The sequence below is a fragment of the Sphingopyxis solisilvae genome (assembly GCF_015475875.1).
GTDB classification, from domain to species: domain Bacteria; phylum Pseudomonadota; class Alphaproteobacteria; order Sphingomonadales; family Sphingomonadaceae; genus Sphingopyxis; species Sphingopyxis solisilvae.
In genome coordinates this window covers 1-57671 of record NZ_JADKYM010000015.1, presented here as the reverse complement: position 1 = coordinate 57671, position 57671 = coordinate 1, and the positions used below count along the sequence as shown (strand labels likewise).

General features: G+C 63.8%; 50 protein-coding genes (1 of these 50 running past the window's edge). 28 read left to right on the top strand and 22 right to left on the bottom strand.

Annotated features, from left to right (window positions below):
- Positions 1–459, bottom strand: partial view of a TonB-dependent receptor gene (locus IR187_RS11660; protein WP_194954780.1) — the 5' end (the start) only. 1740 nt of this gene lie to the left of the window's left edge; the window shows 459 of its 2199 coding nt (coding positions 1–459); the start codon lies at positions 457–459; its stop codon lies beyond the left edge, outside the window.
- Positions 460–706: 247 nt separating this feature from the next.
- Between IR187_RS11660 and IR187_RS11655 the strand changes: the two genes are divergently transcribed.
- Positions 707–1438 carry a murein L,D-transpeptidase catalytic domain family protein gene (locus IR187_RS11655; RefSeq protein ID WP_194954779.1) on the top strand — a complete coding sequence of 244 codons (732 nt, stop codon included), beginning with the start codon at positions 707–709 and terminating at the stop codon, positions 1436–1438.
- 746 nt (positions 1439–2184) lie between these two features.
- Positions 2185–4260, top strand: coding sequence for a TonB-dependent receptor (locus IR187_RS11650; protein ID WP_194954778.1), 2076 nt, complete (start codon positions 2185–2187; stop codon positions 4258–4260).
- A gap of 249 nt (positions 4261–4509) precedes the next feature.
- On the opposite strand, the gene IR187_RS11645 is transcribed toward IR187_RS11650, so the two are convergent.
- Positions 4510–5397, bottom strand: coding sequence for a LysR family transcriptional regulator (locus tag IR187_RS11645; protein WP_194954777.1), 888 nt, complete (start codon positions 5395–5397; stop codon positions 4510–4512).
- Between the two features lie 100 nt (positions 5398–5497).
- Between IR187_RS11645 and IR187_RS11640 the strand changes: the two genes are divergently transcribed.
- Genes IR187_RS11640 through IR187_RS11620 form a run of 5 tightly spaced genes read left to right on the top strand, consistent with a single transcriptional unit; the run spans position 5498 to position 11671 of the window.
- Positions 5498–7123 (top strand): NADH-quinone oxidoreductase subunit L, encoded by a 1626-nt coding sequence (locus tag IR187_RS11640; protein WP_228765870.1) that lies wholly within the window; start codon positions 5498–5500, stop codon positions 7121–7123.
- Positions 7120–9678 carry a YbcC family protein gene (locus IR187_RS11635; RefSeq protein WP_194954776.1) on the top strand — a complete coding sequence of 853 codons (2559 nt, stop codon included), beginning with the start codon at positions 7120–7122 and terminating at the stop codon, positions 9676–9678. The genes IR187_RS11640 and IR187_RS11635 overlap by 4 nt, the downstream gene beginning before the upstream one ends.
- The gene (cysD, locus tag IR187_RS11630; RefSeq protein ID WP_194954775.1) at positions 9675–10580 is read left to right on the top strand and encodes a sulfate adenylyltransferase subunit CysD; all 906 of its coding nucleotides are present in this window, start codon (positions 9675–9677) and stop codon (positions 10578–10580) included. Before IR187_RS11635 ends, cysD begins: the two co-directional genes overlap by 4 nt.
- 2 nt (positions 10581–10582) lie before the next feature.
- Entirely contained in the window at positions 10583–11446 is an 864-nt protein-coding gene (locus tag IR187_RS11625; protein ID WP_194954774.1) for a DUF6671 family protein, read from the top strand.
- A gap of 27 nt (positions 11447–11473) precedes the next feature.
- A complete protein-coding gene (locus tag IR187_RS11620; RefSeq protein ID WP_194954773.1) occupies positions 11474–11671 on the top strand; it encodes a hypothetical protein in 198 nt (65 codons plus the stop codon).
- 148 nt (positions 11672–11819) lie between these two features.
- On the opposite strand, the gene IR187_RS11615 is transcribed toward IR187_RS11620, so the two are convergent.
- Positions 11820–12533, bottom strand: coding sequence for a DUF6118 family protein (locus IR187_RS11615; protein ID WP_194954772.1), 714 nt, complete (start codon positions 12531–12533; stop codon positions 11820–11822).
- A gap of 10 nt (positions 12534–12543) precedes the next feature.
- Entirely contained in the window at positions 12544–15504 is a 2961-nt protein-coding gene (gene traA, locus IR187_RS11610) for a Ti-type conjugative transfer relaxase TraA (protein ID WP_194954771.1), read from the bottom strand.
- A 172-nt stretch (positions 15505–15676) separates the two neighbouring features.
- Between traA and IR187_RS11605 the strand changes: the two genes are divergently transcribed.
- Genes IR187_RS11605 through IR187_RS11595 form a run of 3 tightly spaced genes read left to right on the top strand, consistent with a single transcriptional unit; the run spans position 15677 to position 16939 of the window.
- Complete coding sequence (locus IR187_RS11605) at positions 15677–15982, top strand: conjugal transfer protein TraD (RefSeq protein ID WP_194954770.1); 306 nt, start codon at positions 15677–15679, stop codon at positions 15980–15982.
- A 22-nt stretch (positions 15983–16004) separates the two neighbouring features.
- Positions 16005–16259, top strand: a complete 255-nt coding sequence (locus IR187_RS11600) for a conjugal transfer protein TraD (protein WP_194954769.1) — start codon at positions 16005–16007, stop codon at positions 16257–16259.
- Positions 16259–16939, top strand: coding sequence for a hypothetical protein (locus IR187_RS11595; RefSeq protein WP_194954768.1), 681 nt, complete (start codon positions 16259–16261; stop codon positions 16937–16939). Before IR187_RS11600 ends, IR187_RS11595 begins: the two co-directional genes overlap by 1 nt.
- Before the next feature lie 91 nt (positions 16940–17030).
- Here IR187_RS11595 and IR187_RS11590 read toward each other — a convergent pair whose 3' ends face one another.
- The 6 genes from IR187_RS11590 to IR187_RS11565 form a co-directional block, all read right to left on the bottom strand.
- Positions 17031–17243, bottom strand: coding sequence for a sigma factor-like helix-turn-helix DNA-binding protein (locus tag IR187_RS11590; protein ID WP_194954767.1), 213 nt, complete (start codon positions 17241–17243; stop codon positions 17031–17033).
- Between the two features lie 44 nt (positions 17244–17287).
- Positions 17288–17797 (bottom strand): sigma-70 family RNA polymerase sigma factor, encoded by a 510-nt coding sequence (locus IR187_RS11585; RefSeq protein ID WP_228765868.1) that lies wholly within the window; start codon positions 17795–17797, stop codon positions 17288–17290.
- Positions 17794–18333 (bottom strand): hypothetical protein, encoded by a 540-nt coding sequence (locus IR187_RS11580; protein ID WP_228765866.1) that lies wholly within the window; start codon positions 18331–18333, stop codon positions 17794–17796. The genes IR187_RS11585 and IR187_RS11580 overlap by 4 nt, the downstream gene beginning before the upstream one ends.
- Before the next feature lie 168 nt (positions 18334–18501).
- On the bottom strand, positions 18502–19422 hold the full coding sequence (locus IR187_RS11575) for a nucleotidyltransferase domain-containing protein (protein WP_194954766.1): 921 nt from the start codon (positions 19420–19422) through the stop codon (positions 18502–18504).
- A 124-nt stretch (positions 19423–19546) separates the two neighbouring features.
- A complete protein-coding gene (locus IR187_RS11570) occupies positions 19547–21301 on the bottom strand; it encodes a ParB/RepB/Spo0J family partition protein (protein ID WP_194954765.1) in 1755 nt (584 codons plus the stop codon).
- Positions 21302–22205: 904 nt separating this feature from the next.
- A complete protein-coding gene (locus IR187_RS11565; protein WP_194954764.1) occupies positions 22206–22979 on the bottom strand; it encodes an alpha/beta fold hydrolase in 774 nt (257 codons plus the stop codon).
- Positions 22980–23781: 802 nt separating this feature from the next.
- Here IR187_RS11565 and IR187_RS11560 point away from each other — a divergent pair.
- The 12 genes from IR187_RS11560 (at position 23782) to IR187_RS11505 (ending at position 35309) form a co-directional block, all read left to right on the top strand.
- Complete coding sequence (locus tag IR187_RS11560; RefSeq protein ID WP_194954763.1) at positions 23782–24021, top strand: helix-turn-helix transcriptional regulator; 240 nt, start codon at positions 23782–23784, stop codon at positions 24019–24021.
- A gap of 269 nt (positions 24022–24290) precedes the next feature.
- Positions 24291–25925: a recombinase family protein gene (locus IR187_RS11555; RefSeq protein WP_194954762.1), complete on the top strand. Its 1635-nt coding sequence runs from the start codon at positions 24291–24293 to the stop codon at positions 25923–25925.
- A gap of 100 nt (positions 25926–26025) precedes the next feature.
- The gene (locus IR187_RS11550; RefSeq protein ID WP_194954761.1) at positions 26026–26394 is read left to right on the top strand and encodes a BlaI/MecI/CopY family transcriptional regulator; all 369 of its coding nucleotides are present in this window, start codon (positions 26026–26028) and stop codon (positions 26392–26394) included.
- Positions 26391–28055: a M56 family metallopeptidase gene (locus IR187_RS11545; RefSeq protein WP_194954760.1), complete on the top strand. Its 1665-nt coding sequence runs from the start codon at positions 26391–26393 to the stop codon at positions 28053–28055. The genes IR187_RS11550 and IR187_RS11545 overlap by 4 nt, the downstream gene beginning before the upstream one ends.
- A gap of 354 nt (positions 28056–28409) precedes the next feature.
- On the top strand, positions 28410–29096 hold the full coding sequence (locus tag IR187_RS11540; RefSeq protein WP_194954759.1) for a hypothetical protein: 687 nt from the start codon (positions 28410–28412) through the stop codon (positions 29094–29096).
- Positions 29097–29437: 341 nt separating this feature from the next.
- Complete coding sequence (locus IR187_RS11535) at positions 29438–30355, top strand: MBL fold metallo-hydrolase (protein ID WP_194954758.1); 918 nt, start codon at positions 29438–29440, stop codon at positions 30353–30355.
- Positions 30333–31157, top strand: a complete 825-nt coding sequence (locus IR187_RS11530; RefSeq protein ID WP_194954757.1) for a hypothetical protein — start codon at positions 30333–30335, stop codon at positions 31155–31157. Before IR187_RS11535 ends, IR187_RS11530 begins: the two co-directional genes overlap by 23 nt.
- Positions 31154–31801, top strand: coding sequence for a DUF4230 domain-containing protein (locus IR187_RS11525; RefSeq protein ID WP_194954756.1), 648 nt, complete (start codon positions 31154–31156; stop codon positions 31799–31801). Before IR187_RS11530 ends, IR187_RS11525 begins: the two co-directional genes overlap by 4 nt.
- A gap of 67 nt (positions 31802–31868) precedes the next feature.
- Complete coding sequence (locus tag IR187_RS11520; protein ID WP_228765864.1) at positions 31869–32648, top strand: hypothetical protein; 780 nt, start codon at positions 31869–31871, stop codon at positions 32646–32648.
- A 75-nt stretch (positions 32649–32723) separates the two neighbouring features.
- The gene (gene nadA / locus IR187_RS11515; protein WP_194954755.1) at positions 32724–33713 is read left to right on the top strand and encodes a quinolinate synthase NadA; all 990 of its coding nucleotides are present in this window, start codon (positions 32724–32726) and stop codon (positions 33711–33713) included.
- A 935-nt stretch (positions 33714–34648) separates the two neighbouring features.
- Entirely contained in the window at positions 34649–34912 is a 264-nt protein-coding gene (locus tag IR187_RS11510) for a GlsB/YeaQ/YmgE family stress response membrane protein (protein WP_194954754.1), read from the top strand.
- 127 nt (positions 34913–35039) lie between these two features.
- The gene (locus IR187_RS11505; RefSeq protein WP_194954753.1) at positions 35040–35309 is read left to right on the top strand and encodes a GlsB/YeaQ/YmgE family stress response membrane protein; all 270 of its coding nucleotides are present in this window, start codon (positions 35040–35042) and stop codon (positions 35307–35309) included.
- Here IR187_RS11505 and IR187_RS11500 read toward each other — a convergent pair.
- Complete coding sequence (locus tag IR187_RS11500) at positions 35306–35458, bottom strand: hypothetical protein (RefSeq protein ID WP_194954752.1); 153 nt, start codon at positions 35456–35458, stop codon at positions 35306–35308. The genes IR187_RS11505 and IR187_RS11500 overlap by 4 nt on opposite strands.
- Before the next feature lie 141 nt (positions 35459–35599).
- Between IR187_RS11500 and IR187_RS11495 the strand changes: the two genes are divergently transcribed.
- The 3 genes from IR187_RS11495 (at position 35600) to IR187_RS11485 (ending at position 41610) form a co-directional block, all read left to right on the top strand.
- The gene (locus IR187_RS11495; protein WP_407699085.1) at positions 35600–36799 is read left to right on the top strand and encodes an efflux RND transporter periplasmic adaptor subunit; all 1200 of its coding nucleotides are present in this window, start codon (positions 35600–35602) and stop codon (positions 36797–36799) included.
- Positions 36800–36837: 38 nt separating this feature from the next.
- A complete protein-coding gene (locus tag IR187_RS11490; RefSeq protein ID WP_194954751.1) occupies positions 36838–40254 on the top strand; it encodes an efflux RND transporter permease subunit in 3417 nt (1138 codons plus the stop codon).
- A 63-nt stretch (positions 40255–40317) separates the two neighbouring features.
- The gene (locus IR187_RS11485) at positions 40318–41610 is read left to right on the top strand and encodes a DUF445 domain-containing protein (RefSeq protein ID WP_407699084.1); all 1293 of its coding nucleotides are present in this window, start codon (positions 40318–40320) and stop codon (positions 41608–41610) included.
- Between the two features lie 104 nt (positions 41611–41714).
- Here the strand turns inward: IR187_RS11485 and IR187_RS11480 are convergent, their stop codons facing one another.
- Positions 41715–42506: a Rossmann-fold NAD(P)-binding domain-containing protein gene (locus IR187_RS11480; RefSeq protein ID WP_194954750.1), complete on the bottom strand. Its 792-nt coding sequence runs from the start codon at positions 42504–42506 to the stop codon at positions 41715–41717.
- A 46-nt stretch (positions 42507–42552) separates the two neighbouring features.
- Here IR187_RS11480 and pepN point away from each other — a divergent pair, with 46 nt between their 5' ends.
- Positions 42553–45150, top strand: coding sequence for an aminopeptidase N (gene pepN, locus IR187_RS11475; RefSeq protein WP_194954749.1), 2598 nt, complete (start codon positions 42553–42555; stop codon positions 45148–45150).
- Positions 45151–45163: 13 nt separating this feature from the next.
- Here the strand turns inward: pepN and IR187_RS11470 are convergent, their stop codons facing one another.
- From IR187_RS11470 to IR187_RS11455, 4 genes are read right to left on the bottom strand one after another with little or no spacing between them, the layout of a single operon-like run.
- Positions 45164–45763, bottom strand: coding sequence for an ABC-type transport auxiliary lipoprotein family protein (locus IR187_RS11470; RefSeq protein ID WP_194954748.1), 600 nt, complete (start codon positions 45761–45763; stop codon positions 45164–45166).
- An 8-nt stretch (positions 45764–45771) separates the two neighbouring features.
- A complete protein-coding gene (locus IR187_RS11465) occupies positions 45772–46713 on the bottom strand; it encodes an MlaD family protein (RefSeq protein WP_194954747.1) in 942 nt (313 codons plus the stop codon).
- A 9-nt stretch (positions 46714–46722) separates the two neighbouring features.
- Entirely contained in the window at positions 46723–47577 is an 855-nt protein-coding gene (locus IR187_RS11460) for an ABC transporter ATP-binding protein (RefSeq protein WP_228765862.1), read from the bottom strand.
- On the bottom strand, positions 47577–48683 hold the full coding sequence (locus IR187_RS11455) for an ABC transporter permease (protein WP_194954746.1): 1107 nt from the start codon (positions 48681–48683) through the stop codon (positions 47577–47579). Before IR187_RS11455 ends, IR187_RS11460 begins: the two co-directional genes overlap by 1 nt.
- A gap of 90 nt (positions 48684–48773) precedes the next feature.
- On the opposite strand from IR187_RS11455, the gene IR187_RS11450 reads away from it, so the two are divergent.
- The gene (locus tag IR187_RS11450; protein WP_228765860.1) at positions 48774–49493 is read left to right on the top strand and encodes an HAD family hydrolase; all 720 of its coding nucleotides are present in this window, start codon (positions 48774–48776) and stop codon (positions 49491–49493) included.
- 96 nt (positions 49494–49589) lie between these two features.
- Here the strand turns inward: IR187_RS11450 and IR187_RS11445 are convergent, their stop codons facing one another.
- The 6 genes from IR187_RS11445 to lgt all read right to left on the bottom strand — a co-directional run bounded on the left by IR187_RS11445 (position 49590) and on the right by lgt (position 55777).
- Positions 49590–50918 carry a cystathionine gamma-synthase family protein gene (locus IR187_RS11445; protein ID WP_194954745.1) on the bottom strand — a complete coding sequence of 443 codons (1329 nt, stop codon included), beginning with the start codon at positions 50916–50918 and terminating at the stop codon, positions 49590–49592.
- Positions 50919–50977: 59 nt separating this feature from the next.
- Complete coding sequence (locus IR187_RS11440; RefSeq protein WP_194954744.1) at positions 50978–52384, bottom strand: SLC13 family permease; 1407 nt, start codon at positions 52382–52384, stop codon at positions 50978–50980.
- Positions 52385–52547: 163 nt separating this feature from the next.
- Positions 52548–53327, bottom strand: a complete 780-nt coding sequence (pgeF, locus tag IR187_RS11435; protein WP_194954743.1) for a peptidoglycan editing factor PgeF — start codon at positions 53325–53327, stop codon at positions 52548–52550.
- Positions 53324–53842, bottom strand: coding sequence for a GNAT family N-acetyltransferase (locus IR187_RS11430; RefSeq protein ID WP_194954742.1), 519 nt, complete (start codon positions 53840–53842; stop codon positions 53324–53326). Before IR187_RS11430 ends, pgeF begins: the two co-directional genes overlap by 4 nt.
- Positions 53839–54903, bottom strand: a complete 1065-nt coding sequence (locus IR187_RS11425) for a class I SAM-dependent methyltransferase (RefSeq protein WP_407699083.1) — start codon at positions 54901–54903, stop codon at positions 53839–53841. The genes IR187_RS11430 and IR187_RS11425 overlap by 4 nt, the downstream gene beginning before the upstream one ends.
- The gene (gene lgt, locus IR187_RS11420) at positions 54896–55777 is read right to left on the bottom strand and encodes a prolipoprotein diacylglyceryl transferase (protein WP_194954741.1); all 882 of its coding nucleotides are present in this window, start codon (positions 55775–55777) and stop codon (positions 54896–54898) included. The genes IR187_RS11425 and lgt overlap by 8 nt, the downstream gene beginning before the upstream one ends.
- A gap of 77 nt (positions 55778–55854) precedes the next feature.
- On the opposite strand from lgt, the gene IR187_RS11415 reads away from it, so the two are divergent.
- Positions 55855–57561: a class I adenylate-forming enzyme family protein gene (locus tag IR187_RS11415; RefSeq protein ID WP_194954740.1), complete on the top strand. Its 1707-nt coding sequence runs from the start codon at positions 55855–55857 to the stop codon at positions 57559–57561.
- The last annotated feature ends 110 nt before the right edge of the window (positions 57562–57671 follow it).

Below are 57671 nucleotides of genomic sequence, written 5' to 3'. Positions count from 1 at the left end.
GTTGCCGCGTCCGGCAATCGCCGAGGCCGGCCCCTTGGTCACTTCAAACCGGTCGGCGTTGAACGGATCGCGGAAATAATTGCCCGGATCGCGCAGGCCGTCGACATAAACGTCGTCGCGGCCCGCAAAGCCGCGGATCGAAAAGCTGTCGCCGCCGCCCGGCGGATTGCCTTCGCCGGCCTGGAAGCTGATCCCGGTGATATTGCGCAGCGCGTCGCGCAGCGTCCGGCGACCCTGTTCGGCCAACAACTGGTCGGTCACGACGGTCGCGCTGTTCGGCGTATCGACAAGGGGCAGGGGGGTGCGGGCGTCGGAAAGACCCTCGGCGACATAGCCGGTGACGACAATATCGTCGCCGCCGGGTGCGCTGTCCGCCGTATCTTCCGCGGCAACCGCGGTCGCGGCAAGGCTGCTGCTGGCGGCGGCGATCAGCGCCATACGAACCGAAACTGACGTCACGAAAATTTCCCTTGGTCGAGATGGAATGGATCGCGCCAACTAGTGATATTGCAAATGGTTTGCAAGTGCATAATCCGCAGATCGCTGGGCGTAACAGGGCTTCTGCCGCTTTAACCCGCCGTTCATGGCAAATATGCCACATCTTCCCGCATGGAGCGGAACCACCTGCTTGCCTTTCCTCGCCGGTTGACGGCTAAGAAAGCATCGAAGAATCGCCGTCAGGCGACCGATGCGGGGTTGGGTTGACGTGAAAAAGATTGTGGATCGCCGGACGCTATTGGCCGGGATGGCCGGGGCAGGCGCCGTTGCGGCGCTGCCGGTGCGGGCGCAGTTGCCCGACTGGGTGCGGCAACCTGTGGCGCCTACTTCACCGCCGGTCGATTATCTGGCGGTCGCGCGCCAACAACTGGCGATGCAAAGCCGCCATATTCCGCAGACCGACCGCGTCGGCATCGTCGATTTCGGGCTGCCGTCATCGCGTCCGCGGTTCGCGCTGGTCGACATGGTGGCGGGCAAGATCGATATGTTCCCCGTCACCCACGGCCGCGGATCCGACCCGCAGCACGACGGATGGCTGAAGAGCTTTTCGAACCGCGTCGGCAGTCTGGCGACCTCGCGCGGCGCCTATCGCACCAGCGATTATTATTGGGGCGCCAACGGCTCGTCGATGCGGCTCGCCGGACTGGAGCCCGACAACAACAACGCCGATGTGCGCGCCATCGTGGTGCACGGTGCCTGGTATGCCGACCCGTCGCTGATCGCGACGCAGGGCAAGCTCGGGCGCAGCGAAGGCTGCTTCGTGTTCGGCGAAGATTTGCTGCCGATGATTCTCTACAAGCTGGGACCGGGACGCCTGATCTTTGCCGACCGGTTGACCCAGCTGCCGCCGATGCCGGTGCCGTTCCAGCTGCCGCCCGTCGCCGACAATATCCGGCAAGTTGGCGCGACGAACAGCGGCATTCCCGCCACGGCCGACTGAACCTGGCGTCAGAACAGGCAAATTTTCCGAAGCGTAAAAGCGTCCGGGGGGCGGGGCCGTTCGGCCGCTCCGCCCCCCGTCTGCATCGGGGGCAAGTGGGGATTTCCCGGTGGGGGCAGGGGGCATCAGGGACCAGACCGATGCCCCCCACCGCTCCATTGAGCGGAACACTCGGGAACATCTGATACTATTCAATCGCCGTGCCAATTTGACGCGACGACGGATTTGTGCGGGACATGGTGGTTAGCGATTTCTTACCGCCGCCGCGACTTGTCAAAAATCCCGACACAGGGGCTACCTCTCAGTCTCGTCATCCCGGCCTTCCCGGGGACACGTATGTTATAGCTCGCTGGAAGCCGTCATTTGAGCACTCCTGCCAACTGGAGGATCGACTGCCTTCGCTTGATCCTTGCCTTTCTGACTACCCTGCAAGCGTTTGAAAGCGGACGTCGATAATTGTGACGGGAAGTTCGCCGAAGTGTCCGGGAGCACGTCAGCGCGTCGTCGGTTCGCCGGTAGCAGTCTGGGACTACCTCCTCGAGCAGAAGCGCGGTGACGGAATGCCCCCGGGAGCATCAACCATCATGCAAGCGTGAAACCCAGCCGCCAGGCGATGGCGATCGGGGGAATGCACGGCCGAATTTAGCCGTCAGTGCACCCCATTTTCCTCACTGCTGCTTAATATTGCTAATCAATCGCATTATCTGTAGAGGCGCGCGATAATCGCTACTCTCAGGGGGAAGTTCATGAAATCCAGATTGCTATTCTCGGCTGCCGTGCTTGCGTTTCCAATCGCCGCGATGGCGGCCGAAGCCGAGTCGGACGACAGTCGCACGATCATCGTCACCGGCAAGACGGATGGCTATCTCGCGGAAAATTCGGTCACGGCGACCAAGACCGATACACCGCTGCTCGATGTGCCGCAGTCGATCTCTGTCGTGACCCGAGAGCGACTCGACGATCAGGCGCCGCGCAGCATGGCCGACGTCCTGCGCTATGTGCCGGGTACCACCATCGGCCAGGGTGAGGGCAATCGCGACCAGATCACGCTGCGCGGCCAGAATACGACCGCCGACTTCTTCATCGATGGCGTGCGCGACGACGTCCAATATTATCGCGGTCTCTATAACATCGAACGCGTTGAGATCCTCAAGGGGCCCTTCGCGCTGATCTTCGGGCGCGGCGGTAGCGGCGGCATCATCAACCGCGTGCAAAAGACACCGTCGGCCGATGCGCTGGCGATTGGCGGCACGGCCAGCGTCAACAGCTTCGGCGCGTGGGATGTCTCGGCGGACATCAATGCGCCGGTCAGCGGCAATGCCTCGCTGCGTCTCAATGCGAATTACGAGAGCCTCGACAGCCACCGCGATTTCTTCGGCGGCGAGCGCTTCGCGATCAATCCCTACTTCGCGGTCGATCTGGGCCGATGGAATCTGGGCCTGTCCTATGAATATGTGAACGACGATCGCGTCACCGATCGCGGCGTGCCGTCGATGGCGACCGTGGCAGGCCAGCCCAATCGCCCGATCACAGGCTATCGCGATACCTTCTTCGGCACGCCCGGCGTCAATCGCGCCGGCCTGGAAGCGCATATCGTCAAGGCCCGGCTCGATGGCGAACTGGCCGAAAACCTGAATTGGTCGACTACGCTGCTCTATGGCGACTATGACAAATATTATACCAATGTGTTCGCCAATGGCGCCGCCACCGGGCAGAGCGGCACCGTCGCTATGTCTAGCTATACCGATCCGACGACGCGCGAGAATTTCATCGCCCAGAGCAATTTAGTGTTGGATGTGAACTCCGGATCGATCGGCAACAAGTTTCTGCTCGGCCTCGAATATGGCGATCAGGATTCCACCAACCAGCGCCGGAACGGTACGCTGTCGAGCAGCACGCTCAACCTCGCCAATATCGTCTATCCGACGGTCCGCTTTGGCGCGCTCGCTCGGAACACCGAGTCCGACGTGCAATTCTTCTCGGCCTATGCGCAGGACCAGATCAGCTTCGGTGCGCATGTCGATCTGGTGGTCGGCCTGCGCTACGATCGGTTCAAGATCAAGGGCACCGATCTGATCGGCACGCCGCGACCCTTCGCGCGCACCGACGAGAAGGTTTCCCCGCGCGTCGGCCTGATCCTGAAGCCGCGCGACAATATCTCGGTCTACGGCAGTTACAGCAAGTCCTTCCTGCCGCGCTCGGGCGACCAGTTCCTGGCGATGTCGGCGACCCAGCAGAATCTCGCGCCCGAGAGCTTCACCAATTATGAAGTCGGTGCAAAGTGGGACATCCGGCCCGATCTCAATGCCACGCTCGCGCTGTTTCAACTTGACCGCACCAATGCGACGACCCCCGATCCGAACAATGTCACCGCGACGATCAACGTTGGCGCGACGCGGACCAAGGGCGCCGAACTGGCGATGACCGGTCGGATCACGTCCAATTGGCAAGTGAGCGGCGGCTATACCTATCAGGATGCACAGCTTCGCGGGAACGGCTTTGTCCGGTTGGCGCAGGTTCCAAAGCACCAGTTCGCCTTGTGGAATCGCTATGATTTCAACAGCAACGTCGGTGCCGGCATCGGCGTTATCCATCAGTCGAGCCAGTTCGCCACAATCCGGACATCGGCAGCCACCACCCGCTTGCCTGCCTTTACCCGCGTGGACGCCGCGCTGTTCTTCAAGGCGAACGAGCGGATCGAGCTCCAGGTCAACGTCGAGAACCTGCTCGATGAGACCTATTTCTCCGACGCGCACAACAACAACAACATCACGCCCGGCGCGCCGATCAACGCGCGCTTTACTGCTCGCGTGAAGTTCTGACGGCAAGCCGAGAGGGCGGGAGTGCCTTGAGCTCCCGCCCTCCACGCACTGTGGTTGACCAAATGCCCGTCCGCAGGCCGAATTGCAGTGCAGCGCCATGAAGGCAGAGCCGGTTCAGCAGCTTAGCATCGCCCGTTGCTTCACCTGCGCGTATGCGCGACAACACCCCTCTGTCTCTGGTTGCAGCTGGAGGAAAGATAGAGGTCACGTCACGGGCGACTCACGTCGAGTTCGACCAGACCGGCGTGATCATTTGTCTTTAGCTGCGCACGCGAGCAGGTCCGCAAGTAGGGGATTGGGGAAGCGGCGTTTCTGCGTGATGGCGTAAAAGGTTTCGCTAAGGTTCGGGATGGGACAGACCTCTACCAGCAGACCGGCCGCCAGCTCGTCCCGCACCACTATCGGTGGCACCAATGCTAGCCCTTCGCCGTCGCGGGCGAGAAGCCGTAACATAGCCATATCGTCCACCTCGGCAATGATGAGCGGGCGCACGCCAGCGAGTTCGACGATTCGATCGAACCCAACCCGGATCTCGCTATCCAAGCTTGGGAGTAAGATCGGTTGGGATTGTAGGTCTTCAGGAAAGCGAAATGTAAAGGATTCGGCACTCGGCCGCCTAACAATCGCAACCGGTTGCTGAGCCAATAGATGGCTGCGAAGATCAGACCGGGCATCAAGCTGTGGGGCGCTGTTCGCGAGCACGACATCGACCGTATGGGCCTCTAACTGGGCGAGCAGATCGCGCATATTGCCTGAACGGATGATCAGTTCAACGTCGTCTCGGCCAATCAGTGGACTCAGGAACTCCAGCTGGAAGTTGCGGGAGAGCGTGGTCAAGGCGCCGACCCGAAATGCCTGCCGCCGATCCACTGGGCGCCCCTTCATCGTGCTTACCAGCTCGTCTCCGGCCTGGAAGACGGTATCTGCATAATCGAGGGCGATGCGGCCGGCCTCGGTAAGGACAAGCCGTTTGCCGGCTCGGTCGAACAGCGGATGGCCGAGCTGGAGTTCGAGCTTGCCGAGCTGCACCGAGAGCGCCGATTGCGACAGATTGAGCCGCTCCGCGGCGCGCGTGAGGCTTCCCTCATGGGCGATGGCCCAGAAATAGCGCAGATGATGATAGTTGAGAGTTGGCATTAATTGCTTTTACAAAAACGAACGATGTTACGCAATCTTTGTATTATCTAGAACCGGCATGTGGCGTTAATTGATAGGTCGCTTCTCGCTGGAGACGACCATGATGCCGAACCTTACCTGGTGCCTCGCTTTCGGACCGATCGCGCTCGCCGTCGCTGGATTGGCGACCGACCGCGTCAAGTGGGGTCAGAGCCGGGTCGGAGGGGGTGCGGCGTTGAGCGCAGGCTTCGCGCTGGCGCTCGCTGTGGCCACGGGCATTGGCATCGCGGTCAAGGGCACCCTGGCGACAGGCACGATCGGCGTCGCAGGTGTCGGCGTCGGATTCTATGTCGATACCCTGGCCGCGATCATGTTCGCGCTGGTCGCCTTCGTCGGCCTGATCGTCGTCCTTTATAGCCGCAACTATCTCGACGGTGACCGTGGGCAGGCCCGTTTTACCAAGTGGCTGTGCCTGACGCTCGCGGCGGTGCTGCTGCTGATTGTATCGGGCAATCTGTTCCAATTCGCGCTGGCCTGGATTGCGACCAGCCTCGGGCTGAACAAGCTGCTGCTGTTTTATCCCGAGCGACAGGCGGCGGTGCTCGCCGCGCGGAAGAAATTCCTCGCCAGCCGCCTCGGCGATCTCTGCCTGATCGCGGCGATGGTGCTGCTCCAACAAGCCTTCGGCAGCCTCGATTATGCGGTCCTCTTCGCCGGCGCCGAAGCGATGCGCCTCGGCGGTGACATTCCAGCCGCGATCCACGCGGTCGCGCTACTCCTGGTCGTGGCAGCGCTGCTCAAGTCCGCCCAGTTCCCGTTGCATGGCTGGCTCACGGAGGTGATGGAGACACCGACGCCGGTGTCAGCGCTGCTCCACGCTGGCGTCATCAACGCCGGCGGCTTTCTAGTGCTGCGCTTAGCCGACGTCATCTCGCTCTCGGCGCCATCGATGGAAGTGCTCGTCATCGTCGGCGGCGTAACCGCGCTGTTCGGCTCGGTCGTCATGCTGACCCAGACCAGCGTCAAGGTTTCACTTGCCTATTCGACCATCGCCCAGATGGGCTTCATGATGCTGCAATGTGGCCTCGGGGCTTTCGCCGCCGCGCTGCTGCACATCGTTGCCCACTCACTCTACAAGGCGCACGCCTTCCTCTCGTCGGGCAGCGTCATCGACTTGGCGCGGGCGTCTTGGTCGCCGAGCCCCGGCGGCCAGCCGCACCCGGCGCGCATGGCGATGATCGTTGGTCTGGTGCTGGCGGCGGCGCTGGTGGTGGGGACGCTGTTCGGCGCTACCATTGCCGCGCAACCGGGGGTGTTCGCGCTCGGCGCGGTCGTGATGCTCGGTCTCTCGCACCTCATCACCCAGGCCTTCGATGAGCGGCCGAACCTCTATGTGGTCGCCCGCACTGTGGCGCTCGCAGTCGCGGTGTCGCTCGCCTATTTCGGGCTGCAATGGGCGGTGGAGCATTTGCTCGCCGGGTCGCTGCCCCCGGTGCAGGCACTGCGCGGCCCGCTCGATCTCGTCATCATCGCCCTGGTCGTGCTCGCCTTTGCGGCGGTGACAGTCTTTCAGAGCGTCTTGCCTGGCAAGGCGGACGCGCCGCGCTGGCAGGCCATCTACGTCCACCTCGCCAACGGCCTCTACGTCAACTCGCTCGCCAATCGGCTGGTGCTGCGGTTCTGGCCCAGCCCGCCGCCGCCCAATGCGATCGTTCCCTCGACCCCTGTCAGCGGAGTTCCTTCATGAGCCATGCCGTCGCCGTCGCGATCGATGAGCTGAGCCCGTCACAGGATGTCGAGCCATCCAGCTGCCCGCAACGGTCGGCGATCGACGCCGCCATCGACCGGGCGTGCAACAAGATCGCGCCGCTTTGGCCGCTCAAGCACTTCGTGGCGGTCAATCCATTCCTCGGTTTCAGCGACCAGAGCTTCGCGGCGACATGCGCGACGCTGCGCCGTGTCGCCGGCGTCGACATGCTGATGCCGCGCACATTCTACCGTGAAGCGCTGGCGGCCGGACGGATCGAAGATCGCGATCTGGAGGTGGCGATCGCCGACACGTCCGGTTATGCGGCGCTGGCGAGCGATACTGCTGCGCTGCGCCGGTCTGCTGCGCGAGATCCTGAGACGAAGAGGCCGAAAGCGGTCGTCGCGACCGTCGCTGAAGTTCTCGACGCGTTGGCGGCTGGCGACCGTCAGGCCTCGCGCACGGCGTTCATGATCGACGAGATCTCGAAGTGGTGCGCGGCCTATTTCGACGAGGGCCAGGCAGCCTGGAAGCTGCCGTCGCGAGCGTTGCCGCCTTACGCCGCCTGGCGCGCGGCGATGCGATTTGACCGCAACCCCGAGACGATGGGGATCAGGGGCTTCCGCGAAGCCGTCGCTGCCCTGGCCGACGATCCGCGCGAGGCAATCTCCGCGGTCGTCGGCGCGCTCGGTATCCCCGATCGCGCGGTCGAGGATTATCTGCACCGCGCGCTGATCGATATCGGCGGCTGGGCCGCCTATGCGTGCTACCGTGTCTGGGACAACGCGCTTTACGGGCGTGACGACGACACCCTGGTGCAGCTGCTCGCGATCCGGGTGGTGTGGGGCTATGCGCTGTTCCTCGAACGCGCGGACCCCGACTTCAGGACGGCGTGGTCGAAGGCGATGGCTGAGGCCGCCGCGCTGCCGGAGGACGAGCGCCTCGGCGACGATCCCGAGCTGGCCGTCGATCTGATGCTGCACGGAGCTTATGAGGCCGGGTATCAGCGTCAGTTGCTGGCGCGACTCCAGCAGCACCTCGCTTCCCCCGCGCCCCCGAAGGGCGCGCGCAAGCCTTTCCAGGCAGCGTTCTGCATCGACGTGCGCTCCGAAGTCTACCGCCGGGCGTTCGAAACCGTCTGTCCCGATGCCGAGACCATCGGCTTCGCTGGCTTCTTCGGCTTCCCGATCGAATATGTACCGATCGGCCGCGACACCGGCGGCGCGCAGTGCCCGGTACTGCTCAAACCTGCCTTCGTCGTCTGCGAGGCGGTCACCGGCGCTTCCGAGCCCGAGGAGACCAATATCCTCAGGCGCCGTCTGATGCGTCGCCGGGCGGCCAAGGCGTGGAAGGCGTTCAAGCTCTCGGCGGTGTCGTCGTTCACCTATGTCGAGACGGCGGGGTTGCTGTTCGCCGGCAAACTCGTCGGTGACAGCGCGCGCCTCACGCGGACGGTCAGCGATCCCAACACCGATGGTCTCGACGAGAACGTCATCGGTAGGATCGGTCCAAGTCTGGAATCGCGTCCGGTGGGTGGCCGGCTGACCGGCTTCGACGACGCGCAGCGCGTCGCGATGGCTGAGGCTGTCTTGCGCGCGATGTCGATGACGCAAGACTTCGCACGGCTGGTGCTGCTCGCTGGGCACGGCAGCACGACGGTCAACAATCCCCATGCCTCGGGCCTCGATTGCGGCGCGTGCGGCGGCCACACCGGCGAGGCGAACGCCCGCGTCGCGGCGGCCATCCTCAACGACCCTGCCGTGCGCTCCGGCCTCGCCCGCAAGGGGATCGATATCCCCGAGGACACCTGGTTCCTGGGCTGCCTGCACGACACCACGACCGACGAGGTTCGCATCTTCGACGCTGATGACCTCCCTGCCACCCACGCGGCCGATTTGTCGGCGCTGAGCACGGCACTGACCACCGCTTCATCGATGGCGCGCGCCGAACGCGCGCTGGGACTCGGGATCGACAAGACGACGGACGTTGATCGCGCGGTGAAAGCGCGCAGCCGTGACTGGGCGCAGGTCCGTCCTGAATGGGGGCTCGCTGGCAACGCCGCCTTCATCGCCGCGCCGCGGGCGCGGACGCGCGGGCTCGATCTCGGGGGCCGCGCTTTCCTCCACGACTATGACTGGCGCAAGGATGATGGGTTCGGCGTCCTCGAACTGATCATGACCGCGCCGATGGTCGTCGCAAGCTGGATCAACCTGCAATATTACGGCTCCACCGTGAACAACCGGGCTTTCGGCAGCGGCAATAAGGTGCTTCACAATGTGGTCGGGCAATTGGGGGTGCTGGAGGGTAATTCCGGCGACCTCAAGGTCGGGCTGCCCTGGCAGTCGGTGCATGACGGCGAGCGCTTCGTCCACGAGCCGCTCCGGCTAAACGTCTTCATCGAAGCGCCCGAGGAGGTGCTCAGCCAGACGATAGCCGCTCATGCGAGTGTGCTCGAGCTCGTCGACAATGGCTGGGTGCATCTGTTCCGGATCGATGAGGACGGCCGCACGATCCGACGCTATGCCGGGGGACTGGCCTGGGCGGCGGTCGAATGACCGCAACACTCTCGCATCTGTCACGGCTAGAATCCGAGGCGATCCACATCCTGCGCGAAGCGGTTGCCGAAGCCCGCAAGCCGGTGATGCTGTTCTCGGCGGGCAAGGACTCGACCGTGCTGGCGCATCTGGCGCTGCGCGCCTTCTTTCCAGGCCGCCCGCCGTTTCCGTTGTTGCATATTGATTCGACTTGGGAATTCCGGTCGCTGCTCCGCTTCCGTGACGCCTTTGCCCGCGAACACGGATTCAAACTGATCGTCCACGTTAACGAGGAAGGGCGCGCCGTTGGCCTGAACCCGTTTGATCATGGTGACCGCTATACGCTGGAAATGCGCACTGAGCCGCTCAAAGCTGCTCTCGACCTGGGCGGCTTTGACATCGTCTTCGGCGGAGCGCGCCGCGATGAAGAAAAGTCGCGGGCGAAGGAGCGCTTTTTCTCGGTCCGCGCCAAAGGGCATATTTGGGAGCCTCGCCAGCAACGTCCTGAGCTTTGGAATCTCTACAATACCCGGCTGGTAAATAATCAGTCGGCACGCGTGTTCCCGCTATCGAATTGGACCGAAGCCGATATTTGGATTTATGCGCTGGCGAATGATATTGCGCTGGCGCCGCTCTACTTCGCAGCAGAAAGGCGCGTCGTCCTGCGCGACGGGGGGCTGATTGTCATCGATGACGCCGCCCGAATGCCGCTTCGTGCGAACGAAACTGCCGAAATCAAGACGGTGCGCTTTCGAACGCTTGGTTGCTGGCCGGTGACTGCGGCGGTCGAATCCGAGGCGACTGATCTTCGCTCCGTCGTGCAGGAGACGTTGGCCGCGTCGGCGTCTGAGCGGCAGGGGCGGATCAGCGACGGCGACGATGGAGGGTCACTCGAACAAAAAAAGCGTGAGGGGTATTTCTAGCAATGCGCCCCGCTGTCCGACCCTACGACGACGAACGGGCGGTGCTGGCAACGATGCACGGCAAAGAGCGGGTTATCCAACCGCTGCTAAAGCGCGCGCTGGGCCTGCACGTAACGGTGAACGGCGAAATCGATACCGACCGGTTCGGCACATTCAGTCGTGACGTGAAGCGGACTGGCACGCAGATCGATGCCGCGCGGGCCAAGATCTTCGCGGCATTCGCTGCCACGCCTGAAGTTACTGTTGCGATTGCTAGCGAGGGCAGTTTCGGTCCGCACCCCTATATAGCCTTTGTGCCGCTGGCGCGCGAGATCGTCATGCTCGCTGATCGGGCTCAAGGTATAGAAGTGATCGGATACCATGCTTGCTTGGAAACCAACTTTAGCCATGCGGTGGTCTCGAACGTGGAATCGGCGCTGGAATTTGCGTCGCGGGTCGAATTCCCGAAACACGGTCTTCTTGTCATTGGTTGCCAGGACGGTCGGCCTGCACCTGAACTAGCCCTGTTCAAAGATATCGCGGATGCGAACGATCTAACCGACGCTGTCGAACGCGTAATCGGTGCATGCGGCAAAGCCTTCATCGAAACCGACATGCGGGCTCACCGCAATCCGACGCGAATGCGAGGGATCAAACGCGCGACCCTGGACTTGGTGCGGCGTTATCGCAGTTCGTGCCCGGTATGCGCTGCACCTGGGTTCGCGGTCACGAGGCGGCTAACCGGGCTACCGTGTTCTTGGTGCCACGGCCCGACAGACGCCATCCGAGCGGAAGTGATGTCCTGCATCCTATGCGACCACCGTGTCGAGCGACCAATGGCAGCTGTCAGCGCTGACCCTGGCAGCTGCGGCCAATGCAATCCTTAACGCGCTTAGTAACGGAGCAAAAAAGTCATGATTCCAGAGCCTTCCAAGAAATATCCGCTGAAATCAGACGAACAGATAGCATGGATTCTTGCTCACCCCGCGATGAGTCCTTGGCTCAAGCAGGCGTTGCGGACGGCTCGAGAAAGGGATCCCAATGCCGTTTTGAACGATCTTGAAGTGCTGCGGCACGTCATGAATTCGAAAATCTCGGACTGCATGCGCTGATTATCGGAGGATAACGCGCAATAGTCGATTGGCCTCGTCCGTGAGCCTAGTGCAGAACGCCTGCCGCCCAAGTGGGGCGTAATTTTCAGAGCTGAATGTGGTCGAAAGCGCGGCGCCAACTCCAATCTAGTTACGGGATACTGCCTATTCAGATCTCTGATCCGTAGGAATTTTCCTTAATCTGTATAGCGCAGCGCACGGACTTTTTGGACCTCGCTGCACTCTTTTCGCAGGCGGCAATCTTGTCCTTATTGTCGTGGCGCATCACCGCCGCGGCGGAAATTGCCCGATAAGCTTCCGGACTGCCAGCCTGCATAAGCCGCACGCCGCCTTCCCATATCGTCGGCGCACCGACGATATGCGCCGCCATTCTCTCGGGCAGCTGCCACCGATCCGGCAGCGCCCTGGCAAAAGCGCCCGGCAGGATCGACCAGATCAGGCACCCGGCGACAATGCCGCCGCCCACTGCCCAAATGAGGTGGAGGCGCTGCTCATGCGCTGCCCGCAGCGTCGATATCGTACCGCGCAGTTCATATGCGGCATTGTCGAACCGCACCTGCGCCCGCTGCATTTCGCCTTCCGCAGCCTCACGCGCCTGCCGCACGGCGCGATCGATGCGCCCCGCCACATCCTCGGGGGTCAGCTCCATCGCAGGCTTGGCGACAATGACTTTGAGCGTCTGTGCTGCGGAGCCGAGGTGTTTCGACAGCTCGCCGAGCGTGTTGCTGTAATCGGGGATGTGGATGTCGGCCTTCTCGGCCGCGAGCTGCTCCACCGCGCGGCGCATCAACGCCACTTCGCCTTCGAGGCGGGTGAACGCCGCGGTGGCGGGATCCTGATCCACTATTACCTGCTCACGCATGTGTCTTCTCCTACATTCCGATACCAATTCCCCGCGATCGCCCGTGACCGAGCCCGGCGATGTCCGCGAGTTCCTGCCCGATCGGGCGCACCGATCGCGCGTCGATGCCGAGCGCCGCCTTTCGGGCGCTGAGGATCGATTCGACCTGCGCGTCGCGCTCAAGGCTTTTCGCCATCGCGCCCAACTCGCCGGACAGGCGGCTGGCGGTGCGTTGCTCGCCTTTGGTGAGCGACCGCTCGCGCTGCTGCTGGAGCTTCTGCCAGCCCTCGACGAAGCGATCGGCGCGGCGCGCCGGATCGGTGCGGACTTCGGCTTCGAGTTGCATCGCGCGGATCGCGGCCTGACTGTTGCCTTGCGCCGCTTGCGCAACCAGCTCGGGCTGGCGCTCGAACGCCGACGCCAGATCGGCCCGCGCGTGCGGTCCGATTGCGCCGAGCGCATCGCCAGCGCGCGCGAGCGCATCCTGCTGATGCCGCAGCACCGGCAGCTCCTTGTCGCGCATCCGGTTGATGTCAGCTTGCGCGCGGGCGTATTGCTCGACCGCGCGGCGCTGGTCGGTCGTTCGCGAGCTATCGCGCGGTTCGACGCTGGCGCGCTTAACGACCGGCTTGAACCCGGCAAAGATGCTGCGCGCCATCTCGGGGACTTGCCGGGCAATCCCTCGACCCGCTCGGGACAGGGTCCCGGGAAGCTTTTGCGCGGCTTCAACGATTCGCTCGCGCATGACTATCCCGCGCCGCTCCGCAAATGCCCGCGCCGGGTCCGCCTTGGCATAGTCCGCCGCCATGTCCTTGGCGCGCTCGCGACTGAGAGTGCGAACCAGTTTGCCCTGATCCTTGAAGTCATCGCGGCCATAGTGGAGGCTCACACCGTCACGGTGACGGCTGAGCCCGACATAGGCGCTGTGACTATCCATCCCCGGCGTTGCCAGCACATGGGTGCGGTCCACCGTCATGCCCTGCGCCTTGTGGATCGTCGCCGCATAGCCATGATCGATATGGGCATAATCTTTGAGGTCGAACGCCACCGACCGACCGTCGTCGGTGGTCACCGTCATGCCGCGCTCGCTGACCCGTCCGATCGTACCGAGGGTCCCGTTCTTGACGGCCAAGCTGTGCTCGTTGCGTAGGAAGATGACGCGGTCGCCAGACGCAAACATCCGATCGCCGCGCTCGACCTTGACGGCGACATCGGCGCCAAGCTCGTCCGACGCGCGCATCCGGTCTCGCGCCGCTTCATTGAGGGCGCGCACTTCGTCATTGGTGTGGGTGAGGATGATGCGGCTGGCGTCTGGATCGCGCTTCCGGTCGCGATCCCATTTCGCAACGAGGTCCGTGCGCGCCGCTTCCCGCGTCTCGGCGGCGCGCACCATAGCCGCTTCATCATAGGCGCGGATCGCATCGCCGGTGCGGCCCGTGGCCAGCGCGCGCGTGGCTTCGCGCTGCCAGCCTTCATGCTGGCGCCGCACTTGGGTGATTTCAACACCGCCATGCCGTTCGTGGAGCGCGCGGAACGCTGCGCCAGCCTCGATCGATTGCAGCTGCTGCGGGTCGCCGACCAGCACGACTTTGGCGCCGGCATCGGCAGCGTGCGACAACACGCGCTCCATCTGGCGCGTGCCCACCATGCCGGCCTCGTCGATGACAAGCACATGGCGAGTGGTGAGAAGATCGCGGCCCTGCGCCCAACCATGTTCAAGGCTGGCAATCGTGCGCGAGGCAATGCCCGAGCCGTTCTCAAGACCCTCGGCCGCGATGCCCGACAGCGCGGCCCCGCGCACCTCCAGCCCGGCGTTCTCCCATGCTCCGCGTGCCTGTCCCAACATCGCGCTTTTGCCCGTTCCGGCATAGCCGATGACGATTGCAAGATCCTGCCCGCTCGTTATATGCTTCAGAGCGGCCTGCTGCTCGCGACCAAGCAGCAAGCCAACACTCCCGGCTGTGTCAGCGGCTCTCTGCAAAGATGCGGCCGGGAGACCATGGCCCGACTGCCTGGCGAGCCGATCCGCCGCGAGTTCAAGTCGCTGTTCGGCCTCAATCATGTTACGCGAGGTGAACCGATCCTCGCCGCGTCCGTCCTGACCGAGCGCAATCAGGTCGGGCGATGATCGCACCGCGCCGATGACCGCATCAAATTGTTCGCGCCCGTCGCTGTGGCGGTCCGCAAACATCGCCAGATCGCGGTTGGTAAACGTCGCTTGGCCGTGCGAGATCGCGTCGAGCGCCAAGCGCGGATCGGCGATGATCCGCGCGCCGTTGCGCTCGGCGATCTGGCGATGCTCGGCGAGCCGTTCGGCCTCGAGCCCGCGGTCCTCCATGCGCGATGCGGCGGGACCGATCTTGTCCTGCGGTTGGAGGTCGATGCCCTGCGCTGCGAGACTGCGGTGATCGATGCGCGCATCGATATCTAGTCCGGCTAGGCGGGCATTGACATGATCGGCCCAGCGTTCGCGCCACTCCTCGACAAGTTCGGTGCGGTTCCACTCGCGGACCTTTCTGCCGAAACCGGCTTCGCCGTCCTCGCCAACAACGATTTCACGCATAGTCAGCATGACATGGGCGTGGGGCTTCGTGAGCCCGTCGGCGCCAATGTCCCAATGGGCATTGAGGTCGGCGACCATGCCCCGATCGACGAACTCAGATTGCACGAAGTCGCGGGCCAGCTCGATGCCCTGCTGCTGGTTCATTTCGCGCGGGATCGCGAACTCCACCTCGCGGGCAAGCTGCGCGTCCTTGCGCTTCTCGATGCGCTCGATATGATTCCAGAGCTGCCCGCGATCGCGATATTGTTGCGGCGCGTTCGTGGGCAGCATCACCTCCGAATGCACGACGCCCGACTTGTTCGTGAAGTCATGCGCCCGGTCGAGCCGTTCATCGTGCAGCCGTTCGGCCGAACGATAGGCGGCAGCCGCGACAGCACTGCGCCCCACAGCGCGGCTGATGACTTTGACCGAGAGGTGGAAGATTGCCATTTCGGCAATCCATCTACACTTCAAAAGCCACGTCGGCACGACGTATAAGCGCGCCCTCACACGGAAAAATCCGCGGAGGGACTAGGCTGTGCCAGACTGTCCCGACGACCTTGCTGCGCATTGGGATGCGCGTCTTTATGATGGGGACATCACCCCAACTTGGAGATGCGACATGCGCAAACCCCGCGATATCGATTCGGAATTAAAGGCGCTCGAAGCCAAGGCGAAGTCCCTCATGGAACGTCGCGTTCGCCAGCTTGGCGAACTCGTCATTGCCACCGGCGCCGATGCGCTCGATGCTGAACTGCTGACCGGCGCGTTACTCGGTGCGGTCGCGACGAAAGACACAAACGCGAAGGAGGGCTGGCGCAAGGCGGGCGCTGGGTTCTTTCAGCGCGGCGAACGGAAAGCTGCTGCGGGAACTGATCGCGGCGCAGCGAACGACACGGCGCCTGATCGCAATGCGGCATCGGCTTGAAGCGGCAAAGGCGCGGACCGGCATGCGCGAGTGGCAGATCAAGCGCCGCGAACGCACGCGGAAGCTGATCGAGCTGGGCGGCCTCGTCGTGAAGGCGGGACTCGTCGAACTCGCCGACGACGATCGCGCCATGCTCTACGGCGCTTTCTTGTGGATGGCTGACAAGCTCCGCAGCGACGACGGCGCGCAAGCTTCTGCGCTTTGGATCAGAAAAGGGAAGCGAGCTTTCGACATGGCCGCTATTGCCGAAACGGGCTCCAAGATACGGGACATTTGATGCTTGAATATCTGAACCACAACGCTGGCGGGGTGACCGCCATCTTTACCTTGGCGCTGTTGCTCGTCACCGGTTTCTATGCGTGGACGACGTTCGATCTTCTGCGCGAGGCGCGGCAGTCGCGTCTCATGGCAAGCGAGCCACGCGTCGTGGCATATCTGCGCGTGAATGAAGTTCATTCGAATATCGTGCAGCTGCACGTCGCCAATTTGTCTGGCGCTGCCGCGATGGGCGTGACCGCATCGATTAGTAAGCTCACCGATTGGCCAAACCCGTTCGGTCTCGACAACTCGAAGATACTTCGTGATCTCAAATTCCTGCGTCCGCACGAGGTTCTGAAGTTTGACTTGGGTATGGGGCCAGATCTTTTTCAGGATGACGTTCCTGCCGAGTTCCAGATCGCGATCGCCTTTCAAAGCCTCGATGGGCGCGCCTTCTCCTTCAGTGACAAGTTGCGCGTCGAGAGCGTCGACGGACATTCGCACTTCCAGATTTACTCGATCGACGATGTGGCGCGGCGGCTGAAAGAAATGACAGACGCGTTGCGTAGCGTCATTGGGTCTCGCCGCCTTCGCGTCGAAACCTATGATGCCGATGACCGCGAGGCCGAGCGACGCCGTTGGGACGAACAACGTGCAAGCATGAAGGGTGGCGACAGGAGCGGAGACAAGAAGAGTTAGTGCTCGCTCACACCGAAATACTCCGGTCTTGTTGAGATCATGGCCGGTTCACTGCTCTGCGCGGCGGTCGCACGACGGCGCAGCCGCGCAGCTAGTCAAATTCTTTCAGCGCGCGGCGCAACGCGATCAGCGTCGCCGCTATATGGCCCTCGACCTCCTTGACGTCGATATCGAGGCGCCGCGCAATGCGCTCGTAGCTTAAGTCCTCGAAGCGGTGCAGGAAGAATACCTCGCGCGTGAGTTCCGGCAACCGGGCGATGGCGGCTTCGGCACGTGCGATGCGCGCATCGTCGGGTGCCGCCAATGGGCGACGCGGCGGTTCGCGCCGTCGCCAAATGCGAAGGCGCATCACGATTGCTCCGCGACAGCCGCACGGCACAGCACGAGCGCGCGCATCATGTGATATTCCACCGTCGCAATGCTGATCCCGACTTGCTCGGCGATCTGTTTGTAGGTCATGCGGCGTAGCCGGTGCATCACGAACACGCGGCGCGTCTTCCGCGGCATGGCGCGAGCCGCCTGCCGGTAGAGGCGCAGCAGGTCCGCTGCCTCGATCCGCCATGTCTGTTCGGCGCGCGACGCGGCGTCGCGGTTTTCGTCGAGCGGAAAGAAGATGGTGCAGTCCCGCCTCTTGTGGCGCGCGCGGTCGATCAACAGGTTGCGCGCGATCCGGGTCAGATAAGCGGGCGGATTATCAATCCTGTCCAATGCTCCGCTGCCGAACATCCGCGCGAACACTTCCTGCACCAAGTCGGGCGCTGCATCTCGACCGACCCGCCGGTTGAAATAGCGAAGCAGTCGCGCGTGTTCGGCGGGGAGCCTGGCCTGGAACGCCACCATAGGGGGTTGGAGCGTCATGGCCGCGACCTCCCACCGTCGCGCGCACCAAGCGGCGCGTCACGCGAGACGCGGTAGAGGGTGATGCCCGCTTCAATCCGGTCGAGGATGAAGGTGTCGCGCTCGGCCTTGGCGACGCGGATGTCAGACTTGGAATAGATCTCCAGATCGACCGCACAGCGGTCGCCAAGCTCGCGGCGGATGACATCGCGGGCGTGTTGCCAGCAGCGTTCGTCGGTAAACAGCGGATGGTTGACGACAATCCAGAACTCGTAATCGGAAAAGTCGATCGTCCGACTGTCTTCGTACCAAGATCGCCGGGCATAGGTACCGATCAGGATGATGCGTTTTATCTGGCCCGGCTCGGGTGCTTGCACCTGACTTGGATCGAAGAAACTTCGCAGGATGCGCGTGATCCGTTCGATCTCGCGCTGCTTGCGGCGGATGAGATGGCCGACGCGTGCCATCACGACTTCGCGCGCATAAATGTCGTTCCGTGAGGTGGTCATGGTAAGCTCGCACAGCGGCGGTCCGCGCGTTAATGCGCGGATGTGCAAGCGGTGTCCGCTGGGCCGCTGTTGCGGCGATCAGCAACTGCCCGACCGTGATGGCCGAACCTACATGATGCCTGGCAGGATTATCCTCGGGATGACCGCCAGTCACTCCATCCCGTGGGCATGACTATGCCAGAATCTCGGAATCTCGACAAGCCTGTGGGCGGAAATCTATTTGCGCGCGGATGCTTCCAATTCGGCGATGCGCTCCGAACAGACCTGATGCACGACACGGCCCAGTTCCTCGACGCGCGCCCCGAGCCAGGTCAACTCCTCTTCGCTGATCCGGTAATGTTTTGAATACCTAGCCTTGGTGTAGGCTTCCTTCAATTTCTGGAACATCGCGCGCTCGCGGTGGTTGTCCTCCGGCCAGATGCCATAGAGGCGGCGATCAAGCCCTTCTGCGAGCGAGCGCAGGAAGGCGATATTGTGGTTGTAAGGCGCATAATAGGTCAGCGTTAGCAGCGCGCAGGAATAAATGTTCTCAGTCGCCTGATGCAGCAGGAAGGCGGCCTTCTTCCAGCTTTCTCTCCCCATGTAGAATTTGTAGCCTTCGAGAAATTCGGCAGCGCCCGCCACATGCTCTTCGAAATATTCCTTCGCCGCTGCAAGCGCTTGCTGCGGGGTCTTGGGTTTCGGCGTTGCCAGCTCTCTGTCATCGGCTTCGTAGATGGCGACGCCATCTTTCGCGACTTCCATGAAAAAGACACGGCCATGCGCCAGCCCGTCGTTCACCTCGTGCAGCGAATGGACGATGAAATTGACCGGGGTGCGCAGGGTCTTCTCGATCGTATAGGCGCGAATGAGCCGTTCCTCGGCCTTGGCCCAATAAGCAGCGCGGTCGGTCAGTTCCTTCTGGCTGACGATGACAAGGATGTCGTAGTCGGATTTATACTGGTTGGCCGACAGCGGCGCATCGACCCAATCGCCGCGCGCGTGACTGCCGAACAGGATGATCTTGAGGACGCGAGCGCCCTTGCGGCGCCCGATCGCGTTCTCGGTCGCCTGACCGAACTCATCGAACAATATCTCGACGATGCGCTCAAGCTCGCGCTGCTTCGCGGCAGGAAGATGATCGATATCAGTCCGCATGTTCCCGAGAATCTTCGGGAAGTTCGCCCGCTTTGGCAAGGACAGAATGCCCGGCGCTTTGCGCCGGGCCAAAATTGGGGGGAGCCAGCGGAGCTGCTCCCCCAAGGATGATTGCCGAAAGCGGTCAGGCCGCATGGCGCATCTCCGGTTCTTCTTCGACCTCCGCCGGGACGAACAGCGGGGCGATGCGCTCGGACCGCTCGACGCACCCGATGCCGCCGCGCTCCGTGTAGCCGGTCGGCGGAAAAGCGAACCAACGGGGAAGCCAACCCTCTACCTTCTCCCGGCCATTGCTGCCGGTGAGACAATCAACGAGGATCCCGCGCTGCACCTTGGCCGTGGCATCGGCATTGGCGTTTGCAACCTCGGCACCTGCGACCTCACCGACGATGGCGGCGAGCAACTGCTTGTCGCGGATCAGTTCGGGCAACACCGCATCGTCCTGCCAACAGGCCCGCATGTCGGTGCCGAGCAACTGGCCCAGCAAATCAACCTCGGCGCTGCCAACGGCAAGCGTCTCACCCATGACGATGGGCAGGATGCTCATGACATCACCGTCGGACAGCGCTGCCAAGCGGACGAACAGGCCCGCAAGACCATGCTCACCGTCATAGCCGCCAACCACGGTGGGCGTCTCGGGATCGAAGCCAAGCGTGGCGAGCACCTGCCGGCGCTTCGCATCGAACGCCGCCTCGCTCGCCGACACCTCGATGCTTTCGGCGATGGCATCGCTCGCGGCGCGCTGCCGTTCGACATCTACCCGCCACAGCGGCGATCCGACGATGGCATGGGCCACCATCAAGCGCAGCGCCACGCCCGGTTCGGACAAGATCGATGCGCGCACGGCGGCATGGCGGTGGAGATCGATATAGTTGCCAAGCGCGGCACTGACCTCCGGACGCACTGGCTTGGTCGCATCTGCACCCAGCTCACCCTTGGCCCGCTGCCGCGCTTCCTTCATGGTGATATAGCCCTCGTGGAAGGCGACCTCGCCGCGATGGCTGATCGACACGAAGACCTTGCCGCCCTTCTTCTTGGGGCAACGGTCATGCTCCCACGAATTGAAGTAGGCACCGCGGTCCATGATGACGACCTCGGACCAGCCCGCCTCGCCATAGGTTTCGGCCCGTTCCTCGATCGCCGCGGTCTGCGCCGTCCAGAAATCGTCTGCACTGGCAAAATAGCGATCCTCGCCGAACAGGTCAGACACAATCTCACCTTTGTAATCGGCAAGGTCGAACAGCGCGACCTTGGCAGCAATCGCGCTGCCGCCGAATAGCCACGCCTTCAACTGCGAACCGGTCGGGGCGTGTTTCTCGGGACAATCGACCAGCGCCAGCCACTCACGCTGCTGCGCCTTCGATGCCAGCGTCAGATGCCGCATGGTGACGACATCGATCTTCTCGGCCCGATAGAGGTTGCGAATGCGAGGCAGCAGATTGCCGATGGCGAGGGTCCGCTTGACCTGCAAGCTGGTCAGCCCGAAGGTCAGGCCGATCGCCTCGACGCTCCGGCCTTCGCGGACAAGTCGGGTGAACCCTTCGCAGCGGTTCACCTCGTCAGGGTCCAGACGGGCGATGTTCTCGATCAGCGAAGCTTCGAGCGCCGCCGCGTCGTCACCTGCTGCCATGACCGCACAGGGCAGCGGGTCGATGCCGTCCTGCTCTTCGGCGACCGTCAGCGCCGCATAATAGCGCCGTTTCCCTGCCACGATCTCATAGTTGCCGTCCTCCGCACCGGGCCGGACGATCAACGGCACGAGAATGCCGCGCGCCCGTATCGATGGGAGGATATTCGTGAGATCCGGCTTCTTGGTGATCCCGCGCATGTTGGCGGACGAAACCGAGAGATTGGCGATGTCGATATGCTTGAGTTCCATGATGACTTTCTCCTTTGCTGTTCCAAACCACCGCAGCCCCGGCTGAGCGGGGTGGGCGGCGAGAGCGACCGGAGAGGTCCGCCATGAAGGCAGGGCGCACCGCAGGCCGAAATGCAATGGAGGACCCGCAGGGGTTGCGCCCTGCCGGGCGGGCCTCAGAGGAGAGCGACGACCACCCCGCACGGCCGGAGGCCAACGCCAGCGCGCGAATGCGCGATGACCTTAGGGCCGGAGCCAAGCTCCGGCCCCGCGTCAGCGATCGTCACGGCGAAGCCGACGAGACGCGCGCAGCAGCGGCTCGGTGGAGCGCAGCGAAATAGAGCGCGGCCGCCGCAGGCGGGACGCCAAACCCTTTGAGCTCGCATAGGAGACCCTCTCGGATCTCGGTCGCGCCGCGGCGACCTAGCTGCATTGTTTGCGGACCGATTGTTCGGCTTGGTGCTGCGATTGCTAGCCGGCGGGGAAAGGCATTCAGCCTTGACTTCATTCCTAAGTCGTGCGGATTGTCACGCAATACCTCGCCGCCCCAAAAACATAGACAAAAGTTGCGCGCAGCATTGGTTTTAGACAAGAAAAGGAGAGCGCCAATGGCACTTAAGCCAGGACCCAAGCCGGTAGCAAAATCAACAGGGAAACCCGATCAGCGTCGCCGTGACAACAAAACCACACCAGGTAACACACCGTCCCTCAAACCCAGCAAATCTAGCAAGCCCCCCAAAAAGAAATGAAAGAGCCGCAGATCACCCTGCATGGGGATGACCGATTTCGCTGAAAATGGTCATTCTTGGTCAGCGAATACGGGGCCGACGATGACCGCGGATGGCCGATAGTTGTCAGGCAGCTTTCGGTTGAGAGGTTAAGAAAGCGGACATTACCAGCGACGATAAGCGGCCTGCCAACGACGTCATTGTGTCGCGGCAAGAATCACGGCGACAGTCTCGTCCGGCATATCCCACATCGGAAAGTGGCCGCTGGCCTCAAACCAATGCAGTTCGGCGGAGGGAAAGGCGAATTTCGCCCGCGCGGCCTGCCTTGGCAAACACAGCCGATCATGTCGGCCCCAACCGATCACGATCCGACGAGCGGGATCGGCGGCAGGACCAATCTGCTCAGGACCACTCGCAAGGTCACGCACCAAGGCGTCGAATGTCCCTGTCGTGCTCAGCGTCGCCAATTCCGTCGCAACGACCTTCGGATCGAGCGCCCAGGGACGCGCGGAAAGCTGCGCCAGCAATGCGGTGCGCGATGCAGCGTTCTTGCTCAGCAACCGGAGGCTGGGCCGGATTGCCCGTAGCAACCGTCCCGACACTCCTATGGTAATCTTGAAGAAGGTGCGCTCCCAACCGCGCCAAAAGCCGCCAGGATCAAGTGCCACGACGTTGCCGACGCGTCCACGGCGAGCAAGCTCGAGCACGATCCGCGCCCCCATCGAGCTACCAACTACGTCGATCCCGTCCAGTCCGTTGTCGTCAATGTAGCGCTCGACGCTACCGACGAGACCATCGAAGGTCCCGCTGTCATGTTCCGCCGGGGTCGCGCCATGGCCAGGAAGGTCGATCGCGATCACTGATCGTTCGGCGGCGAGCGGCCCCATGATCGTGCTCCATGATTGCCAGCTTCCGCCGAGACCATGGATAAGTAGCAGCTTGCGGCCCGCGCCCCGTTGGACTTCGTTCATTCAGTGATACTCCGATGGGATGAGGCACTGAGCGACGATGACCAGCCTTGGGGACAACTAACCTGTCCTTTACCCGCTGTCGCCGATATTCGGGATCTGTAATTCAGGCACCGGATCAACGAGTCTGTCGTTGTGAGCGCCCAAACTTCAGCTTCGAGGCACAACCAAAACTAGTGCGAATGGCTTCGATCGGGCGCAAACCAGAACTCGCCAGAGTGTGACAGACATTGATCGCGACTCTGGTTCGACGGTGTGCCGGAGATTGGCCGCGGCGACTGCGATGCGTCGAACATTTCGGCGCCAGATTCCTCAAAATGCTCTGAAACAACCCAGAGAGCTAGTTTTCTAACCGAGTGCGGCGCTCCATCATTCGGGCGCAACGCGAGCGATCATCGCGCCGGTGGAGAATATCGTGACAGCCAAGGCTCGCTTTCCAACCTGCACGTTCTGGACTTTGCCCGCTTCGATCGGGGACGCGGGCGTGATTCCAGTGACACGTCCGTCTTCGGCAGGAAACGACCCATCTGCGCGGACTCATGTCCAGAACACAATTGCCCGAGTCGCATCATCGCTGGCGCGGCGCACAGCGTCAGGACGGTGCCAAAGTCTGGCACTAAGCGTGTCGTCGGGACCGTATGGGAAAAATATTTCGCGACACCAATGTACGTCAAGAAACGACAGAGGACGACAGAGGCTGCCAGCGGCCGATGGTGCCATTTTTGGCACTCTTGCGCCGGTTTTCGGCTGTTGCCATCTTTCTCCCAAGGGAGCCCAACCACTGCCAGTCGATGGAATAGACCCTATGCCCGAACCAGAGAAAATCATCCGCCTCCGCACCGTCCTTGCCCGCACCGGATTGTCCCGGTCGACTCTCTATCGCAAGATTGCAGAGGGCACGTTCCCGTCACAGGTCAAGATCAGCATTCACGGTGCGGGCTGGCACGAGTCCGCCGTCGATCGGTGGATCGCCGATCCGCCCGCTTACCGCGCCGATAATGACAATGGCGACGCCAATGGTGGACGCGGCCATGCAAGAGGGTGACGCGCGGCCCGAACCCGGATGCGTTGCGGCAAACGACAATGAGCCGGTCCTGCGCGCGGCGCAGGTCGATGCGGCGCTAACCCGCATCGCACGGGCCATTGGGCGGCATATCGCTCGGGAACATATCCGCGCCCGCGAAGCGGCGAATGACAATGAGTCGTTTGCAGAAAATGCGCGGCCGCCCGAGCGTTGACCCTAAGGTCATCGCGCGCGACACTGTCTAAACCGGCTGGGCGGGCGTTTGTCCCGCCATTGCAAAGGAAGATGTGATGATCCGCGCTGCGCTTTACGCCCGCTATTCCTCCGACCAGCAGAATGCGGCATCGATTGGAGATCAGCTCGCTCTCTGCCGCGAACGCGCGGCGCGCGAGGGCTGGGAGATTGCCACGACCTATCAGGACGCGGCAATCACCGGCGCTAGCCTGATCCTGCGGCCTGGGGTCCAACGGATGGTTGCCGACGCACAGGCGGGCAAGTTCGATATCGTCGTCGCAGAGGCGCTGGATCGCGTTTCGCGCGACCAGGCCGATGTGGCGACGCTGTTCAAGCATCTCCAGTTTGCGCGCGTCCCGCTGGTCACGCTCGCCGAGGGTGAAATCTCCGAGCTGCATGTCGGTCTCAAGGGAACGATGAACGCGCTGTTCCTGAAAGACCTCGCCAAGAAAACGCATCGCGGTCTGCGCGGGCGGGTCGAGAAGGGCTTTTCGGCGGGCGCCGTGGGCTATGGCTACCGGATGGTCCGACGGCTGAGCAGCGAAGGTGAGTTGGTGCGCGGCGAGCGTGAGATCGACCCGGCGCAGGCGCTGATCGTCGAGCGCATCTTTCGCGAGTTTGCCGCGGGAAAAAGCCCGCTTGCGATTGCGCGCGATCTCAATGCCGACGGCGTTGCCGGACCTGCGGGAAAGGCGTGGCGCGACACCAGCATTCGTGGCGACGTCCGTCGCGGAACCGGCATCCTCAACAATGAGATGTACGTCGGGGTCCGCGTCTGGAACCATAAGCACAGCGTGAAAGATCCCAGCACTGGCAAGGAAGTCATGCGCCTCAATCCTGAGTCCGAGTGGATCCGCAATGCGGTGCCGGAACTGCGCATCATCAGCGACGAGCTATGGTCTGCGGTGAAGCGCCAGCAGGAGATCGTTGCCGACCGATATGTCGGCATCAAGCAAGCTGCACAGGCCCGTTCGCTGCATCAGACGCGGCGGCCCGCCTATCTGCTGTCCGGCCTGCTCGAATGCGGCGTTTGCGGCGGGACATATGCCCTCGTCGTCGGAGAGCGTTACGGCTGTGTAGGTCGCCATCGCGGCCATTCCTGCACGAATGGCCGCACAATCCGGCGTGCGGAGCTGGAACGTCGCGCGCTGGCTGGTATCGCCGATAGACTTGTTTCGGCGGACAAGATCGACGCAGCGGTGGCTGCCTATGTGGCGCATATCAATGGCGAGAACCGTGAGCGCCGCATTCAGGCCGATGCTGATGTCCGTGCGCTGGCAAAGATCGACCGCGCGGTCGCGGGCATCATGGCGGCAATCGAGGACGGCCTCTACCAACCCAGCATGAAGGCCCGCATGGCCGAACTAGAACAAGTAAAGGAGGAGATTGCCGCACGGCTGGCCGAGGCGCCGCAAAACATTCCCGACATTCATCCGGGTGTTGCTGAAATCTACAAGGCTAAGGTCGCGCGGCTCACCGAAACACTCGAAGACCCGGAAACTCAGCTCGATGCTTCCAGCGGCATTCGCTCGCTCGTCGGCAAGATCGTTCTACATCCCGGCGCCAAGCGCGGGGAGGTTCATGCCACCCTCCACGGGTCGCTGATGGGCATTCTTGACTTTGTGAACGACAACCAGCAACCCGACGCCAGCCGAGTTATAACATCGGTGGCCTCGGGTTCACCGGAATGACGGGAATGTGCGGGTGTTCAGTTTCGTTCATCGACCGTTCAGCCCTTTGACTACATTTGTAGTCGCGTTGTAAACGGACGGCGCCAATGGAGGGGTTCTAATGGCGGAAAGAGCAAGCGAGTCGGAAATGCAGGTGCTGTCGGCCCTGTGGGACGACGCCCCGCAAACCGCGGCCGACCTGACCGCCCGCGTCGGCAAGGCCAATGGCTGGACGCAGGCGACGGTCAAGACCCTGCTGGCACGGCTGGTCCAGAAAGGCGCAGTGAACGCCGAGGCTGACGGTCGCCGCTACCTCTACAGTCCCGCGATCGAACGCGCCGATGCCGTCGGCGAGGAATCGCAGCGGTTCGTCGACCGCCTGTTCGGTGGCCGCGTCAGCCCCCTGATCGCGCATCTTGCCGATCGCGAGGCACTGTCGGACACCGACATCGCCGAAATCGAAGCTTTGCTGCGAAAGCTCAAGTCGTGAGCGCCGCGACCTGGATGCAGGTGTGGGGCGACACGATGCTCACCACCGCGCTGCTCGTCCTGGCAGTGCTGCTGATCCGCAAACCCTTTGCCCGCCATTTCGGACCGCGGCTCGCCTATAGCCTGTGGCTGATTCCGGCGCTGCGGCTGGTGTTGCCGCCGCTGCCTTTCGCCGCGCCGGTTGCGGCGCCCGAACCCGCCGTCATCGGCGGCGAGGCGATGTTGATCGCGGTCGATATGCCCGTGCCAGACGTCGCCGCTGCGCCCGCATGGTCGCCGCCCTTCGCAGTCGCCGACGCCATGCCCTTCCTGTTCGCCCTGTGGGCGATGGGGATGACCGCGGTGCTGGCGATGGCGCTATTGTCGCACCGCCGCTTTCGCGACGCGGTGCTGACGGGGGCGGTCGAACTCGAACCGATCGGCACGATCCGGCTGGTGATGACCGATGCGGTCGACGGGCCGGTGGCGTTCGGATTGTGGCGGCGGGTTGTCGCAGTGCCGCAGGATTTCTTTGCCCGCTATGCTGCCGACGAACGGGCGCTGGCGATCGACCATGAACTGTCGCACCACCGCTACGGCGATTTGTGGGCCAATGCCGCCGCGCTGGTGCTGCTGGCGTCGCAATGGTTCAATCCCTTTGCCTGGCGGGCGATCCGCGCCTTTCGTTTTGACCAGGAGGCGGCGTGTGACGCGCGGGTGCTGACCATGGCCGACCACGAAGTCCGCGGCGAACGCACCGCGCGATATGCGACGGCGATCGCCAAGGCCGCGGTCGGCTCGCGGTTGTCGCTGGCGGCGCCGATGGCGGTTCACGATAATTTGCAGGAGAGGCTGACGATGTTGATGCGGAGGGATATTTCGAAACAGCGCGGGCTGGCGGGGCGCTTGCTGATCGGCACCGCCACGCTGGCGGTGCTGGCGACGACGGCGACGCTGGTGCCGTCGGGGATCGTCGCGGCAAGGGCACAGACGGCGGACGTTCCCGCTCCACCGGCCGCGCCGTTGCGGTCCGAAGCGCCTGACGCTTCCGATACCCCCCGTGTCATGGTCTTCACCGACCATAGCGAACAGGCCACGACCGACAAGGATGGCAAAAAGCGCGAGGTGCATCGCATTGTGATCCGCCGCGACGGCCAGGGTGATGGCAAGGCACCGACGGTGATGTTCGCGCCCGCCGACAGCAAGGACAAGCTGCGCCATATCGACGTCCGCCTGCCGGGCAGCCTGTCGCGCGACGATGTGCTGGCGACGTTGAAGGAACAGGGCGTGACCGGCAAGCGCGCCGAAGCGATCGCCGACAAGCTGGAAGCAAAGCGCAAGGAACGGATGCGCACCGTGCTGGCGCCGATGCCCCCGATGCCGCACGGCGCGTGGAAGACGCCCGACGGCAAGGCGATGGTAATCGGCAAATGCAGCGACGGCAGCCGCGCCGCCCCGATCGTCAACCGCGAGGAGGGCGACGCAAACCGGCACAGCCGCGTGGTCATGATGGCGTGCAATGGCGGCCCGGAGGGGCGGGCCTTGCGGCTGTCGGCGCTCAAGAAAGCGCGCGAAGCCTTTGTCGAGGGCGAACGCGCGCGCGGCATGTCCGACGACATCCGCGCCAAGGTCGCCGCCGATCTCGACAAGGCGATCGCCGAAATGGAAAAGCCGGAAGAATAGGGCCACAGCGACCACAATCGAATTGGCGCCAGCCTTTGCTCCCCGGTGGGGCTGGCGACAGGGGCGGGGAAAGGGAGCGGGCAACCGCTCCCTTTTTCGTGGGGGCGGGTTGGGGGGCGGCCTGCAATCCGCGCGAATTTGTGGGTTTTATGCTCAGCACTGGCTCCCACGTCAGGTGCAGGCAAATTGGCGATGGTCAGGTTCAGCGAAGCCCAATTAGATTACGCTGTCCGCGAGTACGATGCAATTTCATCCTGTGGAAACCGAATTTGGTGGTCATCTGGGAAATGTCGGATACAGCAGCGTTGCTGGAGTCCGCGCTCCGGCGGTTTTGTTGTTCGGGGGTGGGGCAAAGTGACTCGTCGTGTTCTTGCAAAGATTCTTTTCAGCCTTGTAGCAGCCGGCAGCCTCACCGCCCCCGCATTGGCACAGTCAGGCTCGGCAGAGGTCGCTGGGCAAAGCAATGCTGAGCACTGCGAGTTGCACATCTGGGCGGCGCAGGATTTCAGCAGCCTGCCTTTCGGCAGCGGGCTTGCGCCAGGGCTATCAATGATGTTTCCGGGGAATCTGGGGCAGAGCACCGACGAACAGTTCGTAACGATCGCAAGCATCGATCTGCAAATCGACGCGATCATGCGCGCCGACCCTGTCACCAGCCTCGGACTGCCGCAGGGCACCACGGTGATTACCAATGCCGAAACCGAAGAGGCGAAGACGACGAAACAGCGCCAAGCGAGGCGCGCGGCATCGCAGACGCAATGCTATTACGAGCTTCACATCACCTCGAGCTATCTGATCGAAGATATTGTCTGGGGGGATCGTTTCAGCACGGCCTTCGATGTGCGCCACTATCGCGGGGATGCAGAATGGACGTTTCGTCACCGTGGGGAAGGTGGCAACAAGCTCACTGTTTTCCCGGTGAAGGAGGATGATGACCCTGCCGAAGTGCTGCGGGAGGTAAGCGAGGCCATCCAAGCCAATTTCGTCGAATATGCCCGCAAGGTAAAGCCCCGGATTGAGCGTGATGGGCAACGGCGGTAGGCAGACAGCATGAGGTCCACCGACCCCATCTGCTTCAGTGCTTCTGGTGCCACTCGGTCAGGCGTTCGACCAGCGAGGGACTGACGAGCTTTAGGTGTCGCCGAGGGAGCCGAACTCGTTCGCGGCGAACTTGCTGAAGACGCGAAGGATGATCTTGCCCGACCGAGTCTTGGGCCGTCTATCGGTGAAGTGAAACCCATCCGGCGTCGTGATTTGACCCAGGGTACGCATTCGGTAGCCTTTCTCCATGGCAGGCGGGCAAACCCTACGCCAACCGATCCCGGCAGCCTTTTCGTTGGCGCCCCCTTTCGTTCCGCTGCCGTCAATGCCACATGACGTCCATGAGCGAAGACAAGCCCTGGCCCGACAGCATCCGCGCCGGCGATTGCGAGCAGCATGAGCCGCTCGTGCGCCGCGTGCTGGCGCCGAACCCTTCGCCCTACACCTTCACCGGCACCCAGACGTGGATCGTCGGCGCGGGCAGCGATGTGGCGGTGATCGATCCGGGGCCCACCGGCAGCGGTTTGAGCGTTGGCGATCCCGCCGACGCGAACGGCGTCGGCCATGTCGACGCCATCCTGCGCGCGGTCGGCGGGCAGCGCGTCGCCGCGATCCTCTGCACCCACACCCACCGCGACCACAGCCCCGCTGCCGCGCCGCTCAAGGCGGCGACCGGGGCGCCGATCATCGGCTGCGCGCCGCTGGCCCTTTCGGACGACGGCCCGCGCGCCGATTCGGCGTTCGATCCCGATTACGCGCCCGACCGCGTGTTGGCCGACGGCGAGCGCATATCGGGCGACGGGTGGACGATCGAGGCGGTCGCGACCCCAGGTCACACGTCGAACCACCTCTGCTTCGCGTTGGTCGAAAGCGGCGCTCTGTTCACCGGCGACCATGTCATGGCCTGGTCGACCAGCGTCGTCAGCCCGCCCGACGGCGACATGGCGGCCTATATGGCCAGCCTGTCGAAACTCTACGACCGCGACGACCGCGTCTATTATCCCGCGCACGGCCCCGCGGTGACCAAGCCGCGGCAGCTCGTTCGCGGCATGCTGGGGCATCGCAAGCAGCGCGAGCGGCAGATCCTGCGCGAGCTCGAAAAGGGCACCCGGGTCATCCCCGCGATGGTCGCGCATATGTACAAGGGGCTAGACCCGCGGCTGACCGGCGCCGCCGGACGCTCGGTGCTCGCGCATCTGTTCGACCTGCGCGCGCGCGGCGTGGTGCGCGAGCGCAATGACGAATGGGAACTCGCCTGACATGCTTTTGACGATGCTGCTCGCCGCGGCGCAGCCTGCCGCCGAGACCGCGCCTGCCTCCAGTCCGCGCATGGTCGAGCTGGTCGCAAAGGATGACGGCGCGCATTGCCTGCCCGACGGGCAGATATGTTTTGCGCTGCCAAACGACGGAGAATCCGACGCGCTGCCGACCAATCTCGCAGTCTCGTTTCCGGGGTCGGGTGACGATGAAAAGACCGTCCTCCCGCTCCCCGCCATTGCCGGGGAGCCGCAGGCGCTGCGGCTGTGGCCGAACGCCGTGTGGGTACGCGGCGGCGACGAGGCGGACGGCGGCGAAGGGCTGGAGATGCTGGTCGGGGTGATCGGCGAACAGCGCGCGATGTATTCGGGCGGCGGCGGGACGGGCAGTCGCCTCCACCTGCTGCGCTTTGGCATGGCGCCGCATGCGATCGGGCTCAGCGGCGAAGTGCTCGATGTCGGGTGGGACAGCGCGCTGATGATCCGCGCCTGTTTCTCGGAGCAGGATGCCAAGGACCGGCTCGGTGCCTGTCACGACGAATATGAGTATAAGGCGGTGCTGAAGCCCGGCCCCGACGAAGGCGGCGAACTGCCGTCGCTGACCTATCGCAGCTTTGCCACCGCCTATCCGCAGACCTCGCGGCGCAGCGAGGACAATAGCGGGCAAAAGCTGAAACCGAGCGATCTGGCCGATTGGAAGGACCCCGAGTGCAGTTACGAGCGCGTGCTGCGCTTCAACAATGCGACGGGCCGTTACGAAATGGATCGCCCCGCGCCCGATTGTTCGGTCTATACAGAGCCATGACCACGACTCCCTCCGCCCGCCCGCCGCGCCTGACCGGGCGCCTGATCCTGCTCGCCGCCGCGGCGATGCTGCTGCTCGCCGTGTGGTGGGCGGTCAGCGCGTGGCGCGATTGGGAAAAGGGCTATGACCCCGAAACGGTCGTCGCCGCGAGCCTGCAAGGGTTGCAGGAACAGAATGTGCTGGTGCCGTTCACCGCGCGCTATGTCGCGGTGGTGACCTCGACGCAAAGCCGCATGGGACTGAGCGCCAAAAAGACGCTCATCATGCCCGGAACGGTGCGGTATGAGGTCGATCTCGGCAAGCTCAAGCCGTCGGATCTCGACTGGGATGCGGCCACCAATGCGTTGACCGTCACCCTGCCGCCGCTGCGCCTCGCCGGTCCCGAAATCGACATCGACGCGATCAGCGAGTTTCGCGACGGGACGATCCTGTTGACCTTGACCGATGCCGAAGCGGCGCTCGACACCGCCAATCGCAAAGCGGCGCAGGACGAACTGATCAAACAGGCGAAGGGGACCACCCCGATGCGGCTGGCGCAGGGCGCCGCGCGGGCCGCGATCGAGCAGAGTTTTGCTATGCCGCTCAAGGCCGCGGGCATCGATGCGAAGGTTACAGCGCGGTTCGCCAATTCGCCGCCACGATAAATTCTGGCTTCGCGTGCGATCACAGCTCCGCTATCCCCCTCTAGCTCTAGGGATCGGGGATTTGGAAATGACCAGCATGGTGCAAAGGCCGCGCGTTGCAGCAGGTTCGGCGAGCAGCGACGGTTTCTATTTCCGGAGCGCCGCTGCAATGGCGATTGTTATTGTCGCGGGGTTCGGCATGCAATGGGCGATGGGGCGGTCGACCTTCGCGGCCCGCCCGCTCGTTCATGTTCATGCACTTGTGTTCATGGGTTGGGTTGCGATTTTCGTGACGCAAAGCTGGCTCGCCCAGCGCCAGCGGACGGAACTTCACCGAAAACTCGGGCAGCTTGCAGCATTATGGGTGCTGCTGATGGTAGTTTTTGGTTTCTGGCTAACCGTCGATGTCATTCAGCGCGGTACGACCCCTTTCTTTTTCCAGCCGCAGTATTTTCTGATCGCTAACCCGGCGAATATTCTGTGCTTTGCGATCATCGTTGCGGCGGCCTTCCGTCTGCGCCGCCGTCCCGAATGGCACATGCGCCTTCAGGTCTGTGCAACGGCGGCGATCCTGGGGCCGGCGTTCGGCCGGCTGCTGCCCATGCCGCTGTTGACGCCCTATGCGTGGGACGTTGCCTGTCTGTGCGGCTTGATCGTTCCGGGCATCGGCGCGCTGCGTGACCGGCGCCGTGACGGTTTTGTTCATCCCGCATGGTGGTGGGGGATGGCGGGCATTGTTGCGGCGGTACCGATCGCGTGGCTTGTCGCTTTCGCGCCGCCCGGGGCAGCTCTATACGCCTGGGTGACGGCAGGCCATCCGGGCGCGGCGGTGTCCGGCCTTGCTTTTGCGTCGCCGCCGCCCACGTAGTCGCGGTGTGAATTGCCCTACCGCGGGGGGGCGTGTAGGGGGACAGGCAAGGCAAAAGCCAGATAAGGAAAAGCGATGACTGCTCCCATCCGCGAGAATCTCTCGGGCCTCGACCTGCGCGCTGAAATCGAACGGCTGCGCAAAGAACGCAACGCGGTGATCCTGGCGCATTATTACCAGAAGCCGGAGATCCAGGACCTCGCCGATTTTGTCGGCGATTCGCTGGAGCTGTCGCGAAAGGCGGCCGAAACCGACGCCGACGTGATTGCGTTCTGCGGCGTCAAGTTCATGGCGGAGACGGCCAAGATCCTGTCGCCGGAAAAGATCGTCATCCTGCCCGACATGGACGCGGGGTGCAGTCTGGAGGACAGTTGCCCGCCCGAACAGTTCAAGCGCTTTCGCGAAAAGCACCCCGACCATATCGCGCTGACCTACATCAACTGCTCGGCGGCGGTGAAGGCGCTCTCTGACATCATCGTCACCTCGTCGAGCGCCGAGACGATCATCAGTCAGATTCCTGAAAACCAGCCGATCATCTTTGGCCCAGATCGCCACCTTGGCGGTTATCTCAACCGCAAGTTTGGCCGCGAGATGCTGCTGTGGCCGGGCGTGTGCATCGTCCATGAAGCGTTCAGCGAAACCGAGCTGATCAAGCTGAAGGCACAGCACCCCGGCGCGCCGGTCGCGGCGCACCCCGAATGCCCGCCGCATATCGTCGATCACGCCGATTATGTGGGATCGACCAGCGGCATCCTGCAATTTGCCAAGACCTTCCCCGGCGAAACGCTGATCGTCGCGACCGAGCCGCACATCATCCACCAGATGGAACTGGCGATCCCCGAAAAGACCTTCATCGGCGCGCCGGGCGCCGACGGCAACTGCAACTGCAACATCTGCCCGTACATGGCGCTCAACACGATGGAAAAACTCTACCTCGCGCTGCGCGACCTGAAACCGCAGATCGAGATGGAAGAAGGCCTGCGCCTTGCGGCGCGCAAGAGCCTCGACCGGATGCTCGAAATGGCGTCGGGGACGATCGGGAAGGGTGATTTGGGGCGGGCATAATCTTTGGGTGAGTCGGATTTTTCGACTCGCCGCCCCGATTCGGCAGATGAAGTACGACGGCCGCGAACCAAATCCGAATCCGAAAATGCTGCACCCTTGTTACAAAAATGCTGCACCGAATCCGCTTGTTGCTAATGCCGGACTTATCCACAGCAGCCGACGCGCATAAGAGGTAATCGGGCGTTTTTCGGTTGGCGCTCTGACCAGTTCATGTCAGCTTCAAATCATCGGACGACAGAGACGAAAGACCGCCGGGACATCAAGGGTAGTTGCAAGACTAGCCAGAAGGGAACGGACCGGACTTACGAGGAAATCGACCGATAGCCTGGTCACGGAACGTAGCGATTCCCACGAGTTGATGCGAACCCGACCGGGTATGGAAACGCAGTCCATCGCTTGGACAGCGACCGCTTCGGTGGACGCCGGAAGAGATGATGAAGGGCTTTCCAGGTGCGGCCGGCCCCCGAAAGGGGGCCGACCAAACCATCGCCGGATTGTTCCGGCGTGCGCCGCAACGTTTCGTTTTGCGGGCTGCTGATCGCAAGAGAAGCGGACCGGGATGAGGCGGGGTGGCAAAACGCGGAGCAGGACCGGATAGTGGGGGTTGGCAGCGATGTCGGCCCCCATTTCGTTTGGGCGAGGACTGGCTGTCGCCCACCCGCGCTGAACAATTTTACATATTTCTTTTCATGCGTGTGACCACCGTCACATCCGGGTCGCGCGCGGCTGCTTAATGCCGCAGTTGCGACCCGGAACAGTTCTACGATCTGGAACTGATCCCACTTTCCCGGCCGCGCTCTTTGGGGCCGGCCGGGAACCTTTCCCCATCGTTCCGCATTATCCCCGCATCGTTGAAACGATGTTCGGGCGCGACCGGACGTTTGTGGTTCAGCCGGGTGTCGGCGTTTGCCCGGCGGTTCAGGAAGGGAAAAATCATGGGCTTGATTATTACGTTGATCGTTGGCGGCATCATCGGCTGGCTCGCCAGCATCGTGATGCGCACCGATGCGCAGCAGGGCATCATTCTGAATATTGTTGTCGGCGTGGTCGGCGCATTCCTCGGCAATTTCCTCGGCAGCTTCTTCGGCATGGGCGCCAGCCTCGATACGTTCAGCCCCGTCGGGCTGCTGTGGGCGTTCATCGGCGCCGTGGTGCTGCTCGGCATCATCAACCTGATCCGCCGCGGCAGCGTCCGCTAGAGACGATCCGGAATGGCGACGGTGCGCAGACGCCGTCGCCATTCTGCTAGGCGTTCGGGAATAGCTGGGTTAACAACAATGCGCCTGCCAGGTCAGGCGATACCAATGAACGTAGGGGGTCAAGAGCATGGACTTCATTATTGCACTCATCATGGGCGGCGTGATCGGCTGGCTGGCCAGCATCGTGATGCGCACCGATGCACAGCAAGGTATCTTCCTCAACATCATCGTCGGTTGCGTCGGTTCTATCCTCGGGCGTTTTCTGTTCGGCCGCTTCCTGGGCGGCGGGCATTTGCGGGGCGATGCCTTTGACCCGATGACCCTGCTGACCGCGTTTATCGGCGCGGTTGTATTGCTCGGCATCGTCAATCTGGTGCGTCGCGGCCGCGTTCGCTAAAGCCGCACAACCACGTCCTGCTGTTGCAGGACCGGATCAAGGGGTGGTTCGCCGAAGGGCGGGCCGCCCTTTTTCATGTCCGCAAGCACTGGAAATCCTGTACCGTTTTCCTTATGCAGCGCAGCCCGGGGTGCGGGCGGCGTGGTCATTTTTTGGCCTCTTGCAAGCAGTGATTTAATTAGGTAATACACCTCGTGCGGGATGAACGGTCCTGCCGAGCGGGAATTGGGGGGCAAAGTGCTGTCGCGCTTGCCGCAAGCCATGCCGCCAGAGGCAGGGAGGAATTCGGCGTGAACTACGAGCGGAAAGTGGATTCGATGGACAGCCTCGCGGGTTCGACCCAGAGCTTTTATGAAGAGGCGGAAAGCCGCCGCAAGCGCACGCGTCTGATCATCGCGGTTGTGCTGATCGCGCTGGCGCTCGCCGCGGCCTGGTACGCCTTTACGTCGAACAAGGGCGGCGCGGCGGGTGCCGACGGCAAGGGCGGGGCGGCATCGGTGCCCAGCATCACCGTCGTGGTTCCGGGCCGCCAGTCGGTCCAGTCGACGATCTCGACCAACGGCACGATCGCCGCGCGGCGCGAAATGCCCGTCGGCGTCGCCGGAGAGGGCGGACAGGTGGTGCGCGTGCTGGTCGAACCCGGCCAATGGGTTGGCGCGGGGCAGCCGTTGGCGGTCATCGACCGGTCGGTCCAGACGCAGCAGGCGGCCAGTCTGGCTGCATCGATCCGCGTTGCCCAGGCCGACGCCGATCTGGCGCAGGCCGAACTCACCCGTGCCGAGGCGCTGGTGTCGCGCGGCTTCATTTCCAAGGCCGACATGGACCGCAAGCGCGCGACCCGCGATGCCGCCAACGCGCGCGTTCGCGTCGCGCAGGCGCAATATGCCGAGGCACAGGCGCGCAACGGCCGCCTGAACATCGTGGCGCCCGCCGCCGGGCTGGTGCTGACCCGCGGCGTCGAGCCGGGCCAGATCGTCGGGGCGGGCAGCGGCGTATTGTTCCGCATGGCGCGCGGTGGCGAAATGGAATTGCTGGCGCAGATGGCGGAGGCCGATCTGCAGCGCGTCCGCGTCGGAACGCGCGCGACGATCACGCCCGTCGGCACCAATCTGAACATCGAAGGCCAGGTGTGGCAGGTGTCGCCGGTCATCAACCCCGACACGCGTCAGGGCATGGTTCGCATCGCGGTGCCGTACAGCGGCGCGCTGCGTCCCGGCGGCTTCGCCGATGCGCGGCTCTTGTCGGGGACCGAAGAAGCGCCGATGCTGCCCGAAAGCGCGGTGCTGAGCGGGCCAGAGGGCAATTATGTGCTGGTCGTCGACAGCAAGGACACCGTCCAGCGCAAGCCGGTCAAGGTTGGCACAACCACCGACGCGGGCGTTTCGATCGCATCGGGCCTGAATGGCAACGAACGGGTCGTCGTGCTCGCCGGCGCCTTCCTGAATGTCGGCGACAAGGTCAAACCGGTCGTCCAGAAATCGGCGCAGTAATCGTTCCGGATCGCATCCGCGCAAAAGGCGTTTGAACCATGAGTTTTCGCAATATCTCCGCCTGGTGCATCCGCAATCCGGTGCCGCCGATCGTGATGTTCGTGCTGTTGCTGCTCGCCGGGGTCGTCAGCTTCAACCGGATGGACATCAACGACAATCCGGATATCGAATTTCCTGCGGTCCAGGTCATTGTGGCTCAGCCGGGCGCCGCGCCGTCGGAACTGGAAACCCAGGTGACGCAGCGGATCGAGGCGGCGGTGCGCGGCGTCAGCGGCGTCGACGAAATGTCGTCCTATGTCGGCGAAGGCAGCAGCCGCACGATGGTGCAGTTCGCCATTGGTACTCCGATCGACCGCGCCTATAACGACGTCAACCAAGCGGTTTCGCAGATTCGCAGCGACCTGCCCGACGGCATATTGGAGCCGCAGGTCATCCGCGTCGATATTGCCGGCGGCCCGATCACCTATTTCGCGGTCGAGGCGTCGGACATGACGCTGGAACAATTGTCCTGGTATGTCGACAATACGGTCGCCAAGGAATTGCTGTCGATTCCGGGGATGAGCCAGGTCCGCCGGTCGGGCGGCGTGAACCGCGAAATCCGCGTCATCCTCGATCCCGCGCGCATGCAAAGCTATGGCATCACCGCCAGCCAGGTGAACCAGCAGCTGCGCCAGACCAATGTCAACGCCGCGGGCGGGCGCACCGAAATCGCGGGTAGCGAACAGGCCGTCCGCGTGCTGGGCAACGCCGCGAACGCGCTTGAATTGGGCAATACGCGCCTGTCGATCGGCAACGGCCGCACCGTGCGCCTGTCGGACGTGGCAAAGGTGACCGACGGCTTTGCCGAACAGCGCAATCTGGCGAAGATCAAGGGCCGCCAGGTGCTGAGCTTTTCGATCGAAAAGGCGAAGGGCGCGTCGGACGTCACCGTTCATGACGAGACGATGAAGAAACTGGAACAGATCAAAAAGGCGAACCCCAAGGTCGACTTCAAGATCCTGTTCACCCGCACCGACTACACCAAGGAACAATATCGCAGCTCGATGGCCGCGATGATCGAGGGCGCGGTGCTCGCGGTCATCGTCGTGTTCCTGTTCCTGCGCGACTGGCGCGCGACGCTGATTTCGGCGCTGGCAATCCCGCTGTCTGCGATCCCGACCTTCTGGTTCATGGACCTGATGGGCTTTTCGCTGAACAGCCTGTCGCTGCTCGCGCTCAGCCTGGTCGCGGGGGTGCTGGTCGATGACGCGATCGTCGAGATCGAAAATATCGTCCGGCACATGCGAATGGGCAAAACCGCCTATCAGGCGTCGATCGACGCCGCCGACGAAATCGGGCTGGCGGTGGTCGCGACGACGATGTCGATCGTTGCGGTGTTCCTGCCCGTCGCACTGATGCCCGGCATTTCGGGACAGTTTTTCGTCCAGTTCGGGATGACCGTGGTGTTCGCCGTGCTCGCCAGCCTGGCGGTCGCGCGCATGATTACCCCGATGATCGCCGCCTATTTCCTGTCGGCGCAGGGCGAACAGGACCATGCGTCGGGTCCGTGGATCGACCGTTACGAACGGCTGTTGAAATGGACATTGGACAGCACCAAGCAACAGGCGGTGCGGGCGCGTTACGACGGCACGTCGACCCGCCTCGCTTTCCTGGCGGTGCCGCTGGTGCTGGCAGGGCTCGCGGTCGTGTTCATGACATTTTCCTATTTTCAGCCGGTCCCGGCAGGGCAGGACGGCCCCAACACCGCGCTCTACTTCCTGTTGCAGACGCCGATCATGGCGATCGGGACTTTTCTGGCGAGCAGCCTGCTTGCGATCATTTTGGGCGCCTTGCTTTATGCGATGGGGATGCGCCAGTGGGCCTATACCCATTGGGCAAAGTTCATGGTCCAGCGCACCTATGCGCGGCTACACGATCACCGCGTTTGGATTGTCGGCATCGGCCTGCTGGCCTTTATCTCCAGCATCGTCCTGTTTGCGGTCCTGCCGCAGCAGTTCCAGCCGACGACGAACAGCGATTACAGCCAGGTGCGCTATTCGCTGCCGCCGGGTTCGACGCTGGCGCAGAGCGAAACCATCGCGCGCCAGATCGGTGACGTGCTCGACAACAGCCCCGCTGTGCAGACCGCGTTTTATGACGTGAATGTCGGGGGCGGCAATGCGTTCATCACGCTGAAAAAAGACCGCGAACTGACCAGCGTCGAGTGGGAACGCAGCCTGCAACCCAAACTGGCGGCGATCCCGGACGCGCGGGTGAATTTCCAGAGCCAGTCGGGCGGCTTTTCGGGCCGCGACATCACGATGGTGATCGGCGGCGACGATCCGGTCGCATTGGACAAGCATGCGCGCACGATCGTCGCGCAGATGGGCGGGCTCAAGGAACTCCGCGCGCCGCGGGTCGAGGGCGACATTCCGCGCCCCGAAATCATCGTCAATCCGCGGATGGATCTGGCCGCCGAACTCGGCGTGACAACCGCCGCGCTCAGCCAGACGATCCGCATCGCGACACTGGGCGACATCGACCAGAATGCGGCGAAATTCTCGCTTTCCGACCGCCAGATCCCGATCCGGGTGCTGTTGTCCGAAGATTCGCGGCGCAGCCTGGCGACGATCGAAAATCTGCCGGTCCCGACATCGCGCGGTACCACCGTGCCGTTGAAATCCGTGGCCGAAATTTCGTTCGGCGCCGGTCCGACCGAATTGCGCCGGTACAACCAGACCCGCCGTATCGTCATCGGTGCCGATCTGGCACCGGGGCTGGTCACTGGCGATGCCCAGAAAAAGATCAACGAACTGCCGGCGGTTAAAACCATGCCGCAGGGTATCCGCAAGGTCGTTCAGGGTGACGCCAAATGGCAGGCCGAACTGATCACCAACTTCCTGATCGCGGTGGTGTCGGGTCTGCTGCTGGTGTTTGCGACTCTGGTTCTGCTGTATCGCCGCTTCCTGTCGCCGCTGGTCAACATGTCGTCGCTGCTGCTCGCGCCGCTCGGCGGGCTACTGGGGCTGGCGGTGACGGGCATGGAAATTTCAATGCCGGTCTATATCGGACTTTTGATGCTGCTCGGCATTGTTGCCAAGAACTCGATCCTGCTCGTCGATTTCGCGATCGAGGAAATGGACCAGGGCGTGAGCAAGATGGCCGCGCTGCTCGATGCCGGGCGCAAACGCGCACAGCCGATCGTCATGACAACGGTCGCGATGGTCGCGGGCATGGTGCCGACGGCAATCTCGCTGTCGGGCGACGGCGCATGGCGCGCGCCGATGGGGGTGGTCGTGATCGGCGGGCTGATCCTGTCGACGCTGCTCACCTTGCTGATCGTGCCGGCGGGCTTCAGCCTCGCCGACAGCATCGAAAAGCGTCTTGGCCGCTTCTTCTCGCGCAACCTGCTCACCTATCGGCACGGCGACGACACCCGCCCGATCGGCGATGGCACGCCGCAACCGGCGGAGTGACCGGCGGCGGCCGCTCGCGCCGCCCCGGTTGCAACCTTTGGCTTGCGTTGCCATTTTACGTGGATGAAGGACCAGCATTCCAATTCGCTGCATGATGGACACGCCCACCCCTTGCGGGTGGGCGTTGCCGTTCCGACCGGTGGGCTGAACATCCGCTTTGTCGCCACCGGGATGCTGGTGGTGATGGCGGTCGTCTTCGTCACCGCTAAATTTTATCAGGACGTCCACCCCGCGGTCGGGTTCGTGCGTGCTTTTGCCGAGGCGGCGATGGTCGGCGGGCTGGCCGACTGGTTTGCCGTAACCGCGCTGTTCCGCCATCCGATGGGTTTGCCGATCCCGCACACCGCGATCGTCCCGCGCAACAAGAACCGCATCGGCGACACGCTGGCGCGCTTCCTGCTCACCAATTTCCTGTTGCCGAGGCTGATCGCGCGCAAGATGCAGACGCTCGACGTCGCGGGTGCAGTCGGAGCGTTTCTGTCGCAACCGGCGGAGGGCGGCGGGCGGCTGAAGCTTGGCGCGTCGCGGATCATCGCCGACGCGCTGGGCGCGCTTGACCAGCAACGGCTGGGCGGGATGGTCAAATCGGCGATCGCTGATCGCCTGCGCGAACTCGACGTCGCGCCCTTGCTGGGGCAGGCGTTGCAGGCCGCGCTCGCCGAGGGGCGGCACCAGCCGCTGCTCGATGCGATGGTCAAATGGGGATCGAAGACGCTCGAACTCAACGATCATCTGATCCACCAGATGGTCCACGACAACAGCAACGCGATCGTGCGCTTCACCGGGCTCGACGAAAGCATCTCGAACCGCATTGTCGCGGGCCTCTCGAAACTGCTCAGCGAGATGGCGGTCGACGAAACGCATCCGCTGCGCATCCGCGTCGAGGAAGGGCTCGCCAAAATGGCGCTCGACCTGCAACACGACCCCGAAGTACAGGCGAAGGTCGCGCGCGTCCGCGACGAACTGCTCGAGAACAAGGCGGTGAAACGCTGGCTCGACGGCCTGTGGGAACAGGGCCGCGCCGCGCTGCTGAAAGCGGCGCGCGATCCCGAAACGATGCTGGCGGGGCGGATCGGCGAGCTGTTCACGCAATTCGGTACGATGCTGGGCGAAGACGTCGCGATCAAGCGCACCCTCAACCGCTACGCCCGCCGTGCAGTCGTCGGCATGGTCGACAGCTATGGCGAAACCGCGTTGAAGCTGGTGTCCGACACGATCCGCGGCTGGGATGCGAAGACAATCACCGACCGGCTGGAAAATGCCGTTGGCGACGACCTGCAATATATCCGCATCAACGGGACGCTGGTTGGCGGGCTGGTCGGGACTTTGATCCACACGGTGGATGTGCTGATCTGAGCTAACAGCCGTCATTGCGAGGAGCGAAGCGACGCGGCAATCCAGCGTAGCGTAAACCGCTCTGGATTGCTTCGCTTCGCTCGCAATGACGACTCATCGGGGCGTCAGCGACACGCCGCCAACCCCTCGCGATACGTCGGATAGCGCGGATTCCAGCTGAGCAACCGCTTCGCCTTGCCATTCGCGACCCGCCGGTTCTCGGCATAGAAGGCGCGTGCCGCAGGCGACAGGCCCGCTTCATCCAGCGTCTGCAATGGCGGCAGCGGCGCGCCCAGCATCGCGCAGCCCCATTCGACCAGCCGGTTCTGGTGGCACGGTTCGTCGTCGGCGAGGTTATACACCCCCGCCGGTCCCCGAAACGATGCGATCACGCCGCCCGCGATATCGTCGACATGGACGCGGCTGAACACCTGGTCGGGCAGGGCGATGCGGTGCGCGCGGCCTTCGCGGATGCGGTCGAGGATCGATCGGCCGGGGCCATAGATGCCGGGCAGGCGAAAGACCGACACGTCGCCGCGCAGTCGCTGCCACGCCGCATCGGCAGCATTGCGGTCGGGGCGGCGGCCCTTGACCGGCGCGCTTTCGTAGACCCACGCGCCGTCCGCATCGCCATAGACGCCGGTCGAGGACAGATAGCCAACCCACGTCGCCGGGGCGATCGCAATGGCCTCACGATAGCGCGCCAGCACTGGATCGGCACCCTTGGCAGGCGGCACCGACGACAGGATATGCGTCGCCGACCGCACCGCCGCCAGCACCGCGCCTTCATCGTCAAACGCGATGCTGTCGCCGCGCCCGTCCTGCGTCGTCCCGACCACATCCCATCCGCGCGCGCGCAGCCGCTCGGCCAAGTGGCCCGCGGCATAGCCCAGCCCGAAAATCAGCATCTGTCCCATCGCCCGCCTTATTGCGCGCCCCGCGCCCCGCGCCTAGACCCGAAACATGACCGACGCCTCCTCCACCCCCGCTATCCCCGTCACCATCCACCGCGGCGATTATCGTCCGCCCGACTGGCAGGTGCCCGACGTCGCGCTCGATTTCGCCTTGGCGGTCGAGGCGACTCGCGTCGCCGCGGCGCTGTCGGTGGTGCGCCAGACCGAAGCGGCCGTGCCCTTGGTGCTGCGCGGCGACGGGCTGTCGCCAGCGGCGGTGCGCGTCGATGGCGAGGGCTGGAACGACTGGCGCATGGACGGCGCCGACCTGATCGTCGATCTGGGTGAACGCACTGCGGCGACGGTCGAGATCGACACGCTGATCAATCCCGCATCGAACACCCAGCTGATGGGGCTTTATGCCTCGAACGGCATGCTGTGCACGCAGTGCGAGGCCGAGGGCTTCCGCCGCATCACCTTCCACCCCGACCGCCCCGATGTGCTGAGCCGGTACAAGGTACGGATGGAAGGCGACAGGGCGGCGTTCCCGATCCTGCTGTCGAACGGCAATTGCATCGCCAAGGGCGACGGCGCGGGCGGCAATCATTGGGCGCTGTGGGAAGATCCGTGGCCGAAGCCGAGCTATCTGTTCGCGCTCGTCGCAGGCGACCTTGTGGTCAATCGCGACAGCTTCACGACGATGTCGGGACGCCGGGTCGAACTCGGCATCTGGGTGCGCGACGGCGACCTCGATCGCACCGGCCATGCGATGCAGGCGCTGAAGGACAGCATGGCGTGGGACGAGCGCGTCTATGGCCGAGAATATGACCTCGACCTGTTCAACATCGTCGCGGTCAGCGATTTCAACATGGGGGCGATGGAGAACAAGGGGCTCAACATCTTCAACACCCGCTACATCCTCGCCGATCCCGACACCGCGACCGACGTCGATTATGATGGGGTCGAGGGGGTCGTGGCGCATGAATATTTCCACAACTGGTCGGGCAACCGGGTCACCTGCCGCGACTGGTTCCAGCTGTCACTGAAAGAGGGTTTCACCGTCTATCGCGACCAATGCTTTTCGGCCGACATGGGTTCACCCGCGGTCAAGCGGATCGAGGACGTCCGCCTGCTCCGCGCGGCGCAATTCCCGGAGGATGCCGGGCCGCTCGCGCACCCGATCCGCCCCGACAGCTTCCAGGAAATCTCGAACTTCTACACCGCGACCATTTATAACAAGGGCGCCGAGATCATCCGCATGATGGCGACGATGGTCGGGCCTGAACGGTTCCGCAAAGGCACTGACCTGTATTTCGATCGCCACGATGGCGAGGCGGCGACGTGCGAGGATTTTGTCCGCGCGATCGAGGAGGGCGCGGGCATCGATTTGACGCAATTTCGCCTGTGGTACAGCCAGGCGGGGACGCCGCGGGTCACTGCACGGATCGACACCGATACGGCGACGGGGGAACAGATGCTCCACCTTGCCCAGACCGTGCCGGCGACTCCCGGTCAGCCCGACAAGCAGCCGATGGTTATCCCGCTGCGGATCAAGGCGTTCGACCGCGACGGCGGGGCCGCGGCGGGCGAGCAATTGGTGCTGCTCGACCGCGCCGATATGGCGGTACCGCTGGGCGTTGGCGGCAGCCGCCCGATGCTGTCGCTCAACCGCGGCTTTTCGGCGCCGGTCATCGTCGATTTCGCGCGCGAAGATGGCGAACTCGCGTGGCTCGCCGCGCACGACGACGATCCCTTTGCACGCTACGAGGCGTTACAGCAGCTAATGCTTGATACGCTGGTCGCGGCGGTGTCGGGCGAGGCACGCGGCCAACAGGCGGTGATCGATGCGGTCGGCCAGACGCTGGCGGGCGCGGCGAGCGATCCGGCATTCGTCGCCGAGGCGGTGCTGCTGCCCAGCGAGGCCTTTATCGGCGATCAGATGGTGACCGTCGACCCCGACGCGATCCGCCGCGAACGACTGGCGTTGCAGGCCGCGATCGGCACCGCGCTGGAAAACCAGTGGCGTGCGATTCTGGCGGGCGCCGCACCGCCCGCGACCGACCTGTCGCGCAAGGCCAAGGGCGGCCGCCGCCTGCGCGGTGCAGCCTTGGCCTATTTGGCGGCGACGGCGATGGACGATGTGCCTGCGCTCGCGTTCCGCATTTTCTCCGACGCCGACGGAATGACCGAACGGCAGGCGGCGCTGGCGACGCTGGCGCATGGCGACAGCGACGAGCGTGTCGCGGCGCTCGACATCTTCTACCAACGCTATCGCGACAATCCGCTGGTGCTCGACAAATGGTTCCAGGTGCAGGCGTGGTCGCTGCGGACTGATACCGTCGATGCGGTCAAGGAGCTGGCGCAGCACCCCGACTTCACGCTCGCCAATCCCAACCGCGTCCGCTCGCTCTATGGCGCGCTGACCGGCAATCAGGCGGCGTTTCATCAGGCCGACGGCGCGGGCTATCGCCTGATCGCCGACCTGGTCATCGCGCTCGACCCGAAGAACCCGCAAACCGCCGCCCGGATGATCCCCCCGCTCGGCCGCTGGAAACGCTTCGACGAGGCGCGCGCGGCGATGATGCGTGGTGAACTGGAGCGAATATTGGCGCAGCCGGGTCTGTCGCGCGACGTGACCGAGCAGGCGAGCAAGAGTTTGCTGGGGTAGGCAAGAGCGGCTTTCAGCTGCCCAGCCACCCTGTCACCTCACCCGCCACCTTGTTCGCCGCGCGCGTCAGCGCTTCGCCGACCGGTTTCGCCTCGACCCTGCCGCCGATGCTTTCGCGCGCTTCAAAGCGGCGCTGGCTGACCGTCTTGCCGCCCGCCGATACCAACATCGCCTGATACACGACGACCGCTTCGCCAGTCCGCGCATCGACGCCGAATTCCATCAGCTGCCCGGCGAGCTGTTCGCCCGGTGCGGTCAGATATTGCCCCTCGTCGAGCACGACGCGCGACGTGCGGGCCGCGACGGTTTCGGACACCAGCCGCTGGAACAATCGCTGCGGCGCCTCGACCCATTGCGCGTCCTTCACATAGGTAACGCTGCTATTGTCCTGCTGCACCGGTATCCGCGTCGTGCGCAGTTTCTGCGGTGCGGTCGGGATCAGGATCGTCAGCGTCGAGGCGTCGGCGGCGGTGCGCGCGGTGCCCGCTGCCGGTGCGGCATCGGCGTCGAGTGTCAGCAGAAAGGGCGGCGTCTTGCCGCCCAGGCCGATGCAGGCTGCAAGCGAGACGGCGAGGGTGGCGGCGAGCAGCGGGGTGCGGAGATGGCGGATCATGATCGTCCTCATTTCTTGTAATCGGGCAGCTTGCTGCCGCCCAGCACGGCGCCGGCGCCCTGCTGGTCGAGCTTGTCGGTCAGGCTGGACAGCGAGGCGGAGGTGCGGCGCAGGTCGCGAATCAGCGCATTGGCTTCCGGGATCGTCGTCTCGCTGAAGGTCTTGAGGCCGGGCCGCGCGTCGGCGACCGCCTGTTCCAAAGTCTGCATCGACTTGTTCGCGGAGGCCAAAGTATCGCGCAGATTCTTCATCGCCGGATCGACGTTGCGGTCGATCGTCCCCTGCGTAGCGGCGGCCAGATTGCCGATCTGTTCGGCCGCGACGCCGGTCTGCTGGATCGCGATGCGGGTGTCGGCGAGCGCGCGCTCCAGCGCAGGGCCGTTCCGCGCCAGGATCGCCGTCGATGCCTCGACATTGTTCAATATGCCGCGGATACTCGCCTGGTTTTCATCGTCGGCCAGCTCGGCCAGTCGCTCGGTCAGGGTCGACAGGCGCTGCAACAATTGCGGTGCGGTGTTGAGCAACTCGCCCAGCCCGCCAACGCGCGTCGGGATCACCGGACGGCCCGCGGGCCCCAGATCGGTGATCGGCGGGGCGCCCTTGACCGCGCCGTCGAGCGATATCTGCGACACGCCGGTAAAACCGACCCCTTCGATCGCGGCCGTCGTCCCTTGCAGGATCGGGACGCCTTCGTTGATCTGAATCCGAACCCGGACAAATTGCGGGTCTTCGGGCCACAGCGATATCTCGCGCACCTGACCCGACGGGACGCCGGAAAACTGCACCGCCGCGCCCTTGTTCAGGCCGTCGACCGATTGTTTGAAAAAGATGTCATACTCGCGTTTTTCCCCGCCGGTGTCATTGGCGAGCCAGACGATGAAAAAGGCGAGCGCCGCGGTAAAGATCAGGACAAAAGCGCCGACGAGGACGTTGTTCGAGCGAGTTTCCATCAGTCGTTCCTATGGGCGCGGGGCGGTTTGGTTCCCGCCGGCAGCGGCGCGGCCGCGGGGTCCGTTGAAATAATCCTGTATCCAGGGATGTTCGGTGGCAAGCAGTTCCGGGATTGTGCCCACCGCAATCACCTTTTTTTCGGCAAGCACCGCCACCCGGTCGCAGGTGGCATAGAGCGAATCGAGGTCGTGGGTGATCAGAAAGACGGTCAGTCCCATGGTGTCGGCCAGCTCGCGGATCAGCTCGTCGAATTTGGCGGCGCCGATCGGGTCGAGTCCGGCGGTCGGCTCGTCGAGGAACAGCAGCGCCGGGTCGAGCGCCAGACTGCGGGCAAGCCCCGCGCGCTTGACCATCCCGCCCGACAGTTCGGCGGGATACTTCGGCCCCGCATCGGGGGGCAGGCCGACCATCGCAACCTTGTAGGCGGCGATTTCGTCGAGCAGTTTCTGGTCGGTTCGCGGATAATATTCGCGCAGCGGCACCTGGATGTTCTCGGCGACGCTCAGCGTCGAAAACAATGCCCCGCCCTGAAACATCACGCCCCAGCGGCGGCGGAGGTCGCGCGATTCTTCCTCGTCGGCGATCGTGTCGAGCGTCTTGCCGTAAACCTCGATCTCGCCCGCGACGGGCGTTTGCAGGCCGATAATCGACCGCATCAGCACCGACTTGCCGGTCCCCGAGCCGCCGACAACGCCAAGGATCTCGCCCGAACGGACGTCGAGATCGAGCCCGTCGTGGATCACCGCGTCGCCGAACTGGTTGACCAAGCCGCGGATGCGGATCGCATGGTCGAAACTTTCGGGCCGCACGGCGTCGGCGGCGGCCAGTTCCTCGGCAAGCTGTTCGTCGATTTCTTCGCTCATCAGTTCCATCCGATCGACGAGAAAAAGACCGCAAAAAACGCGTCGAGGACGATGACGAGAAAGATCGCGGCGACGACGGCGGACGTTGTTCGCTTGCCGACTTCCTCGGCATTCTGGCGCACCTGCATTCCCTCGTAACAACCGGTGACCCCGATCAAGATGCCGAACACCGGCGCCTTGATCAGCATCGCCCAGAAATCGGTCATCGGGATGATGTCGCGGAGCAGCTGAACATAGGTGACGGGCGGAATGTCGAGCCCGATCCAGCAGAACACCCCGCCGCCGATAATGGCGCAGATGCTGGCGTAAAAGCCCAGCAACGGCATCAGGATCGTCGCGGCGGCGACGCGCGGCAGCACGATCGCCTCCATCGGCGAGACGCCGATGGTCCGCATCGCATCGATTTCCTCGGTCAGCTTCATCGTGCCGATCTGCGCCGCAAAGGCGCTGCCCGAACGCCCCGCGACCATGATCGCGGTCATCAGCAGGCCCAGTTCGCGAATCGAGGCGCGGCCGACCAGATTGATCGTGAACACCTCGAGCCCGAACTGGCGGAGCTGGACCGCGCCCTGCTGCGCGACGACGATGCCGATCAGAAAGGTCATCAGCCCGATGATCGGCAGCGCATCGAGACCAACGGTCTGGAACCGGGTGACGATGGCGTGCCAGCGCAGCCGCCGTCGCGCGCGCAGCTGCGTCCCCAATGCCAGGATCATGGCACCGAAAAATCCGATAATGCCGACCAGTTCGCGCCATACCGAAATACTGGCCACGCCAACCTGTTCGAGCATGCGGATCAAGGGCGGGCGGCGGTCGCGATGGACGCGGTACTCGCTCTTGTCGCTGGCCAGCGCGTCGAGCAGCCGCTGCGCTTCGGGACTGGCGCCGGTGACTTTGGCCTCATGTTCCCGAACGGTTCGGGTGACGATCCACGCGCCGACGGTGTCGATTCGCTCGAGCGCCGACAGGTCCAGTGACGCGATCGGCCCCACCGCCTCCAGTCGTGCGGGAAGGTCGCCGAGCCGCGCCAGCGTCAGCCGGCCGGTGAAGCGGATGTCGGCGCCATCGGCTCCGTCGCTCTGTTCGAAATCCGCCTTGGCCACCATCGTGCGGAGGACATTGTATTATTTGCCACAGGACGGCAAGCGAATCCCGTCCCCCTTGGCCGCGGCGGCCGGCGTCTCTATGGTCCCCTCATGGAAAGCCAACCCAGCGTCCCGGTCCGCGATTATCGCCACCGCGTTGCCATGTACGACATGGACCGAACGATAACTCGATCAGGGACTTACAGCGGGTTTTTGATTCATGTTGCAAGGCGGCGACAACAATGGCGATTGCTGTTGTTGCCGCTCGTGGCGTTGGCCGGGCTTGCCTATGCGCTGCGTCTGATCGACCGGTCGCGGCTGAAAGCGATCAACCTGCGGCTGCTGGTCGGCAAACGCTTCGCGCGCGCCGAAATCGCGCCGCTCGCCGAAAGCTATGCCGACAAGGTCGTGGCGCGCGGGTTGCACCCCGCGGCGCTGGAACAGATCGCCGCCGACCGCGAAGCGGGTTACCGGCTGCTCCTCGCGACGGCATCCTTCCACCTATACGTCGATGCGATCGCGAAGCGGCTGGGGATGGACGACGTGCTGGCGACACAGCTCGACGAACCCGACGGCAGCGACCATATCCATGCGCGCCTGTCGGGCGACAATTGCTACGGCGATGCCAAGTTCGCGCGAATCGACGGTTGGATGGCCGCCAATGCGATCACCCGCGACAGCGCACATATCCGCGCCTATTCGGACCATGTGTCCGACCATCCGATGCTGCGCTTTGCCGATGAAGCGGTGGCGACGACGCCGTCGCGCGGGCTCAGGAAACTGGCGCCGCGGATGGGGTGGCAGGTCGTCGACTGGCGAGGCCGGAAGTAGCGATCAAAACCCCGTCATTGCGAGCGGAGCGAAGCAATCCAGAGCGGTTTACGCTACTCTGGATTGCCGCGTCGCTTCGCTCCTCGCAATGACGCGTTAGACCGCGTCCAGCGCCTGCGAAAAATCGGCGATCAGATCGTCGGCGTCCTCGATGCCGATCGAGATGCGCACCAGATTGTCGGTGATGCCCAGCGCCGCCTTGCGCGCGTCGGGGACCGACAGGTGCGTCATCGCGGCGGGGTGGCTGGCGAGCGTTTCGGTGCCGCCCAGGCTGACCGCCAGCTTCGCGATCTTGAGCGCATCGAGAAAGCGAAAGCTCTCTTCCTCGCCGCCCTTGATAAACAGCGAAAAGGTCGATCCCGCGCCGGTGCAATGGCGGTCGAAAATATCCTTTTGCGACCCGTCGGGCAGAAAGCCGAGATAGCCCAGGCCATCGACCTTCGGATGATCGCGAAGCCATGCGCACACCTTCTCCGCATTTTCGCCCGCACGGCTCATCCTGAGCTCGACGGTCTCCAGACTGCGCAGCAGCATCCAGGCGGTGTTGGGGTCGCAGATCGTGCCGATCGTGTTGCGCATCATGCGAATGGGGCCGAGCCAGTGCTTTGATCCCAGCACCCCGCCCGCGACCAGATCGCTGTGCCCGCCGGCATATTTGGTCAGGCTGTACAGGACGATGTCGGCGCCGTGCGCCAGCGGCTTCGACCACAGCGGACCCAGAAAGGTGTTGTCGATCGCGATCGGCGGCCGGGCATCGGCGGCAAAGGCCGCGTCGGTCGCGGCGCGCATCGCCTCGACATCGACCAGCGCGTTCGTGGGGTTGGCGGGGCTTTCCAGATACACCATCGCGACCTTGCCGCCCTGATCGGCGGCCATCTTTTTGGCGCGCACAAGGATTGCGTCCATCTCTTCGCGCGACGCCTCGGCCGGGAAATCGACGTAAGTGGCGCCGAAGCGCGACAGGATGCGCGCGATCAGCGTCTCGGTCGCAGCGTAAAGCGGCCCCGAATGGACGATGACGTCGTTCATGCTGACATGCGCGAGGAGCAGGGTGGCGATCGCCGACATGCCCGACGAAAAGACCAGCGCATCCTCGGCCTTTTCCCACACGCCAAGGCGCGCTTCCAGGATTTCCTGGTTCGGACCGTTGAAGCGCGAATAGACCAGGCCGTCGGCGCCGCCGGGGCGCTTGCCGGTGATCCCCTCGAAATGCCGCTTTCCCGCCGCCGCGCTTTCAAAAGCGAAGGTCGAGGTCAGGAAGATCGGCGGTTTCAGCGATCCTTCCGACAACATCGGGTCATAGCCATAGCCCATCATCAGTGTTGAGGGCGACAGTGCATGGCCGCCGATTTCGGTGACATCCTTTTTCGGCGCGCGGCGCTGCGAAGTGGTGCCGGTGAGGTCGCTGTTGTCGATCGGGGGCATATAGATTTCCTTGGGGCGCAATTAGTTTCGGTTGCAACTAGCGCCCTTTCGTGCGCGCGTCACCCCAGCATTGCAATCGCCCAGATCACCCCGATCAGCAGCGGCACGCCGATGATGTCGAGCGCCAGCCCGGCCTTCAGCATGCGCGGCAGCGCGATATGCCCCGTCGCCCACGCCAGCGCATTCGGCCCGGTGCCCGACGGCAGCATGAAGCCCCAGCTCGCCGCCATCGCGACCGGCAATGCAAGCAGCACCGGGTCGACCCCGGTCGCCGCGATGAGCGCCGCCAGCACCGGCATGATGCCGCTCGCGGTCGCGACATTGCTGGCGAATTCGGTGACGAGGATGGTCAGTGCGACAATGATCGCGGCAAGTGCGATCGTCGGGATGCTGCCGAGCGGCGCCAGCACCGCGCCCAGCCACGCCGCCAGTCCGCTGGCGGTGATCGCCGCCGCGAGCGCAAGGCCGCCGCCGAACATCATGATGACGCCCCACGGCGCGCGATCGGCCTCTTTCCAGACGAGCAACGGTCGCCCGGTGCCGTCGGGCAGCACGAACAATAACAGGCTGCCCGCAATGGCGATCGTGCCGTCGGTCAGCGCGCCCTTGGGCAGCAGCGGTTCGATCCATGGCTGCGCCATCCACGCCGCAACGACCAGCATCGCGACCGGCACGACGCGGCGTTCGGCGGTCGACCAGATCGCTTGCTGGCCCAGCGCCGCCGCGGCCTTGGTCCCGTCGAACGGATGATCGGCCAGCCGCTGCACGCGCGCCAGGATCATCATTGCGACGGGGACCGACAGGACGACCACCGGCACACCATAAACCGCCCAGTCGAAAAAGGAGATGCGGAGCCCCAGCGTCTTTTCGATCAGCCCGGCGGCGATGGCGTTGGTCGGGCTGCCGACCAGCGTCCCGAGCCCGCCCAGCGAAGCGGCGAAGGCGATCCCCATCATCACCGCGCCGGCAAAGCCCGTCGTATCACCCTCGGCAATTCCGGCGGCGCGAACGACGGCCAGCGCGATCGGCACCATGATCAGCGCGGTCGAGGTGTTCGAGATCAGCATGCTGAGCAGTGCGGTCGCGGCCATGAAGGCGAACAACAGCCCCTTCGCACTCGGTCGCGCGCGTTTGAGCAGTGCCAGCGCGAGGCGGCGGTGCAGCCCGACGCGCTCGATCGCGAGCGCCAGAAAAGCGCCGCCCAGGATCAGGAACAGGATCGGCGAATAATATTCGCTGGCGATGGCATTGGCGTCCATGATCCCGAAGGCGGGCACCAGCAGGAACGGCAGCAGCGCGGTGACGGTCAGCGGCAGCGCCTCGGTCATCCACCAGATCGCCATCAGGACGGTCAGCGCCGCGACATGCCAGGCGGTCGTTTCCATCCCCGCGGGTGCGGGGAGGGCGAGCATGACGATGAAGACCAGCAGGCCGCCGATCAGTCCCAACAGGCGCGTGCGTGTCATCCGTCCCCCAATCCCACATCTCTTTTTTGCGCGGATGCCGAAGCGTGCCGGTTATCGCCCATGATCCTCGTCATTGCGAGCGAAGCGAAGCAATCCAGAGCGGTTTACGCATGCTCTGGATTGCCACGTCGCTTCGCTCCTCGCAATGACGAGCAATTTTCGGTCATTCCGCGCTTATCGATTGGCTGAGTCCGATCACCGATAACTGGCGCCCATAGCTGTTCTCGTTTTTGTGGCACGCGCGGCGATAGCTGAAATAGTCATCCGCCTCGGCATAGGTGTCCTGCCCGCCGATGGCAATTCGGGTGACCCCCGCCGCGGCAAGCCGCGCGGCGACATAGGCGGCGATGTCGAACATCGCGTGACCGGGCTTGCCGGCGGCAAAGAAGCGCTCATTGGCGCGATCGGCATCGGTGAATCGCTGCACAAACCCGTCGTCGACTTCATAGGAGGCGCGGCCGATGCACGGGCCGATCGCGGCGGCGGTGTTGGCGCGCGTGGCGCCAAGGCTTTCCATTGCAGTCAGCGTCGCGTCGGTGACCCCGGCGAGCGCGCCCTTCCATCCGGCGTGCGCGGCGCCGATGACGCCCGCGTCACGGTCAGCGAATAGCACCGGGACGCAGTCGGCAGTGAGGATGCCGAGTAATATGCCGGGGGTGCGCGTCGCGAGCGCGTCGGCTTCGGGACGTGCAGTCAGGTCGGTCGTCTCATCGACGATGACGCAGCGATTGCCATGGACCTGATAGACGCCGGTGAGCGCTGCGCCGGGCAGCACGGCATCGGCCACCCGTCGCCGGTTTTCTGCAATCAGCGCCGGATCGTCGCCCGAGCCAAGACCACAGTTCAGTGACGCCAGCTCGCCGGTGGATACTCCGCCGCGGCGGCCGAAAAACCCGTGCGGAATGTCGGCGAGCGGCGGCGCGGTGACGAACGGCGTCGTCACAGGTCGAGCCTGTAAAATCGGTCTTCGTCGATATGGTTGCCGACCCGGAACGCGTTGCGGCCGACGTCATAGAAACCATAGCGGCGGTAAAAAGCCTGCGCGCGATGGTTTTCGGTAAAGACCGACAGATACAGGATCGACGCGCGCTGCCGCGCCCAGACGATGCCCCAATCCATCAGCGCCGCGGCAACGCCGGTGCCTTTGGCGGCTTCCGCGACGTACAGTTGGTGAAGTTCCACGGCGTCGTCGGTCGGCTGATCGGCGGGCAGGTCGAAATCGACCGGCCCCATCTTGATATAGCCAAGGATCGCACCGGCTGCGTCACGAACGAGCCCGATATCATGATCGGATGCGCCGATCTGCGCGCGGACACGTTCGGGCGGGTTCCAGGTCGCGAGAAAGGCGGCGAGGTCGGCGGGGTCGTAGATATGCCCGAAGGTGCGGGTGAAGGAGTCGGTCGCGAAGGTCGCGATCGCCTCCGCATCGTCGGGGGTCGCGAGATGAACGGTCGTCAATCATTGTCTCCTGTAAACCCGGCAGGGGTGGGCCAGCCCGGAGCGGTGATGGCCATGACTTTGAACAATTCCCCCATCGCGTCGGCGGCGACAAGCCGGTCGCGCTGACCCTTCAACTCCTCGGCGCGGTCGGGCGCCGTCGCCGCGAGCGATTGCAGCCGTGCGTCGATGCCCAGCCGCTGCAACCAGTCGCCCTGGGTCGCGATTGGGCTGACCGCTGCCCCGGCGCCCCGCGCCGCGTCGGCGAGCGCGGTGAAATCGACATGGGTGGTCAGGTCGACCTCACCCGGATCGGCGAAGGGATCGGCGAAGCGATGCGCCTTCACCGCTTGCAGCGTGTCGCCCGCCGCCGGGCCGCTATAGCCATAATCGATCACCAGCATCGCGCCGCCTTGCCGGGCGAGGCGAAAGGCGCAGCGCTGCATGATTGACGCCGACACGGGCGCGGTTTCGACGATGCTGCCCTCAGCGGCGTTGCGCAACGCGGCGGGGACAAGGTCGTCGGCAGGCGCCTCTCCCGGCACCGGGATCAGTCGCGCGCCCTGCCGCTCGACCATCCGCTCGCGCCAGCCACCACTGGTGCGGATATATTGATGGACGGGCAGGGCATCGAAAAACTCATTGGCGACGATGATCGCGGCGCCGTCTTCGGGCAGGTCGTCGATGTCGTCGTGATGGATGGCGGCGGGAACGCGGGCCAGTTGGGCCGCGCGAAGACTTGGGCTGGTCTCAACGAAGTGGATGTTGCGCGGCACGCATTTGAAACGCGCCATCGCGCGAAGGGCATCGGCGGCCAAGGTGCCGCGCCCCGGGCCTAGCTCGACATAGCGAAAGGCGGGGCTGCCCGCGCGTACCCACAGGTCGGCGATCCACACGCCGATCATCTCGCCGAACATCTGGCTGATTTCGGGGGCGGTGGTGAAATCGCCCGCGGCGCCGAGCGGGTCGCGCGTCGCATAATAATGGCTGTTCGCGGCGGCCATATAGTCGGCCACGGTCGTCGCCCGCGCCGCCGCGATGTCGCCGATCAGCTCAGCAGGCGTCGGCGGTCCGTCACGCAACGCTGTCGGGTCCGGCGACCGGCTCCACCCGCTGGCGGCGTCCTTTCGCGGTGGCGACGAGCCAGAGGCCAATCACGATCATCGGCACTGTCAGCCACTGACCCATCGAAAGGCCTGTGCTTTCGACGACCCACATCCGTTGGGTGTCGGGCTCGCGCACAAATTCGACCGCAAAACGACTGACGCCATAGATAATCGACGCCATGCCGACCAGAAAGCCGGGCTTGTAGCGGGCATCGGTGCGCCAGAACAGCCAACCCAGGATCGCCATCATCAGCAGGCCTTCCAACCCCGCTTCGTACAGCTGGCTGGGATGGCGCGCTTCCATCGACCCGCTGTCCGGAAAGATCACGCCCCACGCGACCTTTGTCGTTCGACCCCACAGTTCGCCATTCACAAAATTGGCGAGGCGGCCAAAAAACAATCCGAAGGGAATGACGCAGGCGATATAATCGCAAAAACGCAGGAAATTCAGCTTTTCCTTGCGCGTTACATACCAAATTGCGACCAGCACGCCGATCACGCCGCCGTGCAGCGACATGCCGCCGTCCCACAACCGGAAGATGCCGAGCGGTTCCTTGATGTACGCCTCGAGATTGTAAAACAGCACATAGCCGAGTCGGCCACCCAGGATGATCCCCAGCATGGCGTAAAAGATCATGTCATCCGCATGGCGCCGCGCCATCGGCGCGCCCGGCTGCGCGATCAGCTTGAGCAGATACCAGTAGCCGACAAAAATCCCGGCGAGATAAGCGAGCGCATACCAGCGGATCGGCAAGCCAAAGACGCTGAACGCAATTTCGCTATTCTCTCCCATCAGGTCATGGAAGTTCACATATTGCGTTGCTTCGGCTAGGGTTGCAAAAAGAAACATAAAGTCGCGCCGTCCTTCCCCAGGAGAGGCCTCCCCATAAGGGGTTAGGCCAGCGAGACCAAGAGGAGAGATACACGATGCCATCAGCGCTCGATTTGCGCCTGGAAGCCGCCTATAATCTGATCACCGGTCCGGGCGGACCGATCCAGGTCGGATCGGTTGAACGCTTTGGCCGTCAACTGCCCTTCATCACCAATGCGCCGACGAATCTCGCCGACTATGTCGGCTATTTCGCGATGCAGCACGGCGACGCGACCTTTCTAGTCGAAGGCGACGAACGGCTGTCGTTCAAACAGGTCTATATGGCGGCGCGGCAGGTCGCGGCGGGGCTGATCGAGGGTTATGGGGTGCAACGCGGCGACCGCGTCGGGCTGGCGATGCGTAACGCCAATGCGTGGTGCGTCTCGTACATCGGCATCTTGCTCGCGGGCGGCTGCGCGACGCTCCTCAACGGCTGGTGGCAGGGCGGCGAGCTGGCGGCGGCAATCGCCGACAGCGAAACCAAACTCGTGATTGCCGACGTGCAGCGCGCGGCGCGGCTCGAAGAGGTCGAACATGGCGCGAAGGTCATCACGCTCGACATCGCCCAGCCGATCGACCAGGCGATCGCGCCGATCACCGGCGCGGGCGGCACGGCGGCGACGGTGCTGCCAACGCTGACCGGGCAAGATCTCGCGACCATCCTGTTCACCTCGGGCTCGACCGGCCAGTCGAAGGGCGCCTATTCGCGCCATGAAGCGGTGGTGCAGGCGATCTTCAACTATGTGACGCAGACCGCGAGCATCGTGCATCTGCTGACTGAGGACGGGTTGATGTCCGACATCCAGCCTGCGACCCTGATCTGCACCCCGCTGTTCCACGTCACCGCCGAAATTCCGGTGTTCCTGCAAAGCTTCGCGCTCGGCCGAAAATTGGTACTCATGCCCAAATGGAATGCCGAGGAAGCGATGCGGCTGATCCAGGACGAACAATGCAATTATTTCGTCGGCGTGCCGCTGATGAGCTATGAAATCCTGATCCACCCCAACCGCAAGAATTACGACCTTTCGACGTGCAAAAGCTATGCGGGCGGCGGCGCGCCGCGTCCGCCCGAGCATGTCAAACGCCTCGCGACCGAAATGGGCGAGGGCAAGCCGCTGCTTGGCTATGGCCTCACCGAAACCAACGCGGTCGGCTGCGGCATCATCAACGAAAATTACCTCGCCAAACCGCTGTCGACCGGCCCCGCGTCGAAGCCGCTGGTCGACCTTGCGATCCTCGACGACGACGGGAACGAGCTCGCACAGGGCAAGGTCGGCGAGGTCTGCATCCGTTCGGTCTGCAATTTCGAAGGCTATTGGAACAACGAGGCAGCGACCAAGGCGGCGTTTTTCGACAATGGCTATTTCCGGTCGGGCGACCTCGGCTATCTCGACGAGGACGGCTATCTGTTCATCGTCGACCGCAAGAAGGACATCATCATCCGCGGCGGCGAAAATATCAGCTGCCAGGAGGTCGAGGCGGCGATCTACGAACATGGCGACACCAACGAATGCGCGGTATTCGGGCTGCCCGACGAGCGGCTGGGCGAAGTGGTCGGCGCGGTCATCTGGGTGAAGCCCGGCAGCAACGTGACCGCCGAGGATATGTGCTCGTTCCTCAGCGCGCGGCTCGCGCCCTACAAGGTGCCGTACAAGATCTGGATGGCCGACGACGCACTGCCCAAGCTCGGCAGCGAAAAGATCGACAAGGTCAGCTTGCGCAACAAATATCGCGAGGAATATGCGGCGGAGGTCGCCGCGTAACTTTTGGCGGGGAAGGAGCGAACTGTCTTAAGCCCCTCCCCTTCAGGGGAGGGGTTGGGGTGGGGTCCATCGGCCTTGCGCAAGGCCGATGGACCCCACCCGCTGCGACT

Bases quoted from the DNA above. Each gene is read 5' to 3' on its own strand.
- IR187_RS11650 (WP_194954778.1), top strand. From the start codon at position 2,185: ATGAAATCCAGATTGCTATTCTCGGCTGCCGTGCTTGCGTTTCCAATC.
- IR187_RS11645 (WP_194954777.1), bottom strand. From the start codon at position 5,397: ATGCCAACTCTCAACTATCATCATCTGCGCTATTTCTGGGCCATCGCC.
- IR187_RS11640 (WP_228765870.1), top strand. From the start codon at position 5,498: ATGATGCCGAACCTTACCTGGTGCCTCGCTTTCGGACCGATCGCGCTC.
- IR187_RS11635 (WP_194954776.1), top strand. From the start codon at position 7,120: ATGAGCCATGCCGTCGCCGTCGCGATCGATGAGCTGAGCCCGTCACAG.
- cysD (WP_194954775.1), top strand. From the start codon at position 9,675: ATGACCGCAACACTCTCGCATCTGTCACGGCTAGAATCCGAGGCGATC.
- IR187_RS11625 (WP_194954774.1), top strand. From the start codon at position 10,583: ATGCGCCCCGCTGTCCGACCCTACGACGACGAACGGGCGGTGCTGGCA.
- IR187_RS11620 (WP_194954773.1), top strand. From the start codon at position 11,474: ATGATTCCAGAGCCTTCCAAGAAATATCCGCTGAAATCAGACGAACAG.
- IR187_RS11615 (WP_194954772.1), bottom strand. From the start codon at position 12,533: ATGCGTGAGCAGGTAATAGTGGATCAGGATCCCGCCACCGCGGCGTTC.
- traA (WP_194954771.1), bottom strand. From the start codon at position 15,504: ATGGCAATCTTCCACCTCTCGGTCAAAGTCATCAGCCGCGCTGTGGGG.
- IR187_RS11605 (WP_194954770.1), top strand. From the start codon at position 15,677: ATGCGCAAACCCCGCGATATCGATTCGGAATTAAAGGCGCTCGAAGCC.
- IR187_RS11600 (WP_194954769.1), top strand. From the start codon at position 16,005: ATGCGCGAGTGGCAGATCAAGCGCCGCGAACGCACGCGGAAGCTGATC.
- IR187_RS11595 (WP_194954768.1), top strand. From the start codon at position 16,259: ATGCTTGAATATCTGAACCACAACGCTGGCGGGGTGACCGCCATCTTT.
- IR187_RS11585 (WP_228765868.1), bottom strand. From the start codon at position 17,797: ATGACGCTCCAACCCCCTATGGTGGCGTTCCAGGCCAGGCTCCCCGCC.
- IR187_RS11575 (WP_194954766.1), bottom strand. From the start codon at position 19,422: ATGCGGACTGATATCGATCATCTTCCTGCCGCGAAGCAGCGCGAGCTT.
- IR187_RS11570 (WP_194954765.1), bottom strand. From the start codon at position 21,301: ATGGAACTCAAGCATATCGACATCGCCAATCTCTCGGTTTCGTCCGCC.
- IR187_RS11565 (WP_194954764.1), bottom strand. From the start codon at position 22,979: ATGAACGAAGTCCAACGGGGCGCGGGCCGCAAGCTGCTACTTATCCAT.
- IR187_RS11560 (WP_194954763.1), top strand. From the start codon at position 23,782: ATGCCCGAACCAGAGAAAATCATCCGCCTCCGCACCGTCCTTGCCCGC.
- IR187_RS11555 (WP_194954762.1), top strand. From the start codon at position 24,291: ATGATCCGCGCTGCGCTTTACGCCCGCTATTCCTCCGACCAGCAGAAT.
- IR187_RS11550 (WP_194954761.1), top strand. From the start codon at position 26,026: ATGGCGGAAAGAGCAAGCGAGTCGGAAATGCAGGTGCTGTCGGCCCTG.
- IR187_RS11535 (WP_194954758.1), top strand. From the start codon at position 29,438: ATGAGCGAAGACAAGCCCTGGCCCGACAGCATCCGCGCCGGCGATTGC.
- IR187_RS11530 (WP_194954757.1), top strand. From the start codon at position 30,333: ATGACGAATGGGAACTCGCCTGACATGCTTTTGACGATGCTGCTCGCC.
- IR187_RS11525 (WP_194954756.1), top strand. From the start codon at position 31,154: ATGACCACGACTCCCTCCGCCCGCCCGCCGCGCCTGACCGGGCGCCTG.
- IR187_RS11520 (WP_228765864.1), top strand. From the start codon at position 31,869: ATGACCAGCATGGTGCAAAGGCCGCGCGTTGCAGCAGGTTCGGCGAGC.
- nadA (WP_194954755.1), top strand. From the start codon at position 32,724: ATGACTGCTCCCATCCGCGAGAATCTCTCGGGCCTCGACCTGCGCGCT.
- IR187_RS11510 (WP_194954754.1), top strand. From the start codon at position 34,649: ATGGGCTTGATTATTACGTTGATCGTTGGCGGCATCATCGGCTGGCTC.
- IR187_RS11505 (WP_194954753.1), top strand. From the start codon at position 35,040: ATGGACTTCATTATTGCACTCATCATGGGCGGCGTGATCGGCTGGCTG.
- IR187_RS11500 (WP_194954752.1), bottom strand. From the start codon at position 35,458: ATGACCACGCCGCCCGCACCCCGGGCTGCGCTGCATAAGGAAAACGGT.
- IR187_RS11490 (WP_194954751.1), top strand. From the start codon at position 36,838: ATGAGTTTTCGCAATATCTCCGCCTGGTGCATCCGCAATCCGGTGCCG.
- IR187_RS11485 (WP_407699084.1), top strand. From the start codon at position 40,318: ATGAAGGACCAGCATTCCAATTCGCTGCATGATGGACACGCCCACCCC.
- IR187_RS11480 (WP_194954750.1), bottom strand. From the start codon at position 42,506: ATGGGACAGATGCTGATTTTCGGGCTGGGCTATGCCGCGGGCCACTTG.
- pepN (WP_194954749.1), top strand. From the start codon at position 42,553: ATGACCGACGCCTCCTCCACCCCCGCTATCCCCGTCACCATCCACCGC.
- IR187_RS11470 (WP_194954748.1), bottom strand. From the start codon at position 45,763: ATGATCCGCCATCTCCGCACCCCGCTGCTCGCCGCCACCCTCGCCGTC.
- IR187_RS11465 (WP_194954747.1), bottom strand. From the start codon at position 46,713: ATGGAAACTCGCTCGAACAACGTCCTCGTCGGCGCTTTTGTCCTGATC.
- IR187_RS11460 (WP_228765862.1), bottom strand. From the start codon at position 47,577: ATGAGCGAAGAAATCGACGAACAGCTTGCCGAGGAACTGGCCGCCGCC.
- IR187_RS11455 (WP_194954746.1), bottom strand. From the start codon at position 48,683: ATGGTGGCCAAGGCGGATTTCGAACAGAGCGACGGAGCCGATGGCGCC.
- IR187_RS11450 (WP_228765860.1), top strand. From the start codon at position 48,774: ATGGAAAGCCAACCCAGCGTCCCGGTCCGCGATTATCGCCACCGCGTT.
- IR187_RS11445 (WP_194954745.1), bottom strand. From the start codon at position 50,918: ATGCCCCCGATCGACAACAGCGACCTCACCGGCACCACTTCGCAGCGC.
- IR187_RS11440 (WP_194954744.1), bottom strand. From the start codon at position 52,384: ATGACACGCACGCGCCTGTTGGGACTGATCGGCGGCCTGCTGGTCTTC.
- lgt (WP_194954741.1), bottom strand. From the start codon at position 55,777: ATGTTTCTTTTTGCAACCCTAGCCGAAGCAACGCAATATGTGAACTTC.
- IR187_RS11415 (WP_194954740.1), top strand. From the start codon at position 55,855: ATGCCATCAGCGCTCGATTTGCGCCTGGAAGCCGCCTATAATCTGATC.